The 57,671-nt window shown below is 57.9% G+C and carries 44 protein-coding genes (2 of these 44 cut by a window edge); 16 read left to right on the forward strand and 28 right to left on the reverse strand.

Annotated elements, in window-relative coordinates; all coding sequences use genetic code 11:
- Positions 1-104, reverse strand: partial view of a MarC family NAAT transporter gene (locus SB13_RS08260; protein ID WP_026739889.1) — the 5' portion only. The gene continues 571 nt to the left of window position 1, outside the view; 104 of the gene's 675 nt are visible here — the first part of the coding sequence; its start codon is at positions 102-104; its stop codon lies off the left edge, out of view.
- Between the two features lie 339 nt (positions 105-443).
- Between SB13_RS08260 and SB13_RS08265 the strand changes: the two genes are divergently transcribed.
- Together SB13_RS08265 and SB13_RS08275 are read left to right on the forward strand one after the other, a co-directional pair.
- Positions 444-1,277: a VOC family protein gene (locus tag SB13_RS08265; protein WP_026739890.1), complete on the forward strand. Its 834-nt coding sequence runs from the start codon at positions 444-446 to the stop codon at positions 1,275-1,277.
- Between the two features lie 1,857 nt (positions 1,278-3,134).
- Positions 3,135-4,190: an NAD(P)-dependent alcohol dehydrogenase gene (locus SB13_RS08275; protein ID WP_026739891.1), complete on the forward strand. Its 1,056-nt coding sequence runs from the start codon at positions 3,135-3,137 to the stop codon at positions 4,188-4,190.
- 144 nt (positions 4,191-4,334) lie between these two features.
- Here SB13_RS08275 and bcsG read toward each other — a convergent pair whose 3' ends face one another.
- From bcsG to bcsE, 3 genes are read right to left on the reverse strand one after another with little or no spacing between them, the layout of a single operon-like run.
- Positions 4,335-5,996 carry a cellulose biosynthesis protein BcsG gene (bcsG, locus tag SB13_RS08280; RefSeq protein ID WP_026739892.1) on the reverse strand — a complete coding sequence of 554 codons (1,662 nt, stop codon included), beginning with the start codon at positions 5,994-5,996 and terminating at the stop codon, positions 4,335-4,337.
- Positions 5,997-5,998: 2 nt separating this feature from the next.
- Positions 5,999-6,184, reverse strand: a complete 186-nt coding sequence (locus SB13_RS08285) for a cellulose biosynthesis protein BcsF (protein WP_026739893.1) — start codon at positions 6,182-6,184, stop codon at positions 5,999-6,001.
- Complete coding sequence (gene bcsE / locus SB13_RS08290; RefSeq protein ID WP_026739894.1) at positions 6,181-7,728, reverse strand: cellulose biosynthesis protein BcsE; 1,548 nt, start codon at positions 7,726-7,728, stop codon at positions 6,181-6,183. Before bcsE ends, SB13_RS08285 begins: the two co-directional genes overlap by 4 nt.
- 214 nt (positions 7,729-7,942) lie before the next feature.
- Between bcsE and bcsR the strand changes: the two genes are divergently transcribed.
- The 7 genes from bcsR to SB13_RS08320 all read left to right on the forward strand — a co-directional run bounded on the left by bcsR (position 7,943) and on the right by SB13_RS08320 (position 20,212).
- Entirely contained in the window at positions 7,943-8,149 is a 207-nt protein-coding gene (gene bcsR, locus SB13_RS17275; protein ID WP_072000230.1) for a cellulose biosynthesis protein BcsR, read from the forward strand.
- A complete protein-coding gene (gene bcsQ, locus SB13_RS08295; protein WP_026739895.1) occupies positions 8,140-8,871 on the forward strand; it encodes a cellulose biosynthesis protein BcsQ in 732 nt (243 codons plus the stop codon). Before bcsR ends, bcsQ begins: the two co-directional genes overlap by 10 nt.
- On the forward strand, positions 8,868-11,462 hold the full coding sequence (gene bcsA, locus SB13_RS08300; RefSeq protein WP_026739896.1) for a UDP-forming cellulose synthase catalytic subunit: 2,595 nt from the start codon (positions 8,868-8,870) through the stop codon (positions 11,460-11,462). Before bcsQ ends, bcsA begins: the two co-directional genes overlap by 4 nt.
- A gap of 19 nt (positions 11,463-11,481) precedes the next feature.
- Positions 11,482-13,785, forward strand: coding sequence for a cellulose biosynthesis cyclic di-GMP-binding regulatory protein BcsB (gene bcsB / locus SB13_RS08305; RefSeq protein ID WP_026739897.1), 2,304 nt, complete (start codon positions 11,482-11,484; stop codon positions 13,783-13,785).
- On the forward strand, positions 13,782-14,894 hold the full coding sequence (gene bcsZ / locus SB13_RS08310) for a cellulose synthase complex periplasmic endoglucanase BcsZ (protein ID WP_026739898.1): 1,113 nt from the start codon (positions 13,782-13,784) through the stop codon (positions 14,892-14,894). Before bcsB ends, bcsZ begins: the two co-directional genes overlap by 4 nt.
- Complete coding sequence (bcsC, locus tag SB13_RS08315) at positions 14,876-18,373, forward strand: cellulose synthase complex outer membrane protein BcsC (protein ID WP_026739899.1); 3,498 nt, start codon at positions 14,876-14,878, stop codon at positions 18,371-18,373. Before bcsZ ends, bcsC begins: the two co-directional genes overlap by 19 nt.
- A gap of 249 nt (positions 18,374-18,622) precedes the next feature.
- A complete protein-coding gene (locus SB13_RS08320; RefSeq protein ID WP_235202391.1) occupies positions 18,623-20,212 on the forward strand; it encodes an EAL domain-containing protein in 1,590 nt (529 codons plus the stop codon).
- A gap of 58 nt (positions 20,213-20,270) precedes the next feature.
- On the opposite strand, the gene SB13_RS08325 is transcribed toward SB13_RS08320, so the two are convergent.
- Positions 20,271-21,422, reverse strand: a complete 1,152-nt coding sequence (locus tag SB13_RS08325; RefSeq protein WP_026739900.1) for an alanine racemase — start codon at positions 21,420-21,422, stop codon at positions 20,271-20,273.
- A gap of 322 nt (positions 21,423-21,744) precedes the next feature.
- Here SB13_RS08325 and SB13_RS08330 point away from each other — a divergent pair, with 322 nt between their 5' ends.
- The gene (locus SB13_RS08330) at positions 21,745-22,761 is read left to right on the forward strand and encodes an acyltransferase family protein (RefSeq protein WP_026739901.1); all 1,017 of its coding nucleotides are present in this window, start codon (positions 21,745-21,747) and stop codon (positions 22,759-22,761) included.
- 89 nt (positions 22,762-22,850) lie between these two features.
- On the opposite strand, the gene SB13_RS08335 is transcribed toward SB13_RS08330, so the two are convergent.
- The gene (locus SB13_RS08335) at positions 22,851-24,017 is read right to left on the reverse strand and encodes a pyridoxal phosphate-dependent aminotransferase (protein ID WP_026739902.1); all 1,167 of its coding nucleotides are present in this window, start codon (positions 24,015-24,017) and stop codon (positions 22,851-22,853) included.
- A 387-nt stretch (positions 24,018-24,404) separates the two neighbouring features.
- Here SB13_RS08335 and SB13_RS08340 point away from each other — a divergent pair, with 387 nt between their 5' ends.
- Together SB13_RS08340 and ggt are read left to right on the forward strand one after the other, a co-directional pair.
- Positions 24,405-26,681 carry a molybdopterin-dependent oxidoreductase gene (locus SB13_RS08340; RefSeq protein WP_026739903.1) on the forward strand — a complete coding sequence of 759 codons (2,277 nt, stop codon included), beginning with the start codon at positions 24,405-24,407 and terminating at the stop codon, positions 26,679-26,681.
- A 195-nt stretch (positions 26,682-26,876) separates the two neighbouring features.
- The gene (gene ggt, locus SB13_RS08345; protein WP_026739904.1) at positions 26,877-28,640 is read left to right on the forward strand and encodes a gamma-glutamyltransferase; all 1,764 of its coding nucleotides are present in this window, start codon (positions 26,877-26,879) and stop codon (positions 28,638-28,640) included.
- Positions 28,641-28,724: 84 nt separating this feature from the next.
- On the opposite strand, the gene SB13_RS08350 is transcribed toward ggt, so the two are convergent.
- The 3 genes from SB13_RS08350 to SB13_RS17765 all read right to left on the reverse strand — a co-directional run bounded on the left by SB13_RS08350 (position 28,725) and on the right by SB13_RS17765 (position 30,603).
- Positions 28,725-29,741 (reverse strand): Ppx/GppA phosphatase family protein, encoded by a 1,017-nt coding sequence (locus SB13_RS08350; RefSeq protein ID WP_026739905.1) that lies wholly within the window; start codon positions 29,739-29,741, stop codon positions 28,725-28,727.
- Entirely contained in the window at positions 29,738-29,935 is a 198-nt protein-coding gene (locus SB13_RS08355; RefSeq protein WP_026739906.1) for a hypothetical protein, read from the reverse strand. Before SB13_RS08355 ends, SB13_RS08350 begins: the two co-directional genes overlap by 4 nt.
- A 464-nt stretch (positions 29,936-30,399) precedes the next feature.
- Positions 30,400-30,603, reverse strand: coding sequence for a hypothetical protein (locus tag SB13_RS17765; protein WP_152545823.1), 204 nt, complete (start codon positions 30,601-30,603; stop codon positions 30,400-30,402).
- Between the two features lie 350 nt (positions 30,604-30,953).
- Here SB13_RS17765 and SB13_RS08365 point away from each other — a divergent pair, with 350 nt between their 5' ends.
- Positions 30,954-32,144: a multidrug effflux MFS transporter gene (locus SB13_RS08365; RefSeq protein WP_026739908.1), complete on the forward strand. Its 1,191-nt coding sequence runs from the start codon at positions 30,954-30,956 to the stop codon at positions 32,142-32,144.
- A gap of 55 nt (positions 32,145-32,199) precedes the next feature.
- On the opposite strand, the gene fdhE is transcribed toward SB13_RS08365, so the two are convergent.
- The 4 genes from fdhE to SB13_RS08385 form a co-directional block, all read right to left on the reverse strand.
- Entirely contained in the window at positions 32,200-33,123 is a 924-nt protein-coding gene (fdhE, locus tag SB13_RS08370) for a formate dehydrogenase accessory protein FdhE (RefSeq protein ID WP_026739909.1), read from the reverse strand.
- A gap of 440 nt (positions 33,124-33,563) precedes the next feature.
- Positions 33,564-33,899: a YgaC family protein gene (locus tag SB13_RS08375; protein WP_026739910.1), complete on the reverse strand. Its 336-nt coding sequence runs from the start codon at positions 33,897-33,899 to the stop codon at positions 33,564-33,566.
- A gap of 68 nt (positions 33,900-33,967) precedes the next feature.
- Positions 33,968-34,699, reverse strand: a complete 732-nt coding sequence (locus SB13_RS08380) for a glutamine amidotransferase (protein ID WP_026739911.1) — start codon at positions 34,697-34,699, stop codon at positions 33,968-33,970.
- 236 nt (positions 34,700-34,935) lie between these two features.
- Positions 34,936-36,528 (reverse strand): ABC-F family ATPase, encoded by a 1,593-nt coding sequence (locus tag SB13_RS08385; RefSeq protein WP_026739912.1) that lies wholly within the window; start codon positions 36,526-36,528, stop codon positions 34,936-34,938.
- A gap of 180 nt (positions 36,529-36,708) precedes the next feature.
- Between SB13_RS08385 and SB13_RS08390 the strand changes: the two genes are divergently transcribed.
- Complete coding sequence (locus SB13_RS08390; protein ID WP_026739913.1) at positions 36,709-37,587, forward strand: PhzF family phenazine biosynthesis protein; 879 nt, start codon at positions 36,709-36,711, stop codon at positions 37,585-37,587.
- Between the two features lie 114 nt (positions 37,588-37,701).
- On the opposite strand, the gene SB13_RS08395 is transcribed toward SB13_RS08390, so the two are convergent.
- From SB13_RS08395 to lrhA, 15 genes are all read right to left on the reverse strand, one after another.
- Positions 37,702-38,013 carry a DUF883 family protein gene (locus SB13_RS08395; RefSeq protein ID WP_026739914.1) on the reverse strand — a complete coding sequence of 104 codons (312 nt, stop codon included), beginning with the start codon at positions 38,011-38,013 and terminating at the stop codon, positions 37,702-37,704.
- Positions 38,014-38,170: 157 nt separating this feature from the next.
- Positions 38,171-39,634, reverse strand: coding sequence for an NADH-quinone oxidoreductase subunit NuoN (gene nuoN / locus SB13_RS08400; protein WP_026739915.1), 1,464 nt, complete (start codon positions 39,632-39,634; stop codon positions 38,171-38,173).
- A 6-nt stretch (positions 39,635-39,640) separates the two neighbouring features.
- The gene (gene nuoM / locus SB13_RS08405; protein WP_026739916.1) at positions 39,641-41,176 is read right to left on the reverse strand and encodes an NADH-quinone oxidoreductase subunit M; all 1,536 of its coding nucleotides are present in this window, start codon (positions 41,174-41,176) and stop codon (positions 39,641-39,643) included.
- A gap of 99 nt (positions 41,177-41,275) precedes the next feature.
- A complete protein-coding gene (gene nuoL / locus SB13_RS08410) occupies positions 41,276-43,126 on the reverse strand; it encodes an NADH-quinone oxidoreductase subunit L (protein ID WP_026739917.1) in 1,851 nt (616 codons plus the stop codon).
- On the reverse strand, positions 43,123-43,425 hold the full coding sequence (gene nuoK, locus SB13_RS08415; RefSeq protein ID WP_026739918.1) for an NADH-quinone oxidoreductase subunit NuoK: 303 nt from the start codon (positions 43,423-43,425) through the stop codon (positions 43,123-43,125). Before nuoK ends, nuoL begins: the two co-directional genes overlap by 4 nt.
- Positions 43,422-43,970, reverse strand: coding sequence for an NADH-quinone oxidoreductase subunit J (gene nuoJ, locus SB13_RS08420; RefSeq protein WP_026739919.1), 549 nt, complete (start codon positions 43,968-43,970; stop codon positions 43,422-43,424). The genes nuoK and nuoJ overlap by 4 nt, the downstream gene beginning before the upstream one ends.
- 10 nt (positions 43,971-43,980) lie before the next feature.
- Positions 43,981-44,523 carry an NADH-quinone oxidoreductase subunit NuoI gene (gene nuoI / locus SB13_RS08425; protein ID WP_026739920.1) on the reverse strand — a complete coding sequence of 181 codons (543 nt, stop codon included), beginning with the start codon at positions 44,521-44,523 and terminating at the stop codon, positions 43,981-43,983.
- Between the two features lie 14 nt (positions 44,524-44,537).
- Positions 44,538-45,515 carry an NADH-quinone oxidoreductase subunit NuoH gene (gene nuoH, locus SB13_RS08430; protein ID WP_026739921.1) on the reverse strand — a complete coding sequence of 326 codons (978 nt, stop codon included), beginning with the start codon at positions 45,513-45,515 and terminating at the stop codon, positions 44,538-44,540.
- Entirely contained in the window at positions 45,512-48,238 is a 2,727-nt protein-coding gene (gene nuoG, locus SB13_RS08435) for an NADH-quinone oxidoreductase subunit NuoG (protein ID WP_026739922.1), read from the reverse strand. Before nuoG ends, nuoH begins: the two co-directional genes overlap by 4 nt.
- A 119-nt stretch (positions 48,239-48,357) precedes the next feature.
- A complete protein-coding gene (gene nuoF / locus SB13_RS08440) occupies positions 48,358-49,707 on the reverse strand; it encodes an NADH-quinone oxidoreductase subunit NuoF (protein WP_026739923.1) in 1,350 nt (449 codons plus the stop codon).
- Entirely contained in the window at positions 49,704-50,234 is a 531-nt protein-coding gene (nuoE, locus tag SB13_RS08445; RefSeq protein ID WP_036150557.1) for an NADH-quinone oxidoreductase subunit NuoE, read from the reverse strand. Before nuoE ends, nuoF begins: the two co-directional genes overlap by 4 nt.
- A gap of 2 nt (positions 50,235-50,236) precedes the next feature.
- Positions 50,237-52,036, reverse strand: coding sequence for an NADH-quinone oxidoreductase subunit C/D (nuoC, locus tag SB13_RS08450; protein ID WP_026739925.1), 1,800 nt, complete (start codon positions 52,034-52,036; stop codon positions 50,237-50,239).
- 100 nt (positions 52,037-52,136) lie between these two features.
- On the reverse strand, positions 52,137-52,811 hold the full coding sequence (locus SB13_RS08455) for a NuoB/complex I 20 kDa subunit family protein (RefSeq protein ID WP_026739926.1): 675 nt from the start codon (positions 52,809-52,811) through the stop codon (positions 52,137-52,139).
- 14 nt (positions 52,812-52,825) lie between these two features.
- Positions 52,826-53,275 (reverse strand): NADH-quinone oxidoreductase subunit A, encoded by a 450-nt coding sequence (locus tag SB13_RS08460; protein ID WP_026739927.1) that lies wholly within the window; start codon positions 53,273-53,275, stop codon positions 52,826-52,828.
- A gap of 649 nt (positions 53,276-53,924) precedes the next feature.
- Positions 53,925-54,875: a transcriptional regulator LrhA gene (gene lrhA / locus SB13_RS08465; protein ID WP_026739928.1), complete on the reverse strand. Its 951-nt coding sequence runs from the start codon at positions 54,873-54,875 to the stop codon at positions 53,925-53,927.
- Between the two features lie 1,250 nt (positions 54,876-56,125).
- Here lrhA and SB13_RS08470 point away from each other — a divergent pair.
- Together SB13_RS08470 and yfbR are read left to right on the forward strand one after the other, a co-directional pair.
- Positions 56,126-57,340 carry a pyridoxal phosphate-dependent aminotransferase gene (locus SB13_RS08470; protein WP_026739929.1) on the forward strand — a complete coding sequence of 405 codons (1,215 nt, stop codon included), beginning with the start codon at positions 56,126-56,128 and terminating at the stop codon, positions 57,338-57,340.
- A gap of 148 nt (positions 57,341-57,488) precedes the next feature.
- Positions 57,489-57,671 carry the 5' end (the start) of a 5'-deoxynucleotidase gene (yfbR, locus tag SB13_RS08475; RefSeq protein WP_026739930.1) on the forward strand. The gene runs 417 nt beyond the window's last position, so only the first 183 of its 600 coding nucleotides appear in the window; it begins with the start codon at positions 57,489-57,491; the stop codon falls past the right edge of the window.

The following is a 57,671-nucleotide window of genomic DNA, read 5'->3' on the forward strand; positions in this document are numbered from 1 at the left end:
GACAGGCTCAACAGCAACGCCACCGACGTCAACGGGTTGACCAGCGGCAACAGCAGCACCAGCCCTAACCCCACGGCTTCAAACAATTCAGATATTCCGGTCATACGGCTTCCTTATGATTCCAGCGGTGCAATGAATCTCAGCCTAGCATAGGAAAAATGGCAGGGAACAGGGCGTTATCGTCAGAATGGTCGCCTGCCCGTCGCGTCTAATACCCTCTCCTGTCTTGATGGCGGAGGCCCCCCGTCCCGGTCGGAGCAGCCCCGCTCACGGCCAGCATACCGCTGTTTCGCGACGGGGCCGGTCTTCCGTCACCGCTTTTCGACGGGGGTTTTTCGTCCATCACCGGGGCGACTCATCGTCCATAACGCACGGCAACGCTGCTACAATGGGGTCGGCGGGCTCGCCCCGCGATTCACTTATTAACACAGGGAGAATGGTGTATGCCTGAATTACCCCCCGTGGTCGACCATGTGATCATCAACGTCGCCGACCAATTAGATGAAGCCAGCACGCTGTTCCGTCGTCTCGGTTTCCAACTCAGCGAGCGCGGCCATCACACCATGGGCTCCAGCAACCATCTGGCGATCTTCGGCGAGACCTATCTTGAACTACTGGGCTATGAGCCCGACACCGGCAAAGATTTTTGCCAGTCCCCCCTCGGCCTTAGCGGACTGGTCTGGAAAACCTCAGACGCGGACGCGGTCTATCAGCACCTGCAAGAGCAGCAGCTCGCCGGGGAGACGCCCGCGTCCTTTTCCCGACCGGTTACGCTGCCGGACGGTAGTTCGCTGGAGGCGCGCTTTCGCATCGCCCGGCTACGCGCCGACGCCATTGCGAACGGCGTCAGCTTCTTCTGCCAGCACCTGACGCCGGAAGCCGTGTGGCAGCCCGAGTGGCGTAGACATCGTAACGGCGTCGTCGACATCGCAGAGTTCGTCATCGTCGCCGAGCGTCCAGAGGACGCCGCCGCGGTCTACCGGCGACTGTTTAACTCCGCGGTATTCACCCCCGCCGCCGACGGTGAATTACGCTTACAGGCAGGAGAGACGCTGGTGCGCTTTATCAGTGCCGAGTCCGCCCGCGCCGAATTCGGCGCGCTGCCGAGCGATGACAACGGTAAACCCCGCATGGCGGCGCTGACCTTCAAGACCCGTTCGCTTGACCAGACGCGTCAGAGCCTGCTGGCGGGCAATCTGCCGTTTGTTGAGAAAGAAAACGACATTCTGGTGCCGACAGAAGCCGGATTTAACCTCGCGCTGCGGTTTCGCCCCTGAGAAGAATGAAAATCCGGGACCAGTGACGGAACGCTCACGTCCGACGGCGGTCGGATAAATAAGGAGATAGAGCGTGACGTCAGGATTACCGGTGTTAACGGTATCCAGAGCCTCGCCTGACGCCGTTTGCCGCGCTATTTCCAACGAAATTTTGTTTTTCGTCGTCCTCGTTGCACGTCCCTATCGGGCGTGTCGAGCGGTTTTGCGGGGGACGGCGACATTCAAGCAACGATTGATAGCCGCCGCCGTGAGCGGCCATACAATGGACCAATGATGAAAAAAACGTTTCTTCGCGCCTCCCTGACGATGAGCATTATGCTGCTTTGCGGGCTGGCTCAGGCCGCGTCATTCACCGCCGGCGCGGGCCGGGCGGACATTGCCATCCCAGACGACATCTACCCTATCGACGGTTTCGTCGGGCAGCACGATCCGCTGGCAACACGCGTCATTCTGCTGGACGACGGGACGNCCCGCCTGGGCATTGTCGTTGTGGATCAGACTTCGCTGTCCGACGCATCAATCGCCAACATGAAGGCCGCTCTCCAGCAGGTGGCGCAGGTCGCCCCGGCGCGGACGATTGTCAGCGCCAGCCACGGTTTTTCCGCGCCGCACGTTTTGCCGCATGAACATACCTCGCCGGACGTTCAGGCTCAGTCCACGCGGATGCAGCAGGCAATGGTGAATGCGGTGCGATCGGCCGCACTGTCGGCGGTCAACTCCATGACCGTCGCCCGGGTGGGCTACGGGGAAGGCGTCAGCCGGGTGAACGTTAATCGCGATGTCCCGACGCCGTTCGGCTGGTGGCTCGGCGCCAACGAAGAAGGGAATAGCGACCCGGCGCTGTCCGTGTTGCGAATCGATACCGCTCAGGGTGCGCCGCTGGCCGTTATGATCAATTACGCCGTCCAGTCTTCGGTGATGGATGGCTCCACGCTCAAAGCGGGCGGCAAACTGATCACGTCGGATCTGGCGGGCGTCGCCACACGCTACGTGGAACAGCATGGCGGCGCGCCGGTAGCGGCATTTTTGGTGGGCGCGGCGGGCGATCAGGCACCCCGTCGTCAGGCTAACCGGCATGTCGTCAACCACGACGGCAGCGTCACACGCGTCGATAGCCATGAAGAGGGCTTTACGCTGCTCGATCAACTCGGTACGGAGTTAGGTCGCGCGGCCGCTGAAGTCTCCGGCGGCATTCGCGCCACCACCCCCCCTACGCTGGCGCTGGAAAGAAAAAGCGTCACGGTGACGTCGCAAACGAACTCGCCCGGGAATGCGCCCAAAGGTCCGGTGACCACCTATACTTATACGCCGGGCCGCCCCGTCGCACTGCCGGTAGTGTTGATCCGGATCGGCGACATCGCGCTGGTCGGCGTGCAGCCGGAGCTGGCGGCGCAGATCGGCGAACGTATCAAGGCTGAGTCGCCGTTTGCGCATACGCTGGTGCTGACGATGGTCGACGGCGCGGCAAAATATCTGCCGGATGACGCCAGCTACAACCGGTTCACCTACGAGGCGCGCAGTTCCGGCTTCGCGCAAGGTTCGGCAGATAAGCTGGTTGACGCCGTTCACGGCTGGTTGAACGATTTACATCGCGCCGCGCCGCATCCATAACCTCACAGCATGAGGCATTTTTCCTATATTGCGAGGTGCGACACAGATACGACAGAGCCTTTGACGGCGGGAAAACAACGGGAAAGTCATACCGCGGGACGGCATCGCCGCCCTTCCGTTGTGTTATCGTTCTCGCCGTCCCTTCGGCCTTCCACAGGCTATTTCTCACTACAAGTCCGCGTTACCGACTTCCGCCCGTTTCGGCGGTCATTACGCCCTACGGTCATTACCCAATGAAACAGGAGAATGAACATGAAAGTGCTCGGTTATGCCGCTAAGTCCGCCCAAGCCCCTCTGGCGCCGCTGGAGTTCACCCGCCGCGAACCGCGACCTGACGATGTCGTCATTGAAGTATTGTACTGCGGCGTCTGTCATTCCGACCTGCATCAGGCACGCAACGACTGGGGAATCAGCTTTTATCCGCTGGTGCCCGGCCATGAAGTCGTCGGTCGCGTCACCGAGGTCGGCAGCGAGGTCACCCAGTTCAAACCGGGCGATCTCGCGGGCATCGGCTGCATGGTGGACTCGTGTCGCGAATGCCAGCCTTGTCAGCAGGGTCTGGAGCAGTACTGTGAAGAGGGAAATATTCAGACCTACAACGGCTACGATCGCCACGATCACCAGCCGACCTACGGCGGCTATTCGCAAAAAATCGTCGCGTCGCAGGACTTTGTGCTGCGGATCCCGGACAGTATCGATCTGAAAGCCGTCGCTCCGCTGCTGTGCGCAGGCATCACCACTTGGTCGCCGCTGCGCAAGTGGAACGTGACCAAAGGCAGTAAAGTCGCCGTCGTAGGGCTCGGTGGTCTGGGTCATATGGCGCTGAAGTTGGCGCATGCGATGGGCGCGGACGTCACGCTGTTTACTCGCAGCAAGAGCAAAGAAGCCGACGCTCGTCGTCTGGGCGCGCATCACATTGTGCTCTCATCCGATCCGGCGCAGATGGAAGCGGTGAGCAACCACTTCGATCTGATTATTGATACGGTGCCTTACGAGCACGACGTGAATCCGTATATGACCACTTTGGCATTGGACGGTACGCTGGTGTTTGTCGGCCTGCTCGGCAACGTTGAACCGGCGCTAAGCACGATGCCGATGGTGTTAGGCCGCCGCTCCATCGCCGGCTCCTGCATCGGCGGAATTGCGGAAACACAGGAAATGCTCGATTTCTGCGGCAAGCACGGCATCGTCTCTGACGTCGAGGTGATCGATATCCAGCAGATCAACGAAGCCTATGAACGGCTGCTCAAAAGCGACGTGAAATATCGCTTCGTCATCGATATGGCATCGCTGAAGGCATAACAATCAAACGTTAACCTCCGGCGTATCCGGCGGCCCGCATCGTGATGAGATTCATGGCGATGCGGGCCGCTTTTATTTCCGGCAAAAAAAGGCGCCGGGAAGAAGTCCACGGCGCCATCGTGACAGCGATAACGGTCGTCAGCGTCAGGGGTAGTTCACCCAGTCGCCGCCGTTGAGTCGTATCCAGGTTTTCCCCTGATAACGCATCACCACCGCCCCGTCGTTCTCTGACACCACCGGCGTCGTCGGCAGGTTGTCGGTCAGAACCGACATATTGACGTTGGCCGCGTTAAACACCTGGCCATCTACCACGCGGGAAATCAGTTCGGACAGGGCCAGCATGCTGGTCGGCGCATCGACGCGCAGCGGCTGCTCCTGATGCGGCGCTTTCATACCGGCGAACAGAATGCCTACCGGCACATGCGTGATACTGGGGCTTGGGATATCCCTCAGACCGGACATCTGCATCTTGTCGCCAGCCAGCGCCGCGCCGTGTTCCGGCACGACGATCACCATCACGCGCCGTCCCGACTCATCAAGCTGGCGCATAAAGGTTTCCAACTGATCGAACATCTGCTGCGCCCGCGGCTGGTAGGGTGCGGAGCGCGTCGTCCCTGGCTCACGCGTACCATCATGCAGCGGGATCAGGTTGAAGAAGGTCGCGCTGCGCGTCTCTTTGCTCTGCTGACGTTCGTCCATCCAGCGCTGCATCAGCTGCGCGTCGTTAAACACCGGGGTCCCGTCAAACGAGGTATAAGCTGGCGCGATCCCCGCCTGAGACAGCAGCGGCGCGCCGATCCCCCCCTGCTCACGCAGCGACGTCAGATAGCCGCCGAAAATACCGGGGTGATCCAGCACCAGTTGCTGACGGAAACCGAGTTTTTCCAGATTTTCGAACAGATAGCAGTGATTCGTCGTTGGCTTGTAGATCTCGCTATGCGGCGTCTGACCACAGCTGGCGCGTAGCAGGCGGATGCCCGCAGGGCCGCTGTAACCCGTCGCCGAGTTGTAATTGCCAAGCAGGATATCAAACCGTTTCCACAGCGGATGATGACGGAGCTGCACCGTGTCCAGGTCAGACCACGACAGCGAGCAGATATTGATGATCAGGACGTCAAACGGCTGCGAATCCGCCGGGAGCGTTTCAGGAAAGTGCGTGACGCGCTGCTTTTCCTGTTCGTAAAAACGCGACAGAAAGGCCGTTAGATTGGCGCTTGTCGGCGGCGCGCGCTCGTCGAGTCCGTCCGGCGNCCCATTGGGCGCGCTGGGCTGCGGCGCAGTGGTGTTGATGGCAACCTGAGGCGTGGCGGCCGTCGTCGGCAGCAGTGAAAACGCCGGACCGGCGATATTGATGATATTGATCCAGCACAGCATGGCCGTCACCAGGACGGTAACGCGCACCCACTGGGCGATAAACAGGTACAGAACCCACATCACAAACGCACAGGCCACCATCCGGCCATTGATGAATCGATCCGCCAGATCGAGCAGATAATCACCCGAAAACTGGGTGAGCTGCGCCCCCTGGCTGAGAATAGTTTGAATCCCCGGCAGCCAGGTGTCGTGGTAAAGCAACGCGATCCCGACGGGGATCGAGACCCACTGACGCAGGCGGTGCAGCCGCTGAGACGGCAGCGGAAAAACCAACCAGCAAAGAAAGACCAGGTTATCCAGCGCGTGAAAGTTGAGATAGCCGAACCACAGCAGTACGAATTTCAGCAAGAAATAGAAATTCCAGCCGCCCAAACCTCGCCAGCAGCTCCAGGAGGACGCCCCGTTGGGCGCCGCTTGTTTTACTTCAGTCATGATTATTTCACATCCGATTGTGAAGATTTTCGCCGCCAGGTTCCCACATATTTCATCGTGCGCGACGGCGTCAGACGATAAATAAAGCCCCGCCAACGTGCGGACAGCCAGCGAGGAAAAAACGTTCTCAATACTAAAATTGTCAGCAGGAAGAGAATGCCTGCCTGCATGATTCCCATCAGGTTCATTTGGCCTCTCCTTTGCTCTGCGCCAGCGCGATGCGCTGCGGCACCCGTCGTGGCGCAGGCGGTGCCGACGTCGTTTTCATCGCGCTCGCGGCCGCGGCAGTCGCCGGCGTATGCGTACGCGGAGCCCTCGCGCCCATCAGACGAATTTCCGACAGAATCGGCAAATCTTCACACCAGACCTGACGGTCGGAGAACATCTCGTCGTACGGTAGCGGGAAGATGGACGCCAGCGCCGTTTTAAGATCGTGCAGATTGCAGGAAAACAGGAAGATATACAGGCAGTTATCCATCACCGTGAACACATCGCCGTTACGCCGGGTTTTGCACAGCGTCAAAGCCTGCTCCGCCCGCAGCTGGCTCACCGGCGTCAACGCCACCAGCACGCCCTTGCTGTTTTCCGGAAGCAGCGGGTCGTTCATCAGCAGCGTCACCGTATGGCAAAACGTCTCCAGAGGCATGAACCCTTTCTGGCGTAGCGGCTGCTGTAGCTTCCGCAGTACGCTGAAATCTTTCGGCACATAGCGCTGATAACGTTGCCCTTGCAACCCTTCAAGCATCATCAGAAAGCGCGACAACGAGGTGCCGAACGGCACAATAATATTGACCCCGCAGGCCAGTAGCAGGCGCTCATCATTCTGACGCTGACCGACTTCCATCTCGCGCACGACAATTTTCAGCCCGGTGCCGCGAAGGCTGCGCAGTCGGTGGATATGGCGAGCCAATCCGCCGGTCTGATCGTTGTGGCTAAGGCAGAAAATCACCGTGGCGGAATCAGCCCCTTCGGCCTGCGCATAAACCCGCTCGTTGCCGTCATGTAATTGCCACTGGTTCGATAAGGGGGGCGCCCCTTCCAATACGCTGCGTTCGGCAATAAAAATATGTTCGTCATTTAAGGTTAATGGCGTGTTTTTCTCGTCTTGTTTCATCAAAGAAAAACGATTTTGCTCAAAATTCAACGCTAACTGTCTGTCTGCCAACAATCGCGTAGCGTTATACCACCAATGTATTCTGTATTTCCAATTATCTTTCTGATATTCGAGACAGGAAAAACCGTTTAAATAACAAAATAGGCCATGCAGATGATCACCGAGGGAGATTATTTTTCTTCCGTAAGTAATAATTAGCAATGAAATCTTTTTCTTTTTTAATGCGGTTTTTATTCTTTTTAACCACTCAGACAATTCTGAAGAAGTTAATTTGTCCCAATCACTAACCTCGGTATAAAACAAAACCAATTGAGGATTAGATGAAGATGAAAATAGACGTAGAAAATCTTTATCCAACTTCAATAATGCTCTGTTGGTTTGCGGTAATGAATACATCGGAATACGATCCGGCCCTGAAGTCAGCGGCGGAGTCAGCAGCTCCTGCGGCGCGGTGGCTGAGCTGAGCAGCGTCACCGCTGCCTGGGCGCCCATGACCTGCCGCGCCAGTGCAATAGCGTCTTCCTGCCGTTGAACCGTAACCCAATAACAACCTGCCGGCTGCATGACCATTAATTCATCCGGCACCTGTTCTATTCCTAACATAGAGAAATATTTCATAGATTATTTTTTATAATAAGGAGATTGAAACGACGTTATCACTTGTCGTTAATTTTAAAATAATTGTAAGATACACAACAACCATTACATCTTTATCCCATTAATTATGGCCCTCGACCACCTTTTAGATCACAATACAGATTAATCCGATAATTGTAATAAAGCCAAAAGCTTTATTCTTAATCACATATAAAACGATAACCATCAGTGGACGATGAAAAGAGAAAACGCTGTTTATAAAAACGCGGGTTGCTTACAGCCGCAAAATGACATTGCCATATTGAATAAAGTTTTTTCATTAGCGCCTATTCGGTATGTCGATATTGCCAGAGAAAATCGTCTGGCCAGAGTTATTGCACGCTGGTCTCTACTGCATGAATTTAATTCCAAGCAGCGAGAGATTTGTGACTCATGCCAATAATTGCTTTCCAGGGAATACGCGGCGGCACCGGAACCACCGCACTCACATCCGCGCTGGCCTGGGCTCTTAACCAGAGCGGGGAATCGGTCATGGCGTTGGACTTTTCTCCCGCCAATCAGCTTGGCACCCATTTCAACACGCCGGTGTCCTACTGCGACGGCTGGATGCGCGCAACGCTGGACGACGGTGACTGGCGGGAAAACGCCCTGCGCTATCTCGCCGGCCTCGACTTCATGCCGTTCGGCCGCTTGGACGCCGAGGAGCAGATGCGCTATCAGACGTCGTCGGATTTCCTTCAGCCCTGGATCGACGATCGCCTGAACGCCCTGCGTCAGGACTACCGTTGGATCCTGCTGGATGTGCCAGCGCATCCGCTTCCGTTAACGCAGCCACTGCTGCACGCGGCAGACCGGATGATTCGCGTGATCACGCCGGACGCCAACTGCCATCTGCGGCTGTATCACGACCTCGTCGACGCCAACCACCTGTATCTTATCAACCAATTCAACGTCAACCGCGCCGTACAGCGGGATCTGCACCAGCTGTGGAGCAGCACGCTGCAATCGCTGCTCCCGGTCATCGTCCATCAGGATGAAGCCCTTTCCGAAGCGATGATGATGAAGCAGCCTGTGGGAGAGTATCGCCCATCCAGTCTGGCGGCGGAGGAGGTGGCGACGCTGGCCGCCTGGCTACTCCTGAACGTGACGGAGCAAAAGGCATGAATGTATTACGCTGGCTGCTCTGCCCGCCGATTCATCAGGCGCTGCAGCGCCGCTACCGCAGCTATCGTCACCAGGGCGTGTCCGGCCCGACGGCGTGTTTGCACTGTCTATGGGTCGTGCTGGCATGGACCTTCTGTCGTCTGGAAACGCCCGTCTGGCAGCGCATTATCGCCGAACAGCGTCAGCTGTTTCCGCATATCGCCTCGCAGCGGCCGCGACCGTTGGACGCGCTGCGTTACCTGCTGCAACTGGCCTGGCTGCTGCTGTTTTTCCCTAGTGACGCGCAGCGTTCGTCGTTCAGTTGGCTGCTGAACGGTCGTCGGCGTCTTTACCGTTGGCTTGACGGCCTGCCGGAGCGCGCTTCCCAGCGCCGGCTCCCCGCGCGGGCCGAGCGCCGGGTCAGTCGGCTGCCGCGCTGGCTGCGACGGCTCACCCTCATCGGCTGCGCGATCCTCGTCGGGCTGCTGGGACTGCTATGCATCTCGCAGCCGTTCGATATCACCACCCAGTTTATTTTCGTCCTGTTGCTGTGGGGCATGGCGATGGTCGTGCGTCGGCTGCCCGGCCGTTTGCCGACCATCATGCTGATCATGCTGTCGCTGACTGTCTCCTGCCGTTATCTCTGGTGGCGCTATAGCTCGACGCTTAACTGGGACGACCCGGTCAGTCTGGTCTTCGGACTCCTGCTGGTCGTCGCGGAAACCTACGCCTGGGGCGTACTGGTTCTGGGCTATTTTCAGACGCTGTGGCCGCTGCACCGCCAGCCGGTCGCCCTGCCCGACGACCCCAAGGTCTGGCCGACGGTCGATCTGCTGATCCCCACCTACAACGAACCGCTCAGCGTCGTTAAACCCACGCTCTATGCCGCGCTGGGCATCGACTGGCCGCAGGACAAGTTGACCATCTACGTACTGGATGACGGCGACCGCGCGGAGTTTCGCGAGTTCGCCGACAGCATCGGCGTTCGCTATATCGCGCGCTCCACCCACGAACACGCCAAAGCAGGCAACATCAACCACGCTCTGCGCACCGCCTGCAGCAGCGAATACGTCACCATTTTCGACTGCGATCATGTGCCGGCGCGTTCCTTCCTGCAGATGACGATGGGCTGGTTCCTGAAAGACCCGAAGATGGCGATGTTGCAAACGCCGCATCACTTCTTCTCGCCGGACCCGTTCGAACGCAACCTGGGCCGTTTTCGCCGTACGCCGAACGAAGGCACCCTGTTCTACGGACTGGTTCAGGACGGCAACGACGTCTGGGACGCCACGTTCTTCTGCGGCTCCTGCGCCATCATCCGTCGCAGTGCGCTGGATGAGATCGGCGGCATCGCCGTCGAAACCGTCACGGAAGATGCGCACACCTCGCTGCGTCTGCACCGGCTTGGCTACTCGTCGGCCTATATCCGCATCCCGCAGGCGGCCGGGCTGGCGACGGAGAGCCTGTCCGCGCATATCGGCCAGCGCATCCGCTGGGCGCGCGGCATGGTACAGATTTTTCGTCTGGACAACCCGCTGATGGGGAAAGGGCTGACCTTCATGCAGCGGCTGTGCTACGCCAACGCCATGCTGCACTTTCTCTCCGGCATCCCGCGGCTGATCTTCCTGCTGGCTCCGTTGGCTTTCCTGCTGTGCCACGCCTACATCATCTTTGCGCCGGCGTTGGCCATCGCCATTTACGTGCTGCCGCATATGCTGCACACCAGTCTGACCAACTCCCGCATTCAGGGACGCTATCGTCACTCGTTCTGGAGCGAGGTGTATGAAACCGTGCTGGCCTGGTATATCGCCCGGCCCACCACCGTCGCGCTGTTCAACCCCAACAAGGGCACGTTCAACGTCACCGCTAAAGGCGGTTTGGTGACCCAGAAACACCTCGACTGGGTGATCACGCGCCCCTACGTCATGCTGGTGTTGCTGAATCTGGCGGGGCTGGTCATGGCGTTCTGGCGGCTGTACTACGGTCCGCAGAACGAGGTGCTGACCGTGGTCGTCAGCCTGATCTGGGTGCTGTACAACATGGTGATCCTCGGCGGCGCCGTTTCCGTCGCGGTCGAAGCCCGGCAGCTGCGCGAGTCGCACCGTGTGGACATCGATATGCCCGCCGCGCTGGCGCGGGAAAACGGTCATATGCTGCCCTGCACGCTGCGCGACTACTCGGACGGCGGCGTTGGCGTGGAGCTGCGGGACGAACTGGCGCTGCGCGCGAAAGAGAAGGTGTTTTTGATACTGCAACGAGACGGTCAGGAGTTCTACTTCCCCTGCTACGTCCAACGCGTTCTGGGACGCGCCGCCGGGATTCGGCTGCACAATCTGACGACCGAACAGCAGGTCGACTTTATCCAATGCACGTTTGCCCGCGCCGACACCTGGGCGCTGTGGCAGGACAGCTTCCCTCAGGACAAACCCCTGCATAGCCTCGCGGATATCGCCGTACTGGGTTTCAAAGGTTACTTACGTCTGGCTGAGTACGGACCGCCCCGATTACGGCGGCTGTTCATGATGCTCACGACGTTCGTCGCCTGGATGGCTTCATTTTTTCCCCAACAGGTCAGGATCAACTCTGCCGGCGCGTCCGGCCAGAAGGCATGACCTCACTGATGATGACACAATGACAAGAAGATTACGTTGGTTCACTTTTATACTATTTGGACTCTCTCCAATGACTCATGCGGACGTGCTCTCCGAGCATGCCGCCCCGGCGGATACGGTTGCCGCCATCGATAATGCCGCGCCGCAGAGCGTGTCCGAGCAGACGGAGACGACGGCGCCGCTACGCGACAGCCTGCTGCCGTTCAGTCGTCTGGCGCCTCCGCCGGGCAGCTTCCAACTGCAAGGGATGCGCCCGGACGGTCAGATAGAGTTCGGCGTGCGCAGCGATGAGCTGGTCACCCGGGCCGTACTGCAACTGAGCTATCGCCCGTCGCCCGCGCTGCTGCCCTCGCAGTCGCATCTACAGGTGTTTCTTAACGACGCGCTGGTGGGCATCGTCCCCATCACGGCCGAACAGTTGGGCAAAAATAACCAGACCCAGCTGGAACTGGACCCGCGTTTTATCACCGACTTCAACCGCGTCCGTCTGTCGCTGGTCGGCCACTACACCAACCAGTGCGAAAACACCACCAACACGGCTATCTGGATGGCGGTGGGTCAGGACAGCGCGATGAAACTGACGTTGCAGAAGCTGCCGCTCAAGAACGACCTGTCCCACTTCCCGGAGCCGTTCTTCGACAGCCGCGACACTCAGCCGCTTCAGCTGCCGGTGGTCTTCTCCGCCCGCCCTTCGACGACCGAACAGCGCGCCGCGGCCATATTGGCGTCCTGGTTCGGCGTCAAAGCCGACTGGCGCGGACAGCGTTTCCCGGTGCTGTATAACCAGCTGCCGTCGCATCAGCACGCCGTTGTATTCGCCACCAACGCGCATCGTCCGGACTTCCTCAAAGATTATCCGCTGGTCGACAAACCCACCGTGGAGATCCTCAGCCAACCGGACGATCCGTACAACAAAATGCTGCTGGTACTGGGCCGGGACGACAGCGATCTGATCACCGCCGTTCAGGGGATCGCTCAGGGCGATGTCCTGCTGCGCGGCCAGTCCGCCACCATCGACAACGTCCGTCAGTTAGCGCCGCGTCTTCCTTACGACGCGCCGAACTGGGCGCATACCGATCGCCCGACCCGTTTCTCCGAGCTGCAGCAATATGACGCGCAGTTCCAGTCGGACGGGTTGCAGCCTTCACCGATCTCCCTGCTGCTGAGACTGCCGCCGGATCTGTATCTGGTGCGCGAGCGCAGCATCGACATGAACGTGATGTACCGCTACACCTCGCCGCGTCAGAACGATGGCTCTCGCCTGGCCGTGAACCTGAACAATCAGTTTGTGCAGGACGTGCCGTTGACGACGAAAAACAGCAGCGGACAGTGGCTGCTGCACGTCCCGCTGATTCAGGGACAGCAGGACACCAATACGGCGGTGACGCTGCCTGCGCTGCGCCTCGGGGCGGCGAACCAGCTGCGTTTTGACTTCGACTACGCCGCCCACCAGATCGGTGGTATTCAGGAAGAGCGCTGCGAAACCGTGATGCCGGTCGCCAACCACGTTGTGATCGACGGCGACTCGACCGTCGACTTCTCCGGCTATCGTCACTATCTGGAAATGCCGTCGCTGCGCGCCTTCGCTAACGCGGGCTTCCCGTTCAGCCGCCATGCGGACCTGTCGCAGACGCTGCTGCTAGTGAACGCGCACCCGCAGCCGGCCCAAATCAGCACGCTGCTTAACGTAATGGGCAATATCGGCGCACAGACCGGCTTCCCGGCCCTCAACGTTCGCATCGCAGACGACTGGGAGCAGGCTGAAAACCAGGACGTGGATCTGCTGATGATCGGCGGTCTGCCGGATAATCTGCGCGAAGGTCACGACGTCAATCTGCTGGTAGACACCACCAAAAGCTGGGTGAAAAAGCCGCTGCGTCAAATGGCGCTGGATACGTCGGTCGCCGCCTCCGAGCGTAAGGCGGAAAGCCAGACCACGATCCTGTCCGAGGGTCCGATGGCCGCTATCGTCAGTTTCCAGTCCCCTTACCACGATCAGCGCAGCGTCGTCGCGCTGCTGGCCGATACCCCGCGCGCCTACGCGCTGCTGAATGACGCGCTGAACGATACCGGCAAACGCGCCGCCATCTTCGGCGCCGTCTCCATTATTCGCGAGTCCGGCGTCAATAGCCTTCGCGTGGGCGATACTTGGTTCGTGGGCTACCTGCCGTGGTGGGAAAGCATCTGGAGCGCGATGGCGTCTCATCCCGTCTGGCTGGCCTCCCTCGCCGTCTTCATGGTCATCCTGTTGGCCCTCATGACCTGGCGACTGATGCGCCGTATCAGCCAGCGCCGCCTCGACGACGAGGACGCGTCGCTGTGAAACGGCTGACCGTTTACTGCTGTGGTTTGCTGGCGCTGCTGTTCAGCAGCGTCACAACCGCGGAGTGCCGCTGGCCGCAGTGGGAGCAGTTCCGGCAGGCCTATATCAGCGCCGACGGTCAGGTCATCGATCCCCACGAGGGCGACCCCATCACCACCTCCGAAGGACAAAGCTACGCGCTGTTTTTCGCCCTGGCGGCGAATGACCGCGACAGCTTCGACCGTATACTGACCTGGACGGAAACCCATCTGGCGAACGGCGATCTGACGCTGCATCTACCCGGCTGGCTGTGGGGACGCGATGCCGCGACCGGTCGCGAGACGCTGCTGGACGATAACTCCGCCGCCGACGCCGACCTGTGGATCGCCTATTCGCTGTTACAGGCCGGAAAGCTGTGGCAAAGCCGCACTTATCAGGTCATGGGCACCCTGCTGCTCCAGCGCATCGCCCGGGAAGAAACGGCCGAGATCCCCGATCTCGGCCCGGTGCTGCTGCCGGGCAAACATGGCTTTGCGTCCCAGACAAGCTGGACGGTGAATCCAAGCTATCTGCCGCCGCCGTTGCTGGTCAGCTTCGCCGAGCAATCCAGCCTTTGGTCTCGCCTGCATCGCACGACAATCAAGCTGTTGATCGATACCGCGCCGCGCGGATTCTCGCCGGATTGGATCGTCTGGACATCGGGAGCGGGCTGGCATTTCGATGAGACCAAAGGCCCGATCGGCAGCTACAACGCCATTCGGGTCTATCTTTGGGCCGGAATGCTGGAGGATGGCGACCCGGACAAGACGCCGCTGTTGCAGGCGTTTATGCCGATGGCCCGCTATGTGGAAGCCCACGGCGCGCCGCCGGAACGCGTCAACGTCAGTCATGCCGCTGGCGACCCACTCGGCAACGTCGGCTTTTCCGCCGCGCTGCTGCCGCTGCTCCAACCCTCACCCGCCCTGTCCGACCAACGCCAAAGAGTGTGGAATACCCCTTTTAGCGAACAGGCCTATTACCGCACCGTTCTGACCCTGTTCGGCACCGGTTGGGACAGCCNCTTTTTCCGCTTTTCGCCGCACGGCGATGTCATCCCCGCCTGGAAAGAAACATGCGTAACATCAAGATAAACTGGCTGCGATTCATGCTGCCTGCCCTCGCCGGACTGCCCGCCGCGCCCGCCGTCTCCGCCGTCGCTGCGCCCGTGACGAATAACCAGCGCGGCATTCCGCCCGTCAGCTGGCTGCTGCAACAGGTTCGGATGGGGGAAACCACTCACCAGCTGGAACTGGTGAAGCAGTCGCTCTATCGGCTGGAAAATATCGCGCCCGATAACCCGGACGTCCTCGCCGCCCTGTTGCGGCACGCGCTGATGCAGAGCGACAGAGCCAAAGCACAGAGTTACATGGACCGGCTGAACGCCGAGGCGCCGAATTCCGCGGCCGCCCGGGAGTCCGCGGTCAGTATGATGCTGGCGACGGCAGAAGGCCGTCAGCAGTGGCAAGAGGCTCGTCTGCTCGCGGCCTCAGGTCGTCTGGTGGAGGCGAGAGCGGGCTACGATGCGCTGTTTCACGGCGTCTACCCCACCGTGGACACCGCCTATGAATACTGGCGGCTGGTGGCGCGCATTCCTGGTCAGGAGCCGCTGGCGCTGAAACAGCTACAGGCGTTGGAGCGGCGCTACCCCGGCAGCGTCAGCGTACGGATGCAGATTGCCCGGATGCTGTTCTCAAAGGACGATGTGCCGCAGGCCGTCGCCATGATCCATGCGCTGGCCGACAATGCCCGCGGGCGCGATGACGCCGCCGAGCTGTGGCTTAAATACATCAAAGCGCAGCCGGTTACCGACGACAGCGTGGCGCAACTTCGCGACTATCTGACGGTGTTCACCAGCGGCGAAGAGTACCAAAACGGGCGACAGGAGCTTACGCGTCAGCAGGCGCTGCTGGCCGACCCGGTCTTTCAACAGCGCGCCGCCAGTCTGATCCGCATCGCTCAGGGCGAGGGCGCGACGGCCATCCCGGCGCTACAGAAGGCGCTGCGCGCCAATCCCCAGGACGCCGAAGTGCTGGGAGCGATGGGACAGGCGCTGGCACGCAGCAATCAGCGCGCCGCCGCGGTCCGCTATTTCGAGCAGGCTATCCAGGCCGACAGCATGAGCCTCAAGGTCGCCAAATGGCAAAGCCTGCTGCAATCCACTCGCTACTGGCTAGCTCTTGATGCCGGAGACAGCGCGCTCGCCGCGCGGGATCTTGAAACCGCCGAGCGACAGTACCGGCAGGCGCGTTCACTGGATGACGGCGATAGCGATGCGGTGATCGGGCTCGGCGACGTGGCGCTGGCTCGCCATCATCCCAGCGCGGCGGAACAGCTATACCGTCAGGCGCTGCAGATGGACAGCAACGCCGCGGCGGCGCGGCGGCTGGTGGCGCTCTACCAGCAGGAGTCGCCGCAGAAGGCGATGGCGTTTATCGAGAACGGACTCACACCCGCGCAAAAACACGCCCTGCTCGCCACCCTCAACGCGCTGCGCAGCGACACGCTGCGGGCCGACGCCGACCGTCTTGCCGCCCAATCCCGCTGGACGCTGGCGGTCGAGAAGTACCGCGAGGCGATCGGCTTCGCGCCGAATGATGTCTGGCTGCACTACCGTCTGGCCACCGCGCTACGCGCCGCCGGACAGCCGCAGGAAGCCGACAGTGAAATGGAGGCGATGTCGCGCCAGCAACCGCACGACGCCACTCGTCTCTACGCCTACAGTCTCTATTTGTCCGGCAGCGATCGGGCCCATCGCGCGCTGGCGCTGCTGAACAGCGTGCCGGAAGCACGTCGTGAGCAGAGCCTGCAGGATCTGATGACCCGTCTGCAGCAGGAAGAGATTTATACCCGCGCTTACGCGCTGCACGCCGCCGGACGGGATGCGCAGGCGCACAGCCTGTTGTCCACGCTGCCCGATACGCCGCGCCGCGACATCGTGCAGGCCGACTGGGCGCTGGAGCAGGGAGAGGCGAATACGGCGCTAACCGGCTATCAGCACGTACTGACGCAAGACCGGTTTAATAGCGACGCGCGCATCGGTCAGGCAGAAGCGCTCGCCGCTCTGGGCCGTGGACAGGAGGCGCAGACGACGCTGAATACGCTGTCGGCAAGCCCCGTCGAACCCTCGCTGGATCAAGGCAGGCGTACCGCCAATCTGTGGTGGCGGCTGGGCGAACCACAGCGGGCCAATTCACTGTATACGCAGTTGAAGCGCCGCGCCGAGCAGACGCCGCCCTCCCCGGACGGCGCGCGGGTTTACCGTGACGCCGCCCACCTCGCCCGCCAACAAGGGCATCCCGACGAGGCGCGGGAGGACTATCGTCAAGCCATGGTCGACAGCGGCATCACCCCGGCCCCGCCGAGCGATAACGCCGCCTTCACCGCCTTGACTCGCCTGCGCCCGCAAGACAGCTGGCTACAGCGCTCGGTGCGTGCCGACGCCGCGTCGCTCTATCGCCAGCAGGACACCACGCTGTCGGTGGCGCAGGATTATTCGCGCAACAAGGGGACCGGCGGTCAATCCGACTTCACCGCGCATACCACCATGCTGCAAGGGGAAACGCCGGTTGCCGACGGGCGAGGATTCCTGCGTGCAGACCACGTCGCCGTCTCCGCGGGGCAATTCAGCGCCGCCAACGGCACGCATACTAGCCTGTTCGGCACCTGCGCGGACTCCGGCTGCAGCCGCGATCGGACACAACGCGCGGAGGGCGTGGCGCTGGGCGCGGGCTGGCGTAATCAGGACTGGAGCGCGGATGTAGGAACGACGCCGATAGGGTTTCGCGTCCTGAACTGGGTCGGCGGTATTAGCCGCAAAACCGACGTCCACGATGTGGGCGTGACTCTCACCGCTTCCCGCCGTCCTATCTCCAGCTCGCTGCTGGCATTCGCCGGCGCGCGGAACCCAGGCGGCGGCAACAGCAACACCTGGGGCGGCGTCGTGGCGACGGGAGGCTCGGTCGGCCTGAGCTACGATCGCGGCGGCGACCACGGTCTGTGGGGAGACATCAGCGCGCATCGCATCGACGGTAAAAATGTCGCCGGGAATCAGCGCCAACGCCTGATGGGGGGATACTACTACAAGCTGATCAACGAAGATCATCGCCGCGCGNCCGTCGGTTTCAACAGTATGTTTTGGCGTTACCAGAAAGATCTCAGCGGTTACACCTACGGTCAGGGCGGCTACTACAGTCCGCAGCGCTATCTGTCGCTGGGGGTGCCGGTCACGTATCGGCAGCGTATGGAAAACTGGTCGCTGGATTTGGGCGGTTCAGTATCCTGGTCTCGTTCGAAAACCGCCGGTCAGCGGCGTTATCCGGTCTACCCCGGATTTTTCAGCGATCAGGCCTCGTCCAACGGTAGCAGTCAGGGGATCGGCTACACCTTACAGGCACAGGTGGAACGACGCCTGACGGAACATTGGACGCTGGGCCTCGGCGTCGATATCCAGAAAGCCAAGGACTATACGCCCAGCCATGCGCTCCTCTATCTGCGCTATTCGGAAGCTGGCTGGCAAGGCGATATGGATATGCCGATCCAGCCGATGACGCCTTACGCAGACTTTAAATAGCGTCTTTACCGGCGCGGTCGCCGCGCCGCGATAGCGCCTACTCTCCCCGACCTGCCCGTACGGCAGGTCAATTCTTTCCCTATTGGCTTCAACAACTTTTTCCCTCGGCAGGACGGCCGGTGCTACACTTGTCGCATAAAGATTTCTGACATAATGCGTCTGGTATAGAACCGCTTTTCGCTGTTTCCCTCCCTTTTCGAATCAGCAATCATGTTCTGAATCACCTGTAGAATGGAGGCTTCCTTGGTCGTGTATAGTCGCATTCAGGCTCGTAAATACAGAGCAGGACTCCTTGCAGCCGCCATTTTTCCCCTGATTCTCGGCATCATCTTTAGCTATATCATCGCCAGACAGGACGTAAAGCGCGACCTGGAAGCGACGACACAGGTGATTCTGCATCAGGCAGAAACGATCAACAGCATGGCCTGGAATCAGGTGGCCAAGCTCGCGCCTCTGGAAGGGAAATCGTGTGATTCGGTACTTAACGATCTAATAAGGCAAGGCACGCTTTCCGCCTATTTCCGCTCGATGGGGCTGCTGCGCGGGCAGGATATGTACTGCTCCTCCGTCTCCGGCGAACGGGTCGTCCCGCTGACGCAGATCATCCAGTATCCGTTACCGGCGGTACAGCCCGAAATGTGGAGCATATCGGTGCCGCGTACGCATGGCGTGGCCTCCCGCCCCGCCATCATTTTTACCCGACAATTTTCGCCAACCTACGGCGCATTTGTGGTGGTCGACGGTCAGTATCTGCTCGACTTCATGAGCGCTATCAATAACGCCCGCCCCTATTATCTGACCGTTCAGTTCAACGGCGGTTTTCGTGTCCAGGAAGGCGAAAAGAGTCAAACGCCGCATTGGTTTATCTCGCCGCTGTTTCACGAACGCGCCTCCAAGCGTTATCCGATCATCGTCAGCGCCGAGGTCCAACCGGAGGAGATCCAGCAAGACTGGTTCAATGATTTCCTGACGTTCCTGCCGCTGTCGCTGTTTCTGTCGCTGACCTTCATCTACATCGTACGATCCTGGAAAAAACGCAAGATGTCGCTGCGCGATGAGCTGCGCAAAGGGATCCAATCCAATGAGTTTTCTGTCTATTACCAGCCGTTGTACGATATCAAAACGGAACGCTGTATCGGCGCGGAAGCGCTGCTGCGCTGGTTTAGACCGGGCGGTCGCACCATCAGCCCCGACATTTTCATCCCCTCCGCCGAGAACGAGGGGCTGATTATTCCGCTGACGCATCATCTGTTTAAACTGCTGGCCGCCGACGTGAGCCAGTGGACGTTGCCGCAGGATTTTCGGCTGGGGATTAACGTGGCCGCGGCGCATATTCACCATCCCAACTTCGTGAATGATATCCGCCAGCTGGCGAAAACGCTGCGGTCCCAACGCGTTCAGATCACGCTGGAACTGACGGAGCGCAGCCTGATCAGCGATACGCATGACGTGGTGAAGAAGCTAACGCAGCTTCGGAGCGAGGGCATTCTGATCGCGGTGGACGATTTCGGGACGGGCCACTGCTCCCTGTCCTACCTGCAAATGTTTCCGCTGGACTATCTCAAAATAGACAAAGGCTTCATCGGTACGATCGAATCCGCGAATCGGGACACGCCGGTGCTGGATGCGATCATCAATCTCAGCCACCGTCTGGCGCTTAGAATGGTGGCCGAGGGGGTCAACTCCGCCTATGAATATGACTACCTCAAACGGTGCGGCGTGCAGCTGATGCAGGGATATCTTTATGCTCGCCCGATGAGCAGCGAGGCGCTGATGGCCTGGCTGAAAGAGCAAGGCCAGCAAAAATTCGTCGCCGCGCCGGAGACCGAAACGGCGTAACGGCGCTCACAATACGACGCGCGCAGGCGGCCTTATTGCCGCCATCCGCTTTCTCCTGCTACAGGAAGCAGCCCCGTCCTTCCGTCTGCATCACCTCTCCCGCATCATCCTCCCCGCGCAACACCCAGCTGTTGAACTGGGCCATCACCGCGCAGGAGTGATTGGGGAAGACCCGCATCAGGCTGCCCAAACGCGGCGGCTGTCCCTGATGCGGGACAAAACCGTGCTCTTCGGAAAGTTTCTCCACCGTATAGGCCAACGGCAGATGTTCGCTGATGGCAATCCCCCAATGNCCCGCGCCCGTGCCATGAGGCCCGCGATCGGACGTCAGCGCTTTTGAACCGGCATCGATAATCGCATAGCGGTCGTTAATGGCCACCACCCGCGCCACGACGCTCATCGCCAGATCGTCCGGTTGGCACAGTCCAAGCCGAATCGCCGTTAAATCGAGCAGCGCGTAGTTGCCCGGTCGAATCTCATCCGTCCCGGGTGCGATCGGCGCCCCCAGCGCCGTCGGCGTCGCCCCGGTGGAGAGCGCACAGCGGCTGACCGCGCCGTGTTGCAGAATGCGCGTCTGCAGTTGACGCAACAGCGTCGCTTCATCTTTCGCGATGGTCTGGATTTCGGTGATGCCCGACGCGCCATAGGCATGACCGGCATGGGATACCAAGCCGCCGAACCGCAGCTCGGGACAGCGGGCGACATGCCCCGCCAACGTGACGCCGTCTTCGCTATGCGGATTGACGCCCACCCGCCCCAACCCCACATCGACCTTCACAAACACCGTGACGGGATTGTGACCTTGTTCCCGCACCGCGCGGGCGATGGCTTCTACCCCCAGCGGTTCGGCAACGATGAAAGACACCCGCGCCCGACGATAGGCCGCCACGACCAACAGCTCGCGAATGCTCTCGGGGATAATCACCGGATAAGCCAGCAGCACATCCTCAATGCCGCCTTCGATAAAGGCGACGCCTTCGCTTGGTTTGGACACCGTGATCCCCACTGCGCCCGCCGCGATCTGCCGACGAGCGATCACGACGCTCTTGTGCGTTTTAACGTGGGGTCGCAGACTCACGCCCGCCTCATCCGCCTTCAACTGCATCTGCCGCAGATTCCGCTGCAAGCGTCGATCGTCGATCTCGATATAGGGCGTCAACCTATCGTCGCGGTAGGGCCGCAGGTAATCCGATCCCCGGTTCTGGCGCATGGCAACACTCCTGATGATGAAGAGACAAACGACGAAGCGGGTCGAAACCCCGTTCGACAGGTCGCGAACAGCCCGGTTTGGCGTCGGCGACAGAGACGTTCCGATAGTAATACCTCCTCCGTCGATGGGGGGAAAGTAAAAGTGACGTCATCGGCGGTAGGTGACGACCGGATGAAAACAGCCGCGACGAAATCAACGTCGGGAAATAGAGATAATTCTGTTTATGGTTAGAAAGCGTAGTATTTCGTTGAGAATGAAAATAGCTTCACCTACTCTGAGCCTCAGAAATAGCCCCGACCCACGGAGTTTCAGAGTCATTACTATGAATAAAAAACTGAGTTATATACAGTACTTGCGTGGTATTGCCGCCGTCATGGTTATTTTCGCGCACACCACCACGGCCATCTATGATGGCGGTATTCAAAATGGATACCGACTCGAAGATCTCGGCACGTTGGGCGTCTATATCTTTTTCATCATCAGCGGTTTTATCATGATGAAGGCGACGTATAAAAAGATCTGGTCGCCGCAAGAAGCGAAAACATTTTTGATCCACAGATTTAATCGCGTGATTCCCCCTTATTGGTTCTGGACAACCGCCTTGCTGGCGCTGTGGTTTGCCGGGCTGGCGTTAAAGAGTCATCACTTTGATATGGGCAAAATCCTCAGCTCCTACCTGCTGTTGCCGCGCATCGGCGAGGACGGGCGCATTAACCCGATCTTGTCTCAGGGGTGGACGCTGATTTACGAAATGTTTTTTTATTGCCTGTTTGCGGTGTGTATTTTCTTCGGTAGGAAAAACCGTATATTGCTGACCCTTTCGTTCTGTTTCCTGCTGTCCTTTCTCATCGGGAAATGGCTCCCGGCGGATACGGGCGCCAGCATAGTATTGACTAACCCCATTCTGCTGTATTTTTTGGCGGGAATGGTTATTTTCTTTGTATCCGAGCGATTGACCGTGAAAAACGGCTTCTTATTATCCGCGATGGTTCTGGTCCTTTATCTGGCTTGCCGACTCTTTCAACCCACCTGGCTGCCCGTTGTTTTTTATATCAGCCCGCTTTTCATCGTGCTATTTTCCGCCTGCTCTTTGGAAGGGTGGACTTCCCGTACGTTAATGCTCATCGGCGACGCTTCCTACTCTATTTATTTAGCGCACGGTTTCGTCACCATGACGTTGTCGATGTTGATGAAAAAGCTGTCCGTCAGCGACATCAATCAAACGGCGGTGATTATTCTGACCACGCTGGTTTCGTTGGCCTTTGGGATTGTTGCCTACCGGGTCGTGGAAAAACCGCTGACCGCGCTCATCCCCAGCAAGCGCGCCGTCAAGGCTTGACGTACCTCGGCGACGAGGTGCGGTGGGAAACATCATGATTCCGTCAGATGCGGCATATCGGCCGCATCTGACGCCTCGCCGTTAAACGCCTACAGCCAACCCTGAGCTCTGAACTCCCGCATCAGCCGGGTGAAGGTGTGCATCTCTTCCGGCGTCCCCATCGAAATGCGACACCAGTCGGTGGCGGGCGGAAAAGCCCGGCCAATCAAGACGCCGTGTTCTTTCATGCGCTTCTGATACCCCTCCAGCGGCACCTTGATGCGGTGGAACAGGAAGTTGGCTTCGGACGGGAGATACTCCAGATCCAGCGATTTCAGCGTATCGATCAGAATCTGACGGGACGCATCAATGGTTTTCTTGCTGTAGTTAATGAAAGCCTTGTCATCGAGCGAAGCGCTGGCAGCCGCAATCGCGCAATAGTTGAGCGACTCGGACGTGTTGTAGTTCGCCATCTTCGTCAGAAGTGCGGGATTGCCGATCGCATAGCCTGCGCGCATCCCGGCCATCGCGAAGATCTTCGAAAAAGTCTTCAGCAGGATAATGTTGTCATACCCTTCACGGATCAGCCCATCCACCGACCGGAATTGGCGATCGTTAACAAACTCGGCGTAGGCTTCATCCACCAGGAACAGCGTGTCCTTCGGCTTGCTTTTAATCCACGGCTCGATCAGATCCGCAGGCGTGATAGTGGCGGTCGGATTGTTGGGATTAACGATGTAAACGATGGTCGGACCGTCGTAGGACGCGACCGCTTTTTTCATCCCCTCGATATCAAACTTCCAGCCCGGCAACATGGGCAACCGAACGATATTCATCCCCATGACCTTGGCGTACTTAGGGCCGCCCTCGTAAGTCAGCTCGGGGATAACCAACTGGGTTTTCTCCGTGCCCAGGGCCTCGAAACTGGACCGAATCCCCTCGCAGGAGCCTTGCAGCATCAGCACCTTACTTTTATCCACGCCGTGCAGCCCGGCGATTTTCTCCTGCAACAGCCCCTCTTCCTTGTAGGGATAGCGGTTGGCTTTGGCGATAGCCAGCCGGGCCGCCTCTTGCCCCTTGGGCGACATCCCCAGCGGGTTTTCGTTGTAGTTGATGCGAATCACCGACTCCGTGGTGCCGCTGCCGCTTTTGCTGCTGGTAATAGAGGAAGCCAGCGCCGATTTGTTCAGCCCTGCCAGCGCCAAACCACCGAGTAACGCCCCTGAATATTTGAACATCTCGCGGCGTTTTTGATTGATATGGGTTATGTCGCTCATATGCCTGTGATCCCTTAGGTGAATATACACAACTTTACACAAGCAAAGGTTATACCAACCATACACAGGATAGCGTCATGCCCGAACCAGCCAAATCCGGGGTTGCCGCTGGCAAGGTGAACCGGCGCCTGAAACTGGTATTACGCCGCTCGGTCAGGTGTCATCATCCCGCGCACTTCAAGGTCTTCCCGAGGTATCATCCCACCCCATCAAGGTGATTAAAAATCAACCACATGCACCTTAAGCGATATTCGGCTGCACTAAAAAAGCGCCGCCCCTCTTTACCATCTGGTCCACATCGTGTTTATTGCTTATCCGGATCATTATCCGCAGACAATACATGCCGGCTCTTCGGCGAGGAAAAACCACTGATTTTCCGAGGGCACTATGACAATCACGCGTTACCCCCATCTCGCGCACTGGGGCGCATTTACGGCCGTAGTGGAAGACGGCAGGCTGATTGGCTGCGAGCCGTTTGCCGCCGATCCCGATCCGTCTCCGATGCTCGACAGCATTGTGCCGCTGGTCTATTCGCCGCAGCGCATCCGCAAACCCGCCGTCCGCCGTTCCTGGCTGGCTAAACGGGAAAACAGCGACACCTCGCTGCGCGGCAAAGAGCCGTTTGTGGAGGTGGACTGGGACGTCGCGCTGGATCTGGTGGCCGAAGAAAACCGGCGCGTGCGCGACCGTTATGGCGCAGACGGTCTGTTCGCCGGCTCCTACGGCTGGTCTTCCGCCGGACGCTATCACCACGCGCGCTCCCAGGTGCGCCGCTTTTACTTCAGCGGCGGCGGCGCGGTCGATCAGGCGGGCAACTACAGCTGGGGCGCGGCGCAGTTCTTCCTGCCTTACGTCATCGGCACCTTCCATCCGCTCACCGGGAAAGTCACCGAATGGCGCAGCGTGGCGGATCATTGCCAGCTGTTTATCGCTTTTGGCGGTCTGGCGCTGAAAAATGCGCAGGTGGCTTCCGGCGGCGCGGGTCAGCACACGCTGAAAGTCGCGCTGGAGACGCTCAAGGCCAGAGGGATCCCGGTCATCAACATCAGTCCGATGCGCGACGACTGCCCGGCGTTCGTCGACGCGGAGTGGATACCGATTCGCCCCAACACCGACGTGGCGCTGATGCTGGCGCTGGGATTTGAGATCCGCCGTCGAGAAGCTGATGATCGCGCGTTTCTCGAACGCTACTGCGTGGGCTACGAGGCGCTGAGCGATTATCTCGACGGCCGCACCGACGGCACGCCCAAAACGCCTGAGTGGGCCAGCGCCATCACCGGTATTCCAGCCGAGCGGATCGCGCGGCTTGCTCAACAACTCATCGGCGTGCGCAGCTTTATCACCTGTTCCTACTCCGTACAGCGCGCGCATCGCGGCGAGCAGCCCTACTGGATGATGATCGCCCTGTCCGCCATGTTGGGTCAGGTCGGCCTGCCCGGCGGCGGCTTCTCGTTCGGACACGGCTCGATGAACAGCGTCGGCAACGAACGGATCGCCACCCCCGCCCCGGCCTCGCCTTCCGTGCCGAATCGCGGCAGCATTATCCCCGTCGCGCGCATCGCCGACATGCTATTGCAGCCCGGCCAGCCCTATACGTTCCAGGGCCAGACGCACACCTATCCGGATATCCATCTGATCCACTGGGCGGGCGGCAACCCGTTTCACCATCACCAACAGCTCAACCGGCTGGTGGAAGGCTGGCGCAAGCCGGATACCGTGGTCGTGCAAGATATCGTCTGGACGCCCGCCGCCCGCATGGCCGATATCGTGCTGCCGGTCACCNCCACGCTGGAACGCAACGACATCGGCGGCTCCTCGCGGGATCGCTACATTTTCGCCATGCATCAGGCCATTGCGCCCCAGCATCACGCACGTAACGATGTGGATATCTTCAGTGAGCTGGCGGAACGGCTGGGCTACGGAGACGACTTCACGCAGGGCCGCAACGAGCGCGACTGGCTGGCGATGATGTACCAGCAGTGCCGCGAACGTCAGGGCGACACGGGACAGGCGTGGCCGGATTTCGAGGCGTTCTGGCATCAGGGTTTCGTCGAAATTCCGATGGACGACAAACCGTTCGTGTTCTTTGAAGCGTTCCGCGATGACCCGGAGCAGCACGCGCTGAAGACCCCCAGCGGTAAAATCGAACTGTTCAGCGAAACGCTGGCTGGCTACCGCTACGATGACTTCGGTCCGCATCCCGAGTGGCGTCCGCCGGTCGAATGGCTGGGCGCCGATATGGCGCAAAAATGGCCGCTTCACTTTATTTCCATCCAGCCCTCGGACCGGCTGCACAGCCAGCTCGGCAGCACGCCGCAGGTCGCCGCCAACATGACCGCCGGGCGAGAAACGCTCTATATGCACCCAGAGGATGCCGCCGCGCGCAATATCGCCGACGGCACGCAGGTTGAAGTGCATAACGCGCGCGGACGCATTTACGGCGGGGTCAAAATCACCGACGGGGTCACGCCCGGCGTGGTCATCATGTCCACCGGCGCCTGGTTCGATCCGGGCTGGGAGCAGAAGGAGTGGGACAAGGTGGAGAAATCCGGCAACGCGAACGTGCTGACGCTGGATATCGGTACCTCTTCCCTCACCCAGGGACCCAACGCCATGAGCTGCCTGGTCGAGGTGGTCGCCGCACCGGAAAACGCGACGGTCTGACGTCCTCGTTCGCGCCAACGGCCCTTAAGACAGGGCCGTTTTCTTTTGCATCACGCCCTGGTACTTGATGGCCAATTTTCTGCTCACGAATGGTTCCCTCGTCGTGGACGGCTCCGTATGCTGTTTAATCACCGGCGGATAGCCTTGCCGGATATAAAACCAACAGAACAGGTACTACATCGACAGGAGCTAGGGATGACATCAGGAAAAGGGTGGTTAGCATTAAGCCTTTCAGGACTACTGACCGTGGGACCGGCCTATGCGGTCTCCATTCCAGCCGTAGAGGCGAAACAGGGCATGGTGGTGAGTTCGCAGCACCTGGCTTCGCAGGTTGGCGTTGATATTCTGAAACAGGGTGGGAACGCGGTGGATGCGGCGGTCGCCGTCGGCTACGCCCAGGCGGTGGTTAACCCCTGTTGCGGCAATATCGGCGGCGGCGGCTTTATGACCGTGCATCTGGCGAACGGTAAAGATACCTTCATCAACTTCCGCGAAACCGCGCCGGCGGCAGCCAAAGCCGATATGTATCTGGATGCGGAAGGAAAAGTGAAGCCCGGCGCCAGCCTCTACGGCTATCTGGCGGTCGGCGTACCCGGCACCGTCATGGGGCTGGAGACCGCTCGTGAAAAATACGGCACGATGAGCCGTCAGCAGCTGCTGGCGCCGGCCATCAAGCTCGCGCGCGAAGGATTTATCCTGAACCGCGGCGACACCGATATCATGAACACGACCGTGAAACGTTTCCGACAAGACCCGGAAGCCGCTCGTCTCTTCCTGCGTCCCGATGGGTCGCCAATGCAGCCGGGCGACCGGCTGGTGCAAAAAGATTTAGCCCGCACGCTGCAAAGCATCGCCGATCGCGGTCCCGACGCCTTCTACAAGGGAGAGCTGCCGCGCAACATCGCGGCGGCGGCGAAAAAAGGCGGCGGAATCATCACCGCCGCGGACTTCGCTCGCTATACGGTCACAGAAACCGCGCCGATTAGCTGCACCTATCGGGGCTATCAGTTCATCTCTTCCCCGCCGCCCAGCTCCGGCGGCGTGACGTTGTGTGAAACGCTGAACGTTCTGGAAGGCTATGATCTCAAAAGCATGGGGTTTAATTCCGCGCAGGCGATCCACACGTTGACCGAGGCGCTGCGCCACGCCTACAAGGATCGCAATACCTATCTGGGCGATCCTGCCTTTGTACGCAACCCCATTGACCATCTGCTGAGCAAAACGTACGCCGCGGAGATTCGCAGCCAGATCGACCCGGAGAAGGCCACCCGGTCGACGCAGGTCACACCCGGCGCTGAACCGCGCGAGAAGCCGGAAACCACCCACTATTCCATCGTCGACAATCAAGGAAATGCGGTGTCAACCACTTATACCGTCAACGGGCGTTTCGGCGCAGTCGTCATCGCCCCCGGCACCGGCTTCTTCCTGAACGATGAAATGGATGACTTCACCGCCAAAGTGGGGGAAAAGAACCTTTATGGATTAGTCCAAGGGGAACGGAACGCCATCGCGCCCGGGAAACGTCCGCTGTCATCCATGAGCCCGTCGCTGGTCACCAAAGACGGGAAGATCTTCTTGGTGCTGGGATCGCCCGGCGGCTCGCGCATTATCAGCATCACCCTGCAAACGGCGCTCAATATCATCGACTTTGGGATGACGCCGCAGGAAGCGGTGGATGCGCCGCGCATCCATCATCAGTGGCTGCCGGACGAGGTCTACTACGAACGCCGCGGTTTGTCCGCCGATACGCTGAAGCTGCTGGCGGAACGCGGATATAAGATGGTCGAACAAACGCCCTGGGGCGCCGCCGAGCTGATTATGGTCGGTCTTCCGGGTATCCAAGGCGTGGAGCCCGCCAATTCGGGCAATGACTCTGCCGTGTCCGATAAAGTGCGCGAAGGCTATCTGTATGGCGCCAATGACTCCCGGCGACCCGCGGGATCGGCGGTTGGCTACTAGCGGGTAAGGACGACAGGTGAATTGTGCAGAGGCCGACATCCTCCCGGAAGACGGTCTCTGCGCAACGAGAGGGAAGCGAGAAGATTACTGCAGCAACACGCCCTGAATCAGACTGGCCTTCACGACGTGAACTTCCGCAATGTCGAGCGCTTCCATAAAGCCTTCAATCAGGAGCAGGTTAGTCACGTCTGTGGCTTTGTATTTGCCCTGTAGTTGCGAGTCATCCATGACGCTTTTTTTTCCGATAATGTTCTTCAACTCTTCCAGACGATAACTGTTGCGGCCGGTACCGAGCTGCCCGGAAATGGAGTAGCTGTGCACCCCACCGATACCGACGACCAGCTTGCGTGCAGCGGCAAGACGGATCTCAGGTTGAACGTGCGTCGTCGCATAGAAACGGATGAAGCGCAGGATCATCGGCGCCTGATCGCCGACCGGATTGGGGGAGGTAACCGCTCGCAAATCCTTGTTCTGGAAGACATCAATGATCATGTCCTTGAGGCTGACCGCCGCAAGCTTACCCAGATAGACGACCGGCCGCAGATGTCCGTTGACCGGTTCGAAGCTGGTCATCTGCATGGAACCGCCGCCGATGTCCCACACCAGAATATCGCTGTTGCTCAACGCGGGCTGATTGAGCGTGGCCTTCGCCGACAGGAATCCCAACAGCGCTTCCTGCTCCTGACTCAGCACCTTGATAGAAAGGCCGGTGTTGCGCTCAAAGTCGGCGATTACCTGTTCGCCATTGCTGGCGGAGCGGAAAACCTCCGTCGCCACGCCGCTGATGCGGGTCGGATGCCACTGATTCACCGCGTGGAGCAGCGACTGCAGCGTCGCCAACCCTTCGTTGGCGATAGCCGGGCTCAACTCGCCGTTGAGGGAACGCGCCAAATCCGCGTTGTAGCCTACCGGTTGTTCGCTCTGATACAAGACATTGCCGAGTACGCCATGGCAGACGTCCACCTCCGCGACCATCGCTTTGGTGGTGCCGGAGCCGATGTCGAAGCCAGCACGGGTTTCAATACAGTCCGAAGCCTGTACATAACCGATACTCAAAAAAAAGCCGGCAAGTGCCAGCAGGCTGCGTGTAGCTTTTATCATGGTAGTCCCTTGATCTCGGCCGTTCCCACCGCCAGAGACAGCGCACGATGCTGCGCAGGCGTTTCGGCCACTCTGAACGGGATCTGAGGTACGGCGCGATGGTTATAATTGTTTTGAATCCCCAACGGGGAGCATGTCAGGTCGCACAGCGCGCTCACTGTGGCGCGCTTGGCAGGCCATCCCTCTTGCGCCATTGCGAACACAAGGTGTGATGACCTCACCGAGACATACCGCGCCGAAGGCTGACTGGCGGGAAATGACCGTCCCACGGCCCCCGCAAGCGCGCCCATAATGCGATATGCCGGAAGGCGGGTCAAATGTCCGTACGAAATAGTTCGCAGAATATTTAGCTTCTCTAATGCCTTTTTTTACAATCACTTAACCTTGGTTATGCTATTTTGAAACGCGCTCAGGAGCGCGTCGTGCGGGCCTGCGGCTCCATGGTGTAAGCATAGAGGTAAAGCAGGGTCTCGCCAGTACAGATATCCCCTTCCCAGCCGCTAGCGGAAAACCATCGGACGTCTTCTGGCGCGACATGCCGCACGATTTGTCTTATCCAGCGATCACGCCTATCATTCTCATCTGGGGAATTCGACAACATAATGAATTTCCGCAGTTTGTCCCGGAGCCGTTAATGCCGTCAGATACCCGCAACAATTTACCTTTTCGCGAGCGGCTGGCTCTCTTCCGCGCCGTGGCGCGCCCGGGTTTTCGCCAAGCGGGCTTCCACGGTGCCGGTAAGGCCGACCTTGTCGATGCCGCCGCTCCAGGCATCGCGCCCTTCTCCCTCAGGTTCACCCACAAGGACGCTGACATCGAAGAGAAGAAGCCGCGCAACTCTCCGCAGAAACAAGATTTTCATCACTCTGCACACAGACCGAACAGACCGGTCAGTCATCGCTACGGTGATAAGACATACCGCCGTAGCGACGACAAGGCCGTGCTGTACGAAGTCGTCAGAGCCTGTCAGGCACCACACACGACGGGAAGCCCGAAGGCTGGACAGATTCCTATGTTCGCCCGAGGCGCAGATGCTGGAGACACGCGGTCAACGACTCCCGCAGGCCTCCATCGCCTCACAGGTGGAACACATGCCGCACGGGCGCAGGACATATTTAGGCGCACACGGCTTTCATCCCCTGCTGCTCGGTCGCCGCGACATGCGCCGTATCAACACATCGTCACCCTGCTTTTTTTTGAAAAAGAGACTCTATGAAAAAAAACGCCCCTACCCGTCTGGGCTACGCGCTCATGCTGGGTTCCCTCGCCGCCCTCGGCCCGTTGTGCACCGATTTGTATTTGCCCGCGCTGCCTCAGTTGACGAACGAGCTCAGCACCTCCAACTCGACCGCGCAGCTTAGCCTGACCGCCGGACTGCTGGGGCTCGGCGGCGGCCAGCTGATTTTTGGGCCGCTCAGCGATACGCTCGGCCGAATGCGTCCCCTGCTGTTTTCGCTGGCGCTGCTGCTGGCTACCTCAATATGGTGCGCCCTCGCCACCGATATTCATCAACTACTGGCGGCACGTCTGTTACAAGGCATCGCCGGAGCCGGCGGCGCCGTGTTGTCGCGCGCCGTGGCCCGCGATCTGTACGCCGGGCATGAGCTGACCCGCTTTTTCGCGTTATTGATGTTGGTGAATGGGTTGGCGCCGATATTTGCGCCGGTGCTGGGCGGCGCGTTAATGGGGATGACCGACTGGCGCGGCATCTTCATCTCGCTGGCGATTGTCGCCATGATCTTACTGCTGATGTCGGCATTCCGTATGCACGAGACGCTGCCGCAAGATCGCCGCATTCGCGGCGGACTCGGCGCAATGCTGTCGTCGCTCGGCGGTCTGCTAAAAGAACGTCAGTTTATGGGAATGTGCCTCGCTCAGGGCCTGTCTGGCGCCGGGATGTTCGCCTACATCGGGGCATCCCCGTTTGTGCTGCAGCAAATCTACGGCTTGAGCCCGCAGATGTTTAGCCTGTGCTTCGCCCTGAACGGCATCGGCCTGATTGTCGCCGGACAGCTGTCCGCCCGTTTTAGCCGGAACCATCAGGAAGAGCGCGTTCTTCGCGTGGGATTGACGATTGCGGTGCTGTCCTCCGCGATACTGCTCACCGCCGGTCTGACGCAGGCATCGCTCGTGTGGATTTTGGTGCCGCTGTTTTTTGCCGTCGCGATGATTGGCGTGATTGGCCCGTGCGCCTCAGCGCTGGCCATGCAAAGTCAGGGGAATCAGGCGGGAAGCGCTTCTGCGCTCATTGGTCTTAGCATGTTCGCGCTCGGCGCATTAAGCGTGCCGCTGACCGGACTGGCGGGCACCAGCGCCACGTCAATGGCGCTGGTGATGTTGGGATGTTACGTGCTGGCCGTGCTGTCCTACGTGGTGCTCGTCGTTAAAACTCGCGGGGCCTAAGGCTCCAATTCGACAGCGTCCTGATCTCAGGGCGCTGTCGTTTCCCCCGCCCGACTCAGATCGCGCTTTCCGGGAACAAAAAGGGATTGATGCTACTGCGAAAGAAGCCTTCCTCTTCCATTCTGATATCCAGCACCACCGACGCCAGATCGTCCGCTACCGCTTCCACCCGGCAGTCTTTCTCCTGATAGAGCAGCTTGATGTAGGTGCCGCAGTCGCCGCAGCTTTCCGTCTGGTTAGCCGCCAGATCGTCTTCCAGCGACCAGTAGCTCAGATGTTCCGACTGTTCGCAGTTGCTGCATATGACGCGCGCCATGTGCCATTCCGTTTCACACAGGTTGCAGTGCAGGTAACGCAAACCGCTTTCCGCCCCCATATGCACCACACCGGAGACCGGGATGCCGCCGCACACCGGACAGAATTGGCGATGCTCGCCTTCCTCCGGGAGCACTTGGCCGGGCAGTTGGCTCGCCATTTGCGCCCAGTACAGCGATAGCGCGGCCCACACAAAAGGGGCTTTGTCATTGCTCTCGGCGCTAAACGATTGGCTGAACAGCGCATCGGCCAACGCTTCCTTCTCCGGCACAGACATCTTTTCCAGATTTTCCAGCGCGCTGAGGATCTGGCCGCTCATCTGCGGCTTTAACTCCTCAATGAGCGCCTGCAACAGCGTTAGCCAGTGCGCATCGCGCCGGAAATACCCGGCGTCCAGCGGCGGCTTTCCGCCCGTTTGCAGGAGGGATGTGAAGTCCATCTTCAGCGGATGATCGTGTTGGACGTGCTGCTGCGCTTCCACCACCTGAGCGGCAAACGTCAGGTAGTCGCCCAGCGGGTGATCATCGGCCAGTTGACGCAGCCGTTCGGCGCGGCCGCTGTAAAGGCTTTTCAAATTGGCGAACAGCAACGACGGGACCGTTCCCAGTGTGGACGTCGCCGCTTCGCCTGCAGGCTGTTCCTGAGGAACAATATGAAAACTCATCAGGGTTCTTTTCCGGTTGTAGTGACAGTGACGGACTGACCATAATCAGCCAGAACGACGCGCTTCCAAGGGGAGTATATCCCACATGCGATATTCGTTCCCCGCGGCGCCAGCCGCTGGAACTCAACGGTGCAACGTTGACCGTGTCACTTTAAGTGTAGGACGAAATAACCTTTTTAACCGGTTTAGCGAGGCGGAGGGGTCTCTTAGGCGGAGGAAAGTCGTGCGGAGCCGATGTTTTCGCGGCGTTGAATGCGCCCGAGGGAAGCGTTTCACCGCCCCGCCGGAGCTGCGCAAGTCGTCACTCTGCACCTGTTTTTCAGGGACAAGGCGGTCAAGCATAACCCCACCCGGCGGACGGTCTTTTCAGACCGCGAGTCGCACGCGGCCAACAAAGAGAACGACGCGCGTTGGGCTCACCGTTCACGCGCAAAACGTATTCAGCCGAACATCCGCTCAAGATAGCGAGACAGCATGGCCCGTGAGGTGAAACCATGCGGAATCCCCACATAAGACGGGGTCTCAGACTCTGGATCGCGTGGGAAGCGCTCATAGGCCGGGCTGCTGCGCAGCGTTTCAGCGGGATGCGCGTATTTCAGACTTTTCGCACCCTGATTGGGGTGGATGACAACGGCGGTACGCCCCATTCTGGCCTCGCGATTGACATAAACGTAGTGCTCGCCTTTGTAGAATCCATAGGCTTTGTCCGTCACGGTATCGCGAGTAAATCCTTCTTTCTCAAATACTTGAGCTACTTCATCAGGGCGTAAATACATCAATTGTCCTCCCTCTACGCTAATCTGAGGGAGTGACGATAACTCATTGAATTCGAGGGACAACCGGACTACTCCGAACCTGCCCTCGCCGCTGCGGGCCGCGCCAACCGGGCCTGACGCACAAACTCCACCAACAGCCGACGCGCCCAACGAGGTTCTTCCTGCACCGTCAGCGGCGGCTGCCGGTGATTTCTCAGACAGGCGTTCATCACGCTCGCATCCATTTCCGGGTGGAACTGGAAGGACAGCGCGGTGGGCGAATAGCGTAGGATTTGGCAACCATCTAACGCCGATGACGCCAATACCTGCGCGCCCGGCGGCGGCGTTACCACCGACTGTAAATGCGTCAGATAGGCGCTGAAATGCGTCGGCAGTGCGGACAGTAGAGTATCCTGCGCCGCCAACGGCGCGAGGGAGACGGTTTCCAGCCCGACTTCCTTCCCCTGCGGGTTATCGGTCACCGTTCCACCCAGTGCGTCCGCCAGCAATTGATGCCCATAACATACGCCCAGCAGCGGCAGCTGTTCGTCCACGGCCTGCCGCAACCACGCGCCCGTTCGTTCGCTCCACGCCAACCGGTCGGTGACCATGGCCCAAGAACCGGTCACGATCGCGGCGGTCAGAGAGGAAGGCGGCGGCAACGCCTCGTTCAAGTCGGGACGAACAATCAGCAGTTCGCCGAGTTCCAACTGCGCCAGCGCACTGCGGAACCAGTCCGACTGCTGGCCGACATCTGCTGCGATAGGGGCAGGAGGTTGCCCCATCTGGATAATCAAAACGGGTTTTTCAGTACGGTTCATTTGTTTTTCTTCCAGCCAGCGTGCAAAGAATATCGCTGAACGTAGCATTGCCTCGGTCATTTGTCATCGCCGGTAAGCGTCGCCAAGCACGCGGCTTCTCAAGCACCGGGCGGACGACAATAGGAACCGGGTTAGACGGGGAAGGCGCTAAGCCAGACGTCGAATTCCGCCAACAAAAAAGCCGTCGCAAAAGCGACGGCTTGATACTGCTGCGATGAAAACCGCGATGCCGGGCGTTATTCAATCCCGCGGCTGCGCAGATAGTCCTCATAGCTGCCGGTGAAGTCGATGACCTTCTCAGGCGTGATTTCCAGCACTCGGGTCGCCAGTGAGCTGACGAACTCTCGGTCGTGCGAGACGAAGATCAGCGTCCCTTGATACATCTCAAGCGCCATGTTCAACGATTCAATGGATTCCATATCTAGGTGGTTGGTCGGTTCATCCATGATCAGCACGTTAGGCCGCTGCATCATCAATTTGCCGAATAGCATCCGCCCTTTTTCCCCGCCGGACAGCACTTTCACTTTCTTACGAATGTCATCCTGTGAGAACAACAAACGGCCCAGCACGCTACGCACCGCCTGCTCGTCGTCGTTCTCCTGCTTCCACTGGCTCATCCAGTCAAAGACCGTCAGCTCATCGTCAAACTCATATTCGTGATCCTGCGCATAGTAGCCAATCTGCACATTTTCAGACCATTTGACGGTGCCGACATCCGGCTCCAGGTCGCCGACCAGCGTTTTCAACAGCGTGGTTTTACCAATACCGTTAGTCCCGAGCACCGCGACTTTCTCGCCGACTTCGACCAGCAGTTTGAGTTTGCTGAAGAGCGGGCCGTTGTCGAATCCTTTCGCCAGATCCTCGATCTCCAACGCGTTACGGAACAGCTTTTTGTCCTGCTCAAAACGGATGAAGGGGTTTTGACGGCTGGAAGCCTTGATCTCTTCCAGCTGAATTTTGTCGATCTGGCGCGCACGCGACGTGGCCTGACGCGATTTGGACGCGTTCGCGCTGAAGCGGCTGACGAACGACTGCAGCTCGGCAATCTGCGCCTTCTTCTTGGCGTTGTCCGCCACCAGACGCTCACGCGCCTGCGTGGCTGCCGTCATGTATTCGTCGTAGTTACCCGGGTAGAGACGCAGTTCGCCGTAATCCAGATCCGCCATGTGCGTACACACCATGTTCAGGAAGTGTCGGTCATGGGAAATGATGATCATGGTGCTGTTACGTTCGTTCAGCACCTGCTCCAGCCAGCGAATGGTATCGATGTCCAGGTTGTTGGTCGGTTCATCAAGCAGCAGAATATCCGGGTTGGCAAACAGCGCCTGCGCCAACAGCACGCGCAGTTTCCAGCCCGGCGCGACTTCGCTCATCGGACCGTAATGCTGCTCCAGCGGGATACCCACACCCAGCAGTAGTTCGCCCGCGCGCGCTTCGGCGCTATAACCGTCCATTTCACCGTATTTGACTTCCAGATCGGCCACTTTATAGCCGTCTTCTTCGCTCATTTCCGGCAGTGCGTAAATGCGATCGCGCTCCTCTTTCACGTCCCACAGTTCGGCGTGGCCCATGATGACCGTATCCAGTACCGAATACTCTTCGAACGCGAACTGATCCTGGCGCAGCTTGCCGAGACGTTCATTCGGATCCAGAGAAACATTGCCGCCGCTGGGGGTCAGATCGCCGCCCAGAATTTTCATAAAGGTCGATTTGCCGCAGCCGTTGGCGCCGATTAGGCCATAGCGGTTACCACCGCCGAATTTGACGGAAATGTTCTCAAAAAGCGGCTTACTGCCGAATTGCATCGTTATGTTATTCGTTACCAGCACAGTATTTACTCAGATCTAAGTGTGATTTGCCGCACATTATGCCATAAGCCGCCTTCAGAATCCCGGCCATCTACGCACACTATTTAACCAGAGACGCATCTGTGAGATTCTGATTATAAACAAGTGCTAATCTTGGATAAAAAAACCTATTATGTCGAAAACCCCCTGAAGGAAGCGCAAATGTCATCAGAGCGTCAGTTTAAACAGGTCGATGTCTTCACCCACCATGATTTCCAGGGTAACCCGCTGGCCGTCATTCTGAACGCCGAGGGGCTAAGCGATGAGCAGATGCAGGCCATCGCCCGATGGACCAATCTCTCTGAAACGACCTTTGTGCTGCCGCCGACGGACCCAACGGCGGATTACCTGGTTCGCATTTTCACCCCGTCGCATGAGCTGCCGTTTGCCGGCCACCCAACGCTGGGCACGGCGCATGCGTTGCTGGAAGCGGGACTCACGCCGCATGTCCCAGGGCAATTGATCCAGCAGTGCGGCGTCGGCCTGATTCCCATCAATCTGTCCGACAACGGTCAGCTGGCATTCAGAGCGCCGGAAGCCACCATCGATGCGGTGGACGCAAGCCACTACGCCTTGATTGACACTGCGCTCGGCAGCAATCATCGTCACGGAGAGGTGCCGCCTTCCGTCGTCAGTATGGGGATCAATTGGATGATCGTACGGATGGACAGCGCCGCGTCCTGCCTGGGCGTCAGAATCGCTCAGCCCGCATTTGAAAAACTGCTGGCAGCGACAGGCGCCGACGGCATCGCCATCTACGGCCCGCACGAAAACGCCACGCCGACCGATTACGAAGTTCGCGCGTTTTTCCCGCTGGATAGCGTGATTGAAGATCCCGTGACCGGGAGCGCGAACGCCTGTATCGCCCGCGCATTGCAGCATGGCAACGATTTGGACAAGGTCACGAGGAAACTGGGCTACAGCGTCCGTCAGGGCACCATGCTGTACCGTAACGGACGCGTCAATGTCGCCTACATCGACAGTCAGCCGTGGATTGGCGGCTACAGCCGCACCCTGATTGACGGTACGCTCAACGTCTGAGTCCTTCCGCCCGCTGCGTCCCAAACATAAAAAAACAGGCGCCGTATCCATGATGAGGATACGGCGCCTGCTCAGTTAACGGCGTCGACAACGTCCGACGTCACGAAAGAAACCTTATTTACGGGCGAGCAAAATCCCTAACACCAGTCCGACTGACGCACCGATGCCCAAACCATGCCACGGGTTGTCCTGAATATAGCTGTCCGCCTTCTTCACAAACTTTTTGGCCCGATGGCAGCAGCCTTTGGAGGGCTCCAGACGTGAACGAACATCCTGCAGCGAGTCATAGGCCTGTTTTTTGAGATCCTGATAGGCGCTGTCGGCATAATCGCCGGAATATTTTAAGAGCTCGTCCAGCGTGGTAGACAGCAGCTTTACATCGTCCTCGATACTCACTTCTTGTGTCTGTTTATCATGCGGTGCCATTATTTTCTCCTGTTGGTGAAAATGCGCTAACCCTATAACTATAGATAACCTGACGCCGATGCGGGGCCGAATCACGACAGATAATTCCTGATTATCTGTCCATGGTCGTAAAAAAAGCCGCGACACGTCGCGGCTTTCATCATTGACACACCGGAAATTACATTAATGGCTGCGCCATCTGTACCAGCGAAATCAGCGGCTGGGGGTAAAGACCCAGCGCGACGACGATGATGGCGGAAAGTACCACCACAACGCCGCCCAGTGAGAACGGACATACCGCCGCTTCGTTTTGGCCCGAAACCTGCGCCGGTGGTTTGGAGAGATACAAATTCACCATGGCGCGCAGGTAGTAGTAAAGACCAATGGCGCTGCCGACGACGACAGCCGCCGTTAACCACCACAGCTGCGCGTTCACGCTGACCGCCAGCACGTAGAACTTGCCGAAGAAGCCCAGCGTCATCGGGATCCCCGCCAGCGACAGCATCATGACAGACATGGACGCGGCCAGCACCGGACGACGCCAGAACAGGCCACGGTACGCTGCCAGCGAATCTTCATCGGCGCCGCGATAAGGACTGGAGATCAGGCTGACGACGCCGAATGCGCCCAGGCTGCTAAACAGATAACCGACCAGATAGACGCCGACCGTTTCCAGCGCCAGTTGATGGGACTGCACGGCAATCAGCGCCACCAGCAGATAGCCCATGTGCGCGATAGACGAGTAACCCAGCAGACGTTTGATATTGGTCTGCGCCACCGCCATCACGTTACCCACAATGATGGAGACAAACGCCACTACGGCCAGCGCCAGTCGCACCGACTCGCCGTCGACCAGCGGTGCGTACAGGAACAGGCGCATCACAGCGCCGAAGATGGCAATCTTGCTCGCCGTCGCCAGAAAGGTGGAAACCGGTGCGGGCGCGCCCTGATACACATCCGGCGTCCACAGATGGAACGGCGCCAGAGACAGTTTAAAGCCGATGCCCACGATCATCATCCCCAGCCCCGCCAACAGCAGCGGCTGATACAGCTGTTGGTCGCTCAGGCTTTTGCCCAGGCTGGCGAAGCTAAGATCACCGGAACCGGCATAGACCAGCGCCATCCCAAACAGCAGGAAAGAGGACGCGGCGGCGGACAGCAGCATGTATTTGACGGCCGCTTCCAGCGATCTCGCCTGACGGAAGGCGTAGCCCACCAGTCCAAACAGCGGCAGAGAAATCAGCTCAATGCCGATGAACAGCGACGCCAGATGGTTAGCGCTGGCCAGCAACACGCCGCCTAACGTGGCGATGAGCACCAACAGGTAGAACTCGTCGCGGTTATCCGAATATCCCTTGAGCCAAGCGTAGCCGTAAAGGCAGGTCGCCAGTCCGGCCGCCAGCACCAGGCCGGTATACAGCATCGAATAGCCGTCCACGCGAATCAGCGGCGTCACGTCCGTGGGCCCGACCTGCCCGACCCCATAGAGGGCGGCCAGAGAAACAGCCAGGCCGATGACAGAGAGAGAGGCATTCACAACGTGGTTGCGTCGCCACGCAATGGACAGCATCACAACCACTACCGTTAATCCGACAAGGAGTAGCGGCGAAAGCGCGATCAGTTGTTGAGGAGTTATTGTCATGGCGAATTAAAGCCTTGTTGTTGAAATAATGGAACTCTGAACCGACGACGTAAACCACTGTTGAATACTGGTCATCGCCGCGCTGGACGTATCCAGAACCGGCTGAGGATAAATACCCAGCGCCACCAGCAGCACAATCAGCAGCAATATGATGGACAGCTCGCGCGTCGTCATTCCAGCCAGCGGTGCATCGGATTTCGGTGCGCCATAGTAGGCGCGTTGCATCATGATCAACGAGTACACCGAGGCAAACACCAAACCAAAGGTGGAGATAACCGTAATCACCGGCACCACCTGATAGCTGCCGAACAGGATCATGAATTCGCCGACGAAGTTACCGGTTCCCGGCATCCCCAACGTCGCTACCGCGAAGAACAGCGACACGGCGGGCAGATAGCGAATACGGCCCCACAGTCCCCCCATCTCGCGCATATCGCGCGTTTGCAGACGTTCATACAGCTGACCGCAGATGATAAACATCCCGGCAGCTGACAAACCGTGTGCAATCATCTGCACTACCGCGCCCTGATACGCCAACTGACTGCCGGAGTAAATGGCGACCATGACGAAGCCCATGTGAGATACGGAGGTGTAGGCCACCAAGCGTTTGATATCGGTCTGTTTGAACGCCAGCCAGGCGCCGTAGAAAATGCTAATGACGCCCAACCACATGGCGATTGGCGCAAATTCGTGAGACGTGGTGGGAAACAGCGGCAGACTAAAGCGCAGCAGGCCGTAGGCCGCGGTCTTCATCAGCAGCCCCGACAGATCGACGGCGCCCGCCGTCGGCGCCAGCGCATGCGCATCCGGCGACCAGCCGTGAACCGGCACCAGCGGCATTTTCACCGCGAAGGCGACGAAGAAGCCCAGCATCAGCAGATATTCCACGCCGTGGGACATCTCGGTGCGCAGCAGGGCGTCGTAGTTAAACGTCCAGACGCCGGTGGACGCGTGGTGCGCCAGCACCAGACCCAGAATGGCGATCAGCATCACCAGACCACTGGTCTGTGTATAAATGAAGAACTTGGTCGCGGCCTTGCTGCGGGCGCGCTCGTCCGCGCCTTCGTGACCCCAGACGGCGATCAGGAAGTACATCGGGACCAGCATCATTTCCCAGAAGAAGAAGAACAGGAACAGATCCACCGCCACAAATACCCCGATCACCCCGACCAGCGTCAACAGCAGGTTGAGGTGAAACAAGCCCGAACGGCGGTGCTTTTCGTTCCACGAACACAGGATGGACAGCAGTCCCAGCAGCGCGGTCAGCACGACCATCAGCAGCGACAGACCATCCAGCGCCAGATGGAAGTCGATGCCGAAGCGCGGGATCCAAGGTGCGTCAAACACTTCTTGCCATTGCGGCACGCCGTGCGGCACCGCCAGAGAATAGCCACCCTGCAGCCAAAGCTGTACGGATAGCGCCAGTGTCAACCCCATAGTAATCAGTGCAATCCACCGCGGAACATTGGCGCCGAATCGCTCGAACAGCCAGCTCAGCAGACCGCCGATCAGGGGGATAAGAAGTAGCCAAGGTAGTAGCATGGCGTTTTGTGTCCCTAAATATAAAGAAAACGAGAAACTTGCTGCCGGCAGGGACGCCTGACTCAGGCGTCCGCTACCCTCAAAGTCGCTGTATCGCCATTACGCCAGCAACAGCAATCCCAGCACCACGACGGCGCCCATACCCACAGAGGCGACATACCAGCGCACTTGGCCGTTCTGACCAACCGCCAGACCACGATTACCCCAGGCCACCAACAGCGCCGGGATCGTCATCAGCTTGTCGAACGGATCGTGTTTCAGCAGTGCGCCAATCGCCAGATACGGCTTGACGAAGATCTTGTCGTACAACCAGTCGAAACCCCAGGCGTGGAACCACCAGGTCGAGAAGAAACGACCGGGCGCGCTGTTGGCGATGCTGGTGACGAGGCGACGTTGCCCCAGCCACAAAACGGCGGCCAGCAGAATACCGACCACCGCAACGACGCCGGACGCGATTTCCAGCGTCAGCATATGGCTGTGTTCCAGTTCCGTGGTTTGCGGCAGCACGCCATGCAGCGGCGGCACAATCAGCGCGCCGACGAACGTGGACAGCACCAGCAATATCAGCAGCGGCAGGTGATGAGTGATCCCCTTGAGCGCATGTGCTTTCGTTTTTTCTTCACCGTGGAACACGATGAAAATCATTCTGAAGGTATAGAGCGAGGTCATGAACGCGCCCGCCAAACCGGCGATGGCGAAGTTGATGTGTCCATTCGCCCAGGCGCCCGCCAGAATTTCATCCTTACTGAAGAAGCCTGACGTCACCAGCGGCAGCGCGGAGAGTGCAGCCCCACCGACCAGGAAGCAGACGTAAACCAGCGGAATAGTTTTACGCAATCCGCCCATCTTGAAGATGTTCTGTTCGTGGTGGCAGGCCAAGATCACCGAGCCGGAGGACAGGAACAGCAGCGCTTTGAAGAAAGCGTGCGTCATCAGATGGAAAATAGCGGCGTCCCATGCGGCGGCGCCCAGCGCCAGAAACATATAGCCGATTTGGCTCATGGTGGAGTATGCCAGCACGCGCTTGATATCCGTTTGCACCAGCGCGGCGAACCCGGCCAGCACCAACGTGACGGCGCCGATGATGCCGACCAGATGCAGAACTTCCGGCGCCATCAGGAACAGACCGTGCGTACGGGCGATCAGGTATACGCCCGCCGTAACCATAGTCGCGGCGTGGATCAGCGCGGAGACCGGCGTCGGACCCGCCATGGCGTCCGCCAGCCAGGTCTGCAACGGCAACTGCGCCGATTTACCGACCGCACCGCCCAACAGCATTAATGTCGCCATCGTGATGGCTGGCGAACCTTCCGCCAGATGCTGCGGCGCCAGAACCATCAGTTCGCGGAAGTTTAGCGTCCCCAGCTCGCGATAGAGGATAAACAGCGCAAAGGCCAGGAAGACGTCGCCGACGCGCGTCACGATAAACGCTTTCATCGCCGCCGCGCCGTTGCTTGGATTGGTGTAATAGAAACCAATCAGCAAGTAGCTGCACAGCCCTACCCCTTCCCAGCCGAGATACATCAGCAGCAGGTTATCCGCCAGCACCAACACCAGCATGCTGGCGATAAACAGGTTGGTGTAGGCGAAGAAGCGGGAATAACCCTCTTCTCCGCGCATGTACCATGACGCATACAGGTGGATCAGGAAGCCGACGCCGGTGACCACCGAGAGCATAGTCAGCGACAGGCCGTCCAGCGCCAGGTTGACGGTGATATCGAAGTTGCCCACCGACATCCACGTCCACAGATGCTGACTAAAGAAGACAACGCCGTCGCCCTGCTGATGGTTGAAAAAGTCTATACCAATCCAGCAGGTCAGCAGCGCAGACAGGCCGACTGAACCAACACCGACGGTCGCTGAGACATTTTCAGACCAACGGCCGCGGGAGAAGGCCAGCAACAAAAATCCGAGTAGCGGAAATAAGAGAGTTAAATAGAGTAAGTTCATCCGCGCATCTCACTGACAGTATCAATATTCAGGGTCTGACGGCGACGATACAGCTGCAGCAGCAGAGCAAGGCCGATACTCGCTTCAGCGGCGGCCAGCGTGATCGCCAGAATGTACATCACCTGACCGTCCGGGTGACCCCAATAGCTACCGGCCACCACAAACGCCAACGCGGCCGAATTGATCATGATTTCCAGACTGATCAGCATAAACAGTAGGTTGCGCCGGATAATCAGCCCGGTTAGTCCCAGCACAAAAAGAATGGCCGCCAGCAGCAAACCGTGTTGTAGGGGAATCATGCCCGTCCCTCCGTTGTTTTCTTGTCGGCGTCGTTGACGTCCGCAATGCCGTCGAGCCTGTCTTCACGGCCGACGTGGAAGGCGACGACCAATCCGGCCAGCAGCAGCATAGAGGCTAGCTCCACCGCCAGCACATAAGGCCCGAACAGCGTGATGCCGACGGCTTTGGCGTCAATCATGCTGCCCTGAATGCCTTCGCCGCTCACGCTGTAGATGCCTTTGATGATGACCGCCAGCAGCAGCAGAGACAGAATGCCGGGGCCGATCCAGACGCTAGGTTTAAGCCACTGTTTTTCCTGCTCAGCCACCGCGCTGCCGAGGTTCAGCATCATCACGACGAACACGAACAGCACCATAATGGCGCCAGCGTAGACGATGATCTCCAGCGCACCCGCAAAATAGGCGCCCAGCGAGAAGAACACGCAGGCGATGGCCAGAAGAGACACAATTAAATAAAGTAGTGCATGCACTGGGTTGGTATGGGTAATGACACGCAATGTTGCCAGTACCGCAATCAACGCAGCCGCATAAAAAGCGAATTCCATGCTTGGCTCCTTAAGGCAGCAGACCTTTGACATCAATGGGTTTGGCTTCGTTTTCGGCTTCGCCTTTGTCTTTCCCATTGATCGCCATGCCGGCCATCCGGTAGAAGTTATATTCCGGATATTTACCCGGCCCCGAGATCAGCAGATCTTCTTTTTCGTACACCAGATCCTGGCGTTTGAATTCACCCATCTCAAAATCGGGCGTCAGCTGGATGGCTGTCGTCGGACAGGCTTCTTCGCACATGCCGCAGAAGATGCAGCGTGAGAAGTTGATGCGGAAGAATTCCGGATACCACCGCCCGTCTTTCGTTTCCGCTTTCTGCAGCGAGATACAGCCGACCGGACAGGCCACGGCGCACAGGTTGCAGGCCACGCAGCGTTCGTCGCCATCGGGGTCACGCGTCAGGACGATACGGCCGCGGTAACGGGGCGGCGGATTCACCGGCTCCTCAGGATACATGCGGGTTTCACGTTTTTTGAACGCGTTGGACCCCACCATGCAGATGCTGCGTACCTGGGTGCCAAAACCCACCAAGAGTTCTTTCAGTGTCATGGTTTATTCACCCCTTATTGAGCGTTGTACAAAATGACCGCGGCGGTCGCCAACAGGTTAACCAGCGTCAACGGCAGACAGATCTTCCAGCCGAAAGCCATCACCTGGTCATAACGCGGACGGGGTAACGCAGCACGGATCAGGATGAACATCATCATGAAGAAGGCCGTTTTGAGTGCAAACCAAACGATGGGGGGCAGGAAAGGGCCGTGCCAACCGCCAAAGAACAACGTCACAATCAGCGCCGAGACGGTGACGATGCCGATGTACTCCCCGACGAAGAATAGACCGAATTTCATCCCGGAGTATTCGATGTGGTAGCCGTCGGCCAGTTCCTGCTCCGCTTCCGGTTGGTCGAAAGGATGACGGTGACACACCGCCACGCCAGCGATGGCGAAAGTAACGAAACCGAAGAACTGCGGGATGACGTTCCAGATGTGCGTCTGGCTCTCGACGATGTCGCGCATATTGAATGAGCCGGCCTGCGCCACCACGCCCATCAGCGACAGCCCCAGAAACACCTCATAGCTGAGCGTCTGGGCGGAGGCGCGCACGGCCCCCAGCAGCGAGTATTTGTTGTTGCTGGACCATCCGGCGAACAGTACGGCATACACCGCCAGACCGGCCATCATCAGGAAGAACAGCAAACCAATATTCAGGTCGGACACGCCCCAGGTCGGGGTGATTGGCACGATGGAAAACGACAGCAGCAGCGACGTGAACGCAATCATCGGCGCCAGCGTGAAGATAACTCGGTCGGCGAACGGCGGCAGCCAGTCCTCCTTGAAGAACATCTTCAGCATGTCCGACACCAGCTGCAACGAGCCGCCCCAACCCACGCGGTTCGGCCCGTAACGTCCCTGGAACAAGCCCAGCAGTCGGCGCTCGCCCATACTCATGAAGGCACCGCAGGTCACGACGACCAGCAGGATGACGATCGCCTTGAGGACGGCGATCAAAATATCCACCACTTCCGGTGTAAACCAACTCATTGTGCCGCCTCCCGCATTGTTTCAACGGTCGCGCCCGCCAGAACCGGGGCGATGCCCGGGAAGCCCAGCGGCAACCCTACCTGTCCCTGACGCAACTCCGCGCTGACCTGTACCGGCAGACGCAAGGTCTGTCCATCACAGACAATCTCCAGCAGCGTGCCCGGATTGACGCCCAACTGGGCCGCATCCGCCGGGTTTACCATCGCGTAAGGCTGCGGCATACGTTGCTGGATGACGTCGGCGCGCTGCGACATTTCTTCGCTACCGAATAGATGATAGTAAGGCGCTACCTGCCATTGGCCCGCCTGTACCGCAAACGGCGTCGGGATCTGGTTGAAGTAGTCCAGCGCGCCCTCGCCCGCTTCGATCAGCCTGACGCCTGGATCGCCGTGGCGCAGATGGCCGCCGACTTCATCCTGGAACTTGTTCCACGCCTGCGGGGAGTTCCAGCCCGGCGCCCAGGCAAACGCGACCTGACGGCTTTGGGCCTCGGGACTGTTGTTCCCTTCCATGGAGAACGTGAACATCGTGTCCTGATCCTGCGGCTGGCGCGGTTCGTTCACGTCGATGTTGGCGCGCATGGCGGTACGACCGCTGTAACGGTGCGGTTCGCGCGCCAGCTTCTGACCGCGAATACGGAAAGAGGCGTCCGGCGCGGCGTCCTTGATGGCCGCCAACTGCGGCAGCGCGGCGGCGCACGCATCGACCACATGGTCGAGCTGCGTCCAGTCTGCATCGCGGCTGGCCATACGGGCCTTGACCGCGTGCAGCCAGCGCCAGCTCTCCAGCATCACCGTGGCGTTGTCGTAGTAGGCGGGATCGTAAACCTGGAAGAAGCGCTGCGCGCGACCTTCCTGATTAATCAGCGAGCCGTCGCTCTCTGCGAAGCTGGCCGCCGACAAAATCAGATTGGCTTTATCCATGACGCGGGTGCGTTGGTGGTCGACCACAATCAGGTTGGCAACGTTATCCAGCGCCGCATCAATGCGCTTCGCCGGCGCATGTCGATACAGATCGTTTTCCAGCACCACGACGCTATCCGCTTCGCCGGACTCCAGTCGGGAGAGCGCCTCGTCAAGCGAGCCGCCGCCGATCATGCCTAGCCCCATACTGTTGGCGCTGCTGGCGACGAACGTCATACCGACATCCGCCCCCCGCCCCTTCAACGCTTTGGCGACGTTGGCCGCCGCGGCGATAATCTCTTCGCTGCCCGCATTCATGCCGGTGACGATCAGCGGCTTTTTCGCGCCCGCCAAAGCCTGAACGATGACATCCAGTTTGGGTTCAAGGTCGCCCGCCAAATCGGTCACGGCCGGTGCGGCATCATCCAACGCGTGGGCGATGGCGAAGCCCAGACGCGCTTGCTCATCGACTGGAGCGTGGTAGCTCCACGCGGCCACGTCATCCAGCCGGGTGCTGTCGACGTTCGTCACGAAGAGCGGATGTTTGGCGTGCTGACCGATATTCATGATGGCGGCAATCTGCCAGTCCGCCACTTTCTGTGCGGCGGCCATTTCTCGCGCTTTCCCCTTCACCGCCTGACGCACTGCGAGCGCAATACGCGCGCCGGTCTGCGTCAGATCTTCGCCTAGCACCAGCACGGCATCGTAATTTTCGATCTCGCGCAGCGCAGGGGTATGAACACCGCTCTCTTTCAGCACTTTCAGCATCAGTTGAACGCGGTTCTGTTCGCTCTGGGCAATGCCGCTGTAGAAGTTGTCTGCGCCAACCAGTTCACGCAGCGCAAAGTTGCTTTCGATACTGGCGCGCGGAGAGCCGATGCCGATGACCTGTTTCGACTCGCTCAAGAGATGGGCCGCGCTCTGCACCGCCTGTTCAGCGTTCTGCGTCGTCCATTCGTTGCCGAGACGCTGCTGAGGCTGGCGAGGACGATCTTTCAGATTAACGTAGCCATAGCCGAAGCGGCCGCGATCGCACAGGAAATAGTGGTTCACGCTGCCGTTGAAACGGTTTTCGATACGGCGCAATTCGCCATAACGCTCGCCGGGGCTGGTGTTACAGCCCACGCTGCACTGCTGGCAAACGCTGGGCGCAAACTGCATATCCCACTTACGGTTGTAGCGTTCGGAATGGGTTTTGTCGGTGAATACGCCGGTGGGGCAGACTTCCACCAGGTTGCCGGAGAATTCGCTTTCGAGCACGCCGTCTTCGGGACGACCGAAGTAGACGTTGTCATGCGCGCCGTAAACGCCCAGGTCTTTGCCGTCCGCGTAATCTTTGTAATAACGTACGCAGCGGTAACAGGCGATGCAGCGGTTCATTTCGTGAGAGATGAACGGCCCGAGATCCTGATTATGATGGGTTCGTTTGGTAAAACGATAGCGGCGGGTGTTGTGCCCAGTCATCACCGTCATGTCCTGCAGGTGGCAGTTGCCGCCCTCTTCACAAACCGGACAATCATGAGGATGGTTGGTCATCAGCCACTCGACGACGCTTTTGCGAAACAGTTTGGCTTCCTCATCGTCAATCGCGATGAAGGTGCCGTCCGCAGCGGGCGTCATACAGGACATGACCAGGCGGCCGCGCGTGTCTTCCGCGTTCTGGTATTGCTTGACCGCGCACAGGCGGCATGATCCAACGCTACCCAGCGCTGGATGCCAGCAAAAGTAAGGAATATCAAGGCCCAGAGTGAGACATGCCTCAAGGAGGTTGTCCGCTCCGTTCACATCATATTCTTTGCCGTCTACATGAATCGTTGCCATAGTCAGCATGCTTCCATAAAGGCCTGCGTCTTAAGCAGGCGCTAATCAAAAATTCTGTCTATCAGATGAAGAATCGCTTACGTCGGTGCGAAACATCGCATCTGCGACTCGGCCATTGCTTACCAGCGCTGTGTCAGCAGGTTCGGTTGAATCCCGCCTATCGCTTTTGTATTGCTGATAGTCTGCTTGGCGATACCCGCCTCAAACTCATGCCGGAAATACTTTATTGCGCTCTGCAGCGGCTCAACGGCCCCCGGCGCATGGGCGCAGAAGGTGTGGCCCGGCGACAAGAAGCGGCACAGCTGCTCCAGCGTTTCGATATCGCCCGGCTGCCCTTGTCCGGCTTCCAACGCGCGCAGCAGCTTCACGCTCCNCGGCAAACCATCGCGGCACGGCGTACACCAGCCGCAGGACTCGCGCGCAAAAAACTCTTCCAAATTGCGCGTCAAGCCGACCATATTGATCTCGTTGTCCACCGCCATCGCCAGCCCGGTGCCCAGACGACTTCCCGCTTTGGCGATGCTTTCGAAATCCATCGGCAGGTCAAGGTGATCGCCGGTCAGGAAGTCGGTCCCTGCGCCGCCCGGCTGCCAGGCTTTCAGGGTCAGACCATCGCGCATACCGCCTGCATAATCTTCAAGAATTTCACGCGCGGTCGTACCAAACGGCAGCTCCCACAGACCCGGATTTTTCACCCGGCCGGAGAAGCCCATCAGCTTGGTGCCGGCATCCTTACTCTTGCCCGCGGACAGCCCCTGATACCACTCCACGCCGTGCTCGATGATAGCCGGCACGTTGCACAACGTTTCGACGTTGTTAACGCAGGTCGGCTTGCCCCACACACCCGCAGACGCCGGGAAAGGCGGCTTGGAGCGCGGATTGGCGCGGCGGCCTTCCAACGAGTTAATCAACGCGGTTTCTTCACCGCAGATATAACGTCCGGCGCCGGTATGGACGAACAGTTCGAAGTCGAAACCGCTGCCCAAGATGTTTTTACCCAGCAGGCCAGCGGCCTTGGCTTCTTCAATCGCCCGGCGCAGGTTAGCCGCCGCCTGCACATATTCGCCGCGCAGGAAGATGTAGCCGCGATAGGACTTCAGCGCATAAGCGCCAATCAGCATGCCTTCCACCAGCAGATGGGGCAGCTGCTCCATCAGCAGCCGGTCTTTATAGGTGCCGGGTTCCATCTCATCCGCATTGCACAGCAGGTAGCGGATATTCATGCTTTCGTCTTTCGGCATCAGGCTCCACTTGAGCCCGGTGGAGAATCCCGCCCCGCCGCGCCCGCGCAGACCCGCATCTTTGACCAGCGTCACCACGTCGCTCTGGGCGATACCGGTGAGCGCTTTTTGCGCGCCGGCGTAGCCATTCTTACTGCGGTACTCATCCAGCCACACCGGCTGTTTGTCGTCACGCAGACGCCAGGTGAGAGGGTGCTGTTCGGCAGTGAGAACAATGTTTTTAGTCATTGATACTGCTCCAGTAATGAATCGATATCGTCAGGCTTGACGTGGCTGTGGGTGTCTTCGTCGATCATCATCGAAGGCCCTTTGTCACAGTTGCCCAGACAGCAGGTCGGCAGCAGCGTGAAGCGGCCGTCGAACGTGGTCTGACCCGGCTGAATGTTCAGTTTTTTCTCCAGCGCGGCGCGCACGCCCTGAAAACCGTTGATGTAGCACACGACGCTGTCGCAGTAGCGAATGACGTGACGCCCTACCGGCTGACGGAAGATCTGGCTATAGAAGGTGGCGACGCCTTCGACATCGCTGGCCGGAATGTCCAGAATCTCGGCAATTGCGTAGATGGCGCCGTCCGGCACCCAGCCGCGCTGTTTCTGTACGATTTTCAGCGCTTCAATCGACGCCGCGCGGGCATCTTCATAGTGGTGTTTTTCATGCTCGATAGCGTCACGCTCTGCGTCGCTGAGCACGAACACATCTTGCACATCCGCGCTCTGAGCATCTGGAGAAGGTTGAGTGTTGTTATGATCGTGCATAATTAGCGGTCCACATCTGACATGACGAAATCAATACTGCCGAGGTATACGATCAGGTCGGATACCAGGCATCCACGGATGACCGAAGGAATTTGCTGCAAATGAGCAAAGCTCGGCGTGCGAATGCGCGTGCGGTAGCTCATGGTACTGCCATCGCTGGTCAGGTAGTAACTGTTGATCCCCTTGGTGCCTTCGATCATCTGGAACGATTCGTTGGCCGGCATAACCGGTCCCCAGGACACCTGCAGGAAGTGGTTGATCATGGTTTCGATGTGCTGCAGCGTGCGCTCTTTCGGCGGCGGCGTCGTCAGCGGATGGTCGGCCTTGAACGGCCCTTCCGGCATGTTGTTCAGACACTGTTCGAGGATACGCAGACTCTGGCGTAGCTCTTCCACTTTCAGCATCACGCGGGTGTAGCTGTCGCTGATGCCATCGCCCACCGGCACCTCGAAATCGAAGTTTTCATAGCCGGAGTAAGGACGCCATTTACGCACATCGAACGGAATGCCCGTCGCGCGCAGGCCCGCGCCGGTGACACCCCACTCCAGCGCCTCTTTGGCGTTATAGGCGGCGACCCCCTGAGAGCGGCCTTTCAAAATGGTGTTTTGCAACGCCGCTTTGACATAGGTGTCCAGTCGAGCAGGCATCCAGTCCAGGAATTCACGCAGTAGTCGATCCCAGCCGCGCGGCAGGTCGTGCGCCACGCCGCCGATACGGAACCAGGCGGGATGCATGCGGAAACCGGTGATCGCTTCGACCAGATCATAGATTTTCTGGCGGTCGGTAAACGCAAAGAAGACCGGCGTCATGGCGCCGACGTCCTGAATAAAGGTACTGATGTAAAGCAGATGGCTGTTGATGCGGAACAGTTCAGACAACATCACGCGGATGGTCTCAACGCGCTCCGGCACTTTAATGCCCGCCAGCTTCTCGACCGCCAGCACGTAAGGCATTTCGTTGACGCAGCCGCCGAGATACTCAATACGGTCAGTGTAAGGAATATAGCTGTGCCAAGACTGGCGCTCGCCCATCTTTTCCGCGCCGCGATGGTGATAGCCAACATCTGGAATACAGTCGATGATCTCTTCGCCATCCAACTGCAAGATCAGACGGAACGCACCGTGTGACGAAGGATGGTTCGGCCCCATGTTCAGGAACATGAAGTCTTCGTTTTCCGTTCCACGCTTCATGCCCCACTCTTCAGGCTTGAAGGTCAGCGACTCCATTTCCAGATCTTCACGCTGCTTGGTTAGCACGAAAGGATCGAATTCAGTTGCGCGCGCCGGGAAGTCTTTGCGCAGCGGGTGTCCTTCCCATGTCTGCGGCATCATGATTCGAGTCAGGTGCGGGTGACCATTGAAGGTGATGCCGAACATGTCCCACACTTCACGCTCATACCAGTTAGCGTTCGGGAACAGAGGCGTCATCGTTGGCAGGAACAGATCGTTCTCCGCCAGCGCCACTTTCAGCATGATGTCGCTGTTTCGCTCTAGGGAGGTCAGCAGATAAAAGACGGAGAAGTCTGCGGCGGGTAGCCCCTCGCGGTGCGTACGCAGACGTTCATCCATGCCATGCAGGTCCATCAGCATGACATAAGGTTTGGGTTGTTTTTTCAGGAAGTCGACGACGTCGAGTAATTGCTCACGTTTGACCCAAACTACCGGCATCCCCGTCCGCGTGGCCTGAACGGTAAACGCGTCCTGACCGAAACGGTTCCACAGCTCGCCAACGACCGGATCATCCAGATGATCGCGGGTTTGCCATGCGGGCAGAACGGCGTCGTGTGTCGTTAAATCTGTCATAAGTAATGTCACCACATTAAATGTGTTATTTCCGTGACTGATGATGGCGGCGCGCTGTTATGTTGATATTACGCAGCCATCACGGCCTATCATTCACAGGTCAAATTTCATCCGGGGAACGCAGGTGGGTTACCGCAATACGTTCTTCGCGTTTACGTTCACGTTCAGATTGCATGTTGGCGCGGTACACGCCCTGATCGCCAACGACCCATGACAGCGGGCGACGCTCTTTACCGATAGACTCTTTCAGCAGCATCAGCGCCTGCATGTATGCTTCCGGTCGCGGCGGACATCCTGGGATGTACACGTCTACCGGCAGGAATTTGTCGACGCCTTGAACCACGGAGTAGATGTCATACATACCGCCCGAGTTGGCGCATGCGCCCATGGAAATAACCCATTTCGGTTCCAGCATCTGATCGTACAAACGCTGAATGACGGGGGCCATTTTCAGGAAAGGTGTTCCGGCGATGACCATGAAATCAGCCTGGCGGGGAGAGGCGCGCAACACTTCAGAACCGAAGCGCGCCACGTCGTGTACGGCGGTGAAGGAAGTCACCATCTCCACGTAACAGCAGGAAAGACCAAAGTTGAAGGGCCACAGGGAGTTACCGCGTCCCCAGTTGACCATATTTTGCAGCGTCTGCTCCAGATTGCCCATGAACACGCTTTTGTTAACGTGCTGTTCGAGCGGGTCGCTGACGACCTCTTTCTTCTGTAGCGGATAACGGTCGTTCTCACCGTCGGGGTCTATGCGGGTGAGCGTATAGTCCATTGATTGCCTCGCTATTACTGCTGATGAGTATTGGTGGTGGAGTGGTTTACGACGATGTCGGACTTCACGACTTGACGCTTGGAACGCTTCGGCGTCCAGTCTAGCGCGCCGATACGCACCAGATAGACCAGTCCGGCCAACAGCACCAATATGAAAATGGTGGCTTCGATAAAACCGACCCAGCCGCTTTCTCGAATAGAGACGGACCAGGCGTACAGGTACAGCGCTTCCACATCGAAAATGACGAAAAACATCGCCACAAGATAGAATTTTGCAGACAGCCTCAGTCGGGCTGACCCTACCGAATCAATACCGGATTCGTAAGGCGTATTCTTGGCCCGACCTTTGGATCGCCCTCCCAGCAGAAAGCCACCCAACAGCATAAAACCGCAGAGACCCACGGCAACGATTAGAAATAAAGCAAATGCCCAGTGGTGGGCGAGGACTTCAGTAGTAGTTGACATACTCATTGCTTACTCATCAAAAGTGGCTTGGGCCGCTGCTCTTTTTACGGCAGTTAATAGCCACATCGATTAAAAGGAAGGATTTGTAACCATAAAAATACCACAAATTATAGGGTTAAGGCGCGGTAAATGTGGTTATTCATCCTGTTTCTGCAACCTTTTCTTAACCTTTATAAAAATAACAGCGCATAAATTAACATGCACGCATCTTCGTTAACCTTTTACAAACATAGCAGAGACTGAATCGTATCAATGCTACTCTTGGTTGTTTTAGACCAATGCGAAGAAAAAGCCCCTATTTCTGTAGTGACTATATCAATTTCAGCATGAATGCAGGTTAATGAATAAGGTTAAGGCAAGTATTTTTTGATCTCTCACACGTTTTTCCGGTTTTAGTTATTAAAAAAAGTACGCTCGGTAAGCAATTGTTAATACAACAAACCGTGTGGTTATTAGAAGGTGCGGGATCAGAGAAGAGCGTAAGGGGGGTGAACAGGACGATGCATTGCAGACAGAGAGGCGCACTCCGGCGGTAGAAACGAAAAAACGACAGAGTGGCGGAGAGCGCGCACTCTGTCGTCAGTATTCGGACGGTTTTTTACAACATTTCACACTGACGCATATCGCTCAGCGCTAGGCGCTGTAAATGTCAGAGAATATCTTTCAACGATTCGTCCGTGGGGGAAATGCGGATATCCCCTTCCGGAACGCTATGCACAGAAAGCAGATTGGAACGCGTACCTGATTCGATAGCACTGAAAATTGCCGTGCTCAGCTCGTTATTTTGCTGTGGATTCTTACACAGGTAGTAACGGGTGTCGGGCAACTTCGGCAAACCTTCTTCTTCACCCAGCACGCGCAGTTCCGGCGTCATCATTTCAACGGAACGCACGGTAATGCCCAGCCCCGCCTTTACCGCCGCCCGAACCGCCGACAGCGTGGAAGCCACATACGAAATCTTCCAGGGAATACCAGCTTCGGTCAGTTTCTCCAGCGCCAACGTGCGGAAAGGGCTCGGTTCGTCCAATACCACTAACGGTACAGGACTGCCGTGTTGGAACTGGTATTCCGCCGAGCAATACCACAGCGTCGGAGACGAACGCAGCAATACATTAGGAAACTCGGTGCTATTTTCCGTTGTGATAACTAAATCAATTTTGCCCTGATGCAACATTTCCATCATTTCAGGGCTGCGTTTGATAGTGACTTCAATCGACAATTTAGGGAAAACCGACGTCACGCGCTGCAAGATAAACGGCAGAATAGTATCCGCGGTATCGTCGGAAGCGCCGATCGTCAGCGTACCCTGAATGTCGCTGAACATTAAAGAGGCGCAGGCCTCATCATTGAACTGCAGTATTTTTCTGGCATAACCAAGAAACTGGATCCCATGTTCGGTGAGCAGCTTATTTCTCCCGTGACGGGCGAATAACTCTTTACCGATGAGTTGTTCCAGCCGCTGCATCTGCTGACTCACAGCAGACTGCGTTCTGCATACTGCTACGGCCGCGGCCGCGAAAGTATTCAAATCGGCGACAGCGACAAACGTTCTCAGCAGATCCAGATCAAGATTGAGAACTGGGCGATTTGCATTTGTCATATGGTTTTTCACTTATCTATTTTATTTATTAACTAACATACCTGGTGTTGGATACGTATCCCGACAACGTCGGCATACAATGAAAGACAGTATCGTAGATGAACGTCTACGGCAAAAAATACTTAATATTTCGTTACCACATCGCCTTTTTTTCGCCCTCTCCCTTACCTATTCATTTTATTGATTCAAGTCGTCGATAAAAAGAACGGTCAATTATTTTAGATAATAAAATAAAAGTCTTGCACGCACTAGCGCGCTAAAGATAAAGGGTGAGCGTGATAAAAGCTTACGTTTATGACCGACACTGTATTTACAGGGGCGCTTCCTTAAAAACATAACTTAACTTCGTTATTTCAATACGTTACGATTCATCTGATTTCAGCGTGACCACCGACTTCACCACTGAACAATATACGATGACCCACTCGTAAAATATTCTGATATAAGATACCAGAATTAAGTTTTCTGTCATCTATAAACTCAATGCCAGCTATAATGTAACCTGAGTGATTAATCTGACAAGAGCCTATCTATAACAATCTGAAAATTCCTATATTACCTATTAATATTACTAGATTGATCATTGTAAAAAAACTTTTGTAAAGGCATCGAAAAGAAAATACAAGCTTCTATTAATTGCATATTCGAATTCAAAATAGACGAATATTTATTGGCTAACCTCCCCTTTGTGACGGCATGTTCTAAAATAGTCACGGCTATTACAAACGGTGTTAATTTCATATCAGGGAAGGAAAGTCTCAATAATTAAATAAGAAAACCCTTTATTTTAATCGGTTACATGTATTGGCTACACTAAAATAAGATGGGGTTTTTACTCGTTATTCCAGTCATTGAAAAAAATAGGGTTATTGTAAGTATCCAGTGACCTCTCAGACGTCAGAGTATTACCGACAGGAGTCGATGATAAATAGCGGTGCATTTGCGCTCAAATGAGAAACTGACTTCGAAATTGCGTACCCATTGCCGCCGCCAGCCTCACTATGGCGTCGCATAAATCACCTTGTTCACTGCCCTTGCCAACCAGAAAACACAAAGAAATAGATTTATACAGTCTAAAAGTTTAACAAATAAAACAATAACAGTTTTTTACACTATGAAATCTGCGCCTGTCACCGTTTTTGAGATGAGTCATTCATTTAGGATCATTCTTCAAAATCAGCGTCAGTAAGAGTACATTAGGCCGATTAAGCGTCTACTATTCAGGAACCTTCCTGTACAAGGTTTGTTAAATGTCCCCTATCGAAAAATCCAAGAAATTGGAAAATGTTTGTTATGACATCCGTGGTCCGGTGTTAAAAGAAGCCAAGAGGTTGGAAGAGGAAGGCAATAAAGTTCTTAAACTCAACATTGGCAACCCAGCACCGTTCGGCTTTGAAGCCCCCGACGAGATTCTGGTTGACGTGATTAGGAACCTGCCCACCGCGCAAGGCTATTGCGACTCGAAAGGACTCTACTCCGCTCGCAAGGCTATCGTGCAGCACTACCAGGCGCGCGGTCTGCGCGATATCACCGTCGAAGACGTTTATATCGGCAACGGCGTGTCCGAACTTATCGTACAGTCCATGCAGGCTCTCCTGAATAACGGAGACGAAATGCTGGTGCCAGCGCCGGACTATCCTTTATGGACCGCCGCCGTATCGCTGTCGAATGGTAAAGCCGTGCATTATCGCTGCGACGAAGAGTCCGGCTGGTTTCCCGACCTGGATGATATCCGCAAAAAAATCACGCCGAACACTCGCGGTATCGTCATCATCAACCCGAACAACCCGACTGGCGCCGTGTATAGCAAAGCGCTGTTGATGGAGATCGTCGAGATCGCCCGTCAAAACGATCTGATCATTTTCGCCGATGAGATCTACGACAAGATTCTGTACGACGAAGCCCAGCACCACTCCATTGCGGCGCTGGCGCCTGACCTGCTGACGGTGACCTTTAACGGTCTATCTAAAACCTATCGCGTTGCGGGTTTTCGTCAGGGATGGATGGTATTGAACGGTCCCAAGAAGCATGCCAAAGGGTATATAGAAGGGCTGGAGATGCTGGCTTCGATGCGTCTGTGCGCCAACGTCCCCATGCAGCACGCCATTCAGACAGCGCTCGGGGGCTATCAAAGCATCAGTGAATTTATCCGCCCCGGCGGCCGTCTGTACGAACAGCGCAATCGCGCCTGGGAACTGATTAACGACATTCCCGGCGTCTCCTGCGTGAAGCCGTCCGGTGCTTTATATATGTTCCCGCGTATTGATGCGAAGCGTTTCAATCTCCACGACGACCAGAAGCTGGTGCTGGATCTGCTGCTGCAGGAAAAGGTGCTGCTGGTGCAAGGCAGCGCGTTCAACTGGCCGGAGCCGGACCATGTTCGCATCGTGACGCTGCCCCGCGTCGATGAACTGGACATGGCCGTGCACAAGCTGGGGCGTTTCCTCGAACACTACCACCAGTAATCGTGCCGATAAATCCATCGGACGGGCGACGCCTTATGGCGCCGCCCGTTTTTTCATCCGATTCTCTCCCCAGAGTCTCGGGGCTGAGTTGCTAATTCCTCGTCGAGCGACCACAATGGTTTTTCCCTCCGCGTATTGAGAGAGTGCTATGGTTCAAAGTCATTTCTTCGCCCATTTATCCCGTCTAAAGCTGATTAACCGCTGGCCGCTGATGCGCAATGTACGCACGGAAAACGTCTCGGAGCACAGTTTGCAGGTCGCTTTCGTGGCCCATGCGCTCGCCGTGATCAGAAACCGTAAATTCGGCGGGGATCTCAATGCCGAACGTATC

The organism is Lonsdalea quercina subsp. quercina, assembly GCF_000688695.1.
Lineage (GTDB): Bacteria > Pseudomonadota > Gammaproteobacteria > Enterobacterales > Enterobacteriaceae > Lonsdalea > Lonsdalea quercina_D.

Bases quoted from the DNA above. Each gene is read 5' to 3' on its own strand.
- SB13_RS08265 (WP_026739890.1), top strand. From the start codon at position 444: ATGCCTGAATTACCCCCCGTGGTCGACCATGTGATCATCAACGTCGCC.
- SB13_RS08275 (WP_026739891.1), top strand. From the start codon at position 3,135: ATGAACATGAAAGTGCTCGGTTATGCCGCTAAGTCCGCCCAAGCCCCT.
- SB13_RS08285 (WP_026739893.1), bottom strand. From the start codon at position 6,184: ATGAACCTGATGGGAATCATGCAGGCAGGCATTCTCTTCCTGCTGACA.
- bcsE (WP_026739894.1), bottom strand. From the start codon at position 7,728: ATGAAATATTTCTCTATGTTAGGAATAGAACAGGTGCCGGATGAATTA.
- bcsR (WP_072000230.1), top strand. From the start codon at position 7,943: ATGAAAAGAGAAAACGCTGTTTATAAAAACGCGGGTTGCTTACAGCCG.
- bcsQ (WP_026739895.1), top strand. From the start codon at position 8,140: ATGCCAATAATTGCTTTCCAGGGAATACGCGGCGGCACCGGAACCACC.
- bcsA (WP_026739896.1), top strand. From the start codon at position 8,868: ATGAATGTATTACGCTGGCTGCTCTGCCCGCCGATTCATCAGGCGCTG.
- bcsB (WP_026739897.1), top strand. From the start codon at position 11,482: ATGACAAGAAGATTACGTTGGTTCACTTTTATACTATTTGGACTCTCT.
- SB13_RS08330 (WP_026739901.1), top strand. From the start codon at position 21,745: ATGAATAAAAAACTGAGTTATATACAGTACTTGCGTGGTATTGCCGCC.
- SB13_RS08335 (WP_026739902.1), bottom strand. From the start codon at position 24,017: ATGAGCGACATAACCCATATCAATCAAAAACGCCGCGAGATGTTCAAA.
- ggt (WP_026739904.1), top strand. From the start codon at position 26,877: ATGACATCAGGAAAAGGGTGGTTAGCATTAAGCCTTTCAGGACTACTG.
- SB13_RS08350 (WP_026739905.1), bottom strand. From the start codon at position 29,741: ATGATAAAAGCTACACGCAGCCTGCTGGCACTTGCCGGCTTTTTTTTG.
- SB13_RS08355 (WP_026739906.1), bottom strand. From the start codon at position 29,935: ATGGCGCAAGAGGGATGGCCTGCCAAGCGCGCCACAGTGAGCGCGCTG.
- SB13_RS17765 (WP_152545823.1), bottom strand. From the start codon at position 30,603: ATGAAAATCTTGTTTCTGCGGAGAGTTGCGCGGCTTCTTCTCTTCGAT.
- SB13_RS08365 (WP_026739908.1), top strand. From the start codon at position 30,954: ATGAAAAAAAACGCCCCTACCCGTCTGGGCTACGCGCTCATGCTGGGT.
- fdhE (WP_026739909.1), bottom strand. From the start codon at position 33,123: ATGAGTTTTCATATTGTTCCTCAGGAACAGCCTGCAGGCGAAGCGGCG.
- SB13_RS08375 (WP_026739910.1), bottom strand. From the start codon at position 33,899: ATGTATTTACGCCCTGATGAAGTAGCTCAAGTATTTGAGAAAGAAGGA.
- SB13_RS08380 (WP_026739911.1), bottom strand. From the start codon at position 34,699: ATGAACCGTACTGAAAAACCCGTTTTGATTATCCAGATGGGGCAACCT.
- SB13_RS08390 (WP_026739913.1), top strand. From the start codon at position 36,709: ATGTCATCAGAGCGTCAGTTTAAACAGGTCGATGTCTTCACCCACCAT.
- SB13_RS08395 (WP_026739914.1), bottom strand. From the start codon at position 38,013: ATGGCACCGCATGATAAACAGACACAAGAAGTGAGTATCGAGGACGAT.
- nuoN (WP_026739915.1), bottom strand. From the start codon at position 39,634: ATGACAATAACTCCTCAACAACTGATCGCGCTTTCGCCGCTACTCCTT.
- nuoM (WP_026739916.1), bottom strand. From the start codon at position 41,176: ATGCTACTACCTTGGCTACTTCTTATCCCCCTGATCGGCGGTCTGCTG.
- nuoL (WP_026739917.1), bottom strand. From the start codon at position 43,126: ATGAACTTACTCTATTTAACTCTCTTATTTCCGCTACTCGGATTTTTG.
- nuoK (WP_026739918.1), bottom strand. From the start codon at position 43,425: ATGATTCCCCTACAACACGGTTTGCTGCTGGCGGCCATTCTTTTTGTG.
- nuoJ (WP_026739919.1), bottom strand. From the start codon at position 43,970: ATGGAATTCGCTTTTTATGCGGCTGCGTTGATTGCGGTACTGGCAACA.
- nuoI (WP_026739920.1), bottom strand. From the start codon at position 44,523: ATGACACTGAAAGAACTCTTGGTGGGTTTTGGCACCCAGGTACGCAGC.
- nuoH (WP_026739921.1), bottom strand. From the start codon at position 45,515: ATGAGTTGGTTTACACCGGAAGTGGTGGATATTTTGATCGCCGTCCTC.
- nuoG (WP_026739922.1), bottom strand. From the start codon at position 48,238: ATGGCAACGATTCATGTAGACGGCAAAGAATATGATGTGAACGGAGCG.
- nuoE (WP_036150557.1), bottom strand. From the start codon at position 50,234: ATGCACGATCATAACAACACTCAACCTTCTCCAGATGCTCAGAGCGCG.
- nuoC (WP_026739925.1), bottom strand. From the start codon at position 52,036: ATGACAGATTTAACGACACACGACGCCGTTCTGCCCGCATGGCAAACC.
- SB13_RS08455 (WP_026739926.1), bottom strand. From the start codon at position 52,811: ATGGACTATACGCTCACCCGCATAGACCCCGACGGTGAGAACGACCGT.
- SB13_RS08460 (WP_026739927.1), bottom strand. From the start codon at position 53,275: ATGTCAACTACTACTGAAGTCCTCGCCCACCACTGGGCATTTGCTTTA.
- lrhA (WP_026739928.1), bottom strand. From the start codon at position 54,875: ATGACAAATGCAAATCGCCCAGTTCTCAATCTTGATCTGGATCTGCTG.
- SB13_RS08470 (WP_026739929.1), top strand. From the start codon at position 56,126: ATGTCCCCTATCGAAAAATCCAAGAAATTGGAAAATGTTTGTTATGAC.